Here is a 55,749-nt window from a genome sequence, read left to right as displayed (position 1 = left end):
CCAGCCTCTTGCGCCGCTTCGATTTCCTCAAGTGAGCCGATATTGGCCGCGACCTCGATGATCCTGCCGTCGGCAAGCTTCGGCGTCACCGTCTTGAAGATGGTCAGTCCGGCGCGCTCCTTTGCCGCCGCTTCGACGCGGCCGGCGAAATCGGCGCGGGTCGCCTCGTCGGGGTCGATGATCACATGGCCGGCATTGCCATCGAGCGCGACCTCTCGCGCGGTGCGCAAGGCATTGACTTGGCCGCCGAGGCCGAGCACTGCCGGAATGCCGTGCGAGCGCGCGATGATGGCGATGTGCGAGGTGGCGCCGCCATGGCCGCACACCACGCCGCCGATACGCTTCAGCGGCGCGCGTGCCAGATCCCAGGCACCGATGTCGTCGGCGATCAGGATAGCGCCTTCGGGGATGTTTTCGAGGCTGATATCGTCCTGCCCCAGCAACACGAGGCAGATCTGCCGCCCGACCGCATGAACGTCGTCCGCCCGCGCGTTGAGATAGTGATCGTCGACCGCGCTGAATTCGGCGGCAATGTTGGATGCGGCGGTGATGACGGCGGAGACCGCGTCATTGCCGCCCTTGATCAGGCCCTCGGCCTCGCCGGTCAGGCTGTCGTCGGCGGCGATATCGCGCAGCGCTGCGACGATGCCGCGGTCTCCAGCCGACAGGCTATCCTGCGCCAACGCATGATCCATGCGGGCCTGGACCGCGCCGACGGCCGTGCGGAACCTGTCGATCTCGCCTTGTATCTCCTCGGCCTGCAACATGCGGCCCTGGCCAGCGATATCGGCTGGGAAATGCGCAAAGGCCGGGCCGATGGCGAAACCTTCGCTGGCGGCCACGCCGCGCAGGCGGTTTGCCCCGTCAAGTGCCGCCGGCACGGATCCGCGCGCGGGTGCCGCTTCCGCTTCCTGCCCGGCATCGTTCGCCGGGCTCTGCGCTTCCGCTTCATCGTCGAGGCCGGCCCGCGGATTCTCAAGATAGCCGATCAGCGCCTCGAGCGCCTCGATGGCATCGGCGCCATTCGCCCGCACCGTGACTTCTTGGTTCTCCTTGACCGCCAGCAGCATCAGCTTGACCGAACTCTTGGCACTGACCGCCTTGCCGTCCTTGACCAGTTCGACGTCGGATTCGAAACCCTTGGCGAGCTTCACGAACCGCGTCGCGGGACGGGCGTGCAAACCTTCATGCACTCTGACGATGGTCGAGCGTTCCATGGCAAATACTCTGGTTTTGGGCGCCGCTCCCAACATAGGCCGCGGCGCGAATGCTGTCAGGCGGCGATGGTGATGATCGCGCCGGTCTTCAGGGCGGCCACGAGCGCTAGCGGATCGACTTGCGACGCACAGATCTCGCCCGGCCTCTCGGCCTCGGTAGCGCCGTTGAACGAGATGACGACATGGCCCATTTCCAGCACCTTGCTCCACGCGCTGGAGCCGACCGCTGTAATAACAGCGGCAACCGGGCCGAGGGTGATCGAAGCGCCCTTGGCGGGCGCTCCGTCACTTGGTCCCTGCTCCGCCTTGTGGAGCACCGAAACCTCGGCAAGCTCCGGCGGCGAGCCATCCGCAAACAGGATGACCACGCCCCCTTCGGCAAGGTCCGCCACTTCTGGGCCGATGGCAGTGACCCGTGTTCTCAGCAGAACCGTCATATGGCGAACCTCATTTTCTCAACTTTCCCTAGAGCGGTGAACCGCTCTATCTCTTTGTTTTGACGCAATTTCCACGGGAAAGCATTGTGCGCTTTTCCCGGAATTGCCTTAGAACACGATCAGGCTGACGACCCAGGCGATCAGCACCGAAACCGGCCCCATGATCTGGCGGCTGATGAGCACCGCCGGAACGCCGATTTCGATCGTCTTCGGCTTGGCCTCACCGAGCGCCAGGCCGACAGGGACGAAGTCGCAGCCCACCTGGGTATTGTAGGCAAACAGCGCCGGCAGTGCCATCGCCGGCGAGATCGTGCCGTTGGCGATCTGCGGGCCGATGATGGCAACGCCGATGACCTGCGCGATGACAGCGCCTGGCCCGAGGATGGGCGACAGGAACGGCAGGCCGCAGATCGCCGAGATGATCAGCAGGCCGACGATGTTGTTGGCCAGCGGACCCATCGGCTGCGCCAGCACATCACCGATGCCGGTATACAGGATCAGACCGATGAGCATGGTCACGAACGCCATGAACGGCAGCACGTTGCGAATGACCTGATCGATGGTGCGACGGCCGGCATTGAAGAAGATGCCGACGATACGTCCCATGACGCGGCCGATCGTGCTGATGAGGCCGATCAGCCCACCTTCGCTCGGCAGCGGCTGTGGTGCCGCGGCCGCATTGTTGCTTGAACTCATCGCTGCTGCTCCCCCTGCAGTCGTGATCGTTTCGGATCCGTCCGCCATTGTGATGTTGGCCGGCTTCACGCCCGAAACGTAGATGTCCTCGGTGATGAACTGGGCCAGCGGCCCGGATTGACCGACCGGCGTCAGATTGACGGTCGGGATGCGCTTGCGCGGATAGACGCCGCATCGTGCGGTGCCGCCGCAGTCGACGACGACCACCGCCATCTCGCTTTCGATCGGTGGCGCCCTGAAGCCGTCGACGGCCTCGCCACCGGTCATGTCGGCGATAAGCTGCGCCACCGGGTGAATGCCACCACCGGTGACGGAAACGATCTTGCTGCGCTGTTCGGTCGGCTCGATCACGAGCGGGCCACCCCAGCCGGTTTTGCCCTGGGTGATCCTTACGGCTTTGTATGTCTTGGCCATGATGTCCTCCCTGCCCTTACAGCTCGACGCCCTGGCGGCGTGCCATGATGGCGGTGATGCGTTCGGTCAGCATGCCCTTGAGCAGGATGACGACGAGGCCGACGATGGCGTACCAGATCGCCACCTTGACGTGGTAGCCGGCGACGACGACGCCCTTCTTTTCCAGCTCCAGCAGCGCGACGAGAATGCCGCCCCAGACGAAATACTCGCCGGGATTGATGTGCGGGAACAGGCCGAGCGGCGGGTGCACATAGGACACGGCCGCGTCATAGAAGGCCGGCTTGTGCTTTTCTTCCAGGAACGATCCGAACGTATAGGCCATCGGATTGGTGAGGAAGAACACCGCCAGCAGCGGCAACAGCGTGTAGCGCGTCAGCGCGATCCGGCCGGCGCCGCGCGCCAGGCCATGCACGCGCTCTTCACCGACCAGTTCGGTGACGGCGTAGAAGGCCGTCATCAGCACCACCAGCGTCGGGATGATGCCGGTGACGAAGCCGGCGAAGACCTCGCCGCCCTTCTGGAAGATGCCGATGAAGTACTTGCCGATGGCGGTCAGCCAGCCGAGCTGCTCTTCCTGCTGGACGTCCTTCAGCTTTTCCTTGAACTGATCGACGGTGATCGGTCCGCTGTCCGCTTGTGCGAGGACAACGAGATGGTCGGAGGCATGCTCGACTGCGAGCTTGCCATGCAATGCGGCATCCGAGACCATGGCACCTGCGACATGCAGATTGTGCACGGCCATGTCGGCATGCTGCGCCAACAACGAAAATACAGACATTTCTCCTCCTTATGCCACCCGCCGGTTGATCCCAGTCGGTGCGCGGCGTCCTCTATCCCTTTGATTTAGGGCCCGAAATCCTCCGGCCCTAAGCCCTTGCTATGTTCAAGCCGGACAGGCCCGGCTTCTTCCCCGGCTCCGACCGTGTTTTGTCGATCTGCTCGATCGCCCGTTTCACGGCCTCGGCCACACCGGGTTCCCCCTCCCCCATGATTGCAGGGTTGGACCGGAGTTTATCGAGGGGAACACCCTCGAATTCTTCATGTCTTTTGAACTTGGTGAAGACGGAACGGCCGCTCATCACCATCAGGCGGCGCACGATCAGATCAGGCGTCACCACGACGAGCGCGATGGTGCCCTTGGCCAACCGACCGCGAAAATTGCCGGCTCCGACGAAGCCGTCCTTGTACTGGTCGGTGACGCCCCTGAAGACATCCGAATAGTGCCGCATCTGCAGCCAGACGCCGAGCGACTGCAGCGCCCACACAATAACCAGCAGAAGCAGTCCCCACTGCCAAATCGCCATTCGGTTCTCCTCCCGAAGCCTCAGTTGAACCGCACCTTGGACCGGCGCGTGACAACAGCAAAGTGAGAACATTTGTTTCCGAGAATGTCAATATGTATGATATTGGCCTCGGCTGCGGTCGTCCACAAGGGCGCTGACCGATTTCGGCCGTGGCGCCATTGTGCTAGGCTGACCGGGAAACAGGATACGAGGAAGATGGATCTGCCCTTCAGGGACGAACTGGCCTTGATGCCCGATCTTCGCCATCGGCTGCGGCAGTTGCGCTGGTTCCGCGCCACCTTTCGCGGCAGCGCGAAGGTGGTCTCGGATACGTTCGGCGTGCGCTTCGAGATCGACGAGGCCAAGCTCACCAGGGCCTTTCTCGACTGGGTCGAGATTATGGAGGCGCAGAAGCGCTTCGCCGCGATCGACCGCGCCGACTTCATCGTCTTTGCCGCCGGCCTCGTGCTGCGCGAGCTGATCAAACAGGCGCCGGCAAAAGAAATCTCCGGCCTCACCCAGCTGGTCGAGACGGATACGAACGCCGGCACGCTGGAAATCGTCCGCTTCTGGCCGGAGGGTTTCCTCTACACCAACTACTGCGTCTCGGTGATTTCGGCGATCCACGAGCAGGAATTCGGCACGGCACCCGGCATCGACAAATGCGCCGACGATTTGCGCACATGGTGGTCCTATCGCGAGAACGTGACCGAGATGCCGGCCTATGCGGTGGCTTTCCTCGACCGCTTTCTCGGCGCCGAACCGAACTGGATCACCCCGGATCGCGCGCAGTCCCGGCAAGCCATGCAACGGGCGCTCGGGTCTTCCCGTGCGAGCGATGCGTTACGCCAGCTTTGAGCCCGCTCTTCGCACCCTCAAAAACGCACGCGCTATTGAACATTTGACTTTTTGCCGATAGCGATGTGCGAAAATTGACTCGAGAGGGAAACGCGTGGCGCGACCAAGGCCTATTATTTTCGATTGCGACGGCGTCCTTGTCGACAGCGAGCCGTTGGCCGCCCGCGCCTATGAGCGCGTCTACGAAAAGCACGGCATGCCCGGTGTCAACACCAGCATCATCGCCCAATGCATCGGCATGAAGCAGTCCGATATCATCGCCAGGATCAAGGATTTGACCGGCCACCAGTTTCCGGCGGCGGCGGACGGCGACATCTGGGCCGAGACCAAGGTGCTGTTCTCGCAGGAATTGAAGCCGACACCGGGAATCGCTGCGTTCCTCGAGACGCTTGCGGGCGACCGCTGCGTTGCCTCGTCCTCCTCCGTCGAGCGTATAAACCACAGCCTTGCCGTGACCGGGCTGGCGCGTTTCTTCGGCGATGCGATCTACAGTTCCTCGATGGTCAAGAACGGCAAGCCCGCGCCGGACATCTTCCTCTTCGCAGCGGATAAGATCGGCGCCAATCCCGTTGACTGCATCGTCATCGAGGACTCGCCCTTCGGCATTCAGGGCGCGGTCGCCGCCGGCATGACGGCGATCGGCTACACCGGCGGCGGCCATACCTATGCCGAGCACGCCGCGCGGCTGACAGCTGCCGGTGCCGATTTCGTCTGCGCCGACTGGCAAGAAGTTAGCCGGCAATTGGCCGGGCTCGGTGTGCCGGCCTAATCTGTCAGCGAACAGGCAGTCCAAGGCGGACCGATTCGTCGGCCGGGATCACTGGCCCGACACGGAAATTGAAGGACAAGACCCTCGTCGCACCGGTGTCGACCTCGCACCGGAAGCCCAGATGGTACCATGTGGTTGTCGTGCGGAAGGCGACATCCGGGGCGTCGAGGATATTACCGACCTTCAGCGGAACACTTGGGATCAACTCGGGGAAATACGAGGCGTCCAGCAGTTGCTGCTGCAACGCGCTGGCGCAAAGTTTGGCGGCACGCTGGCCGCGAGGCACGCCGCCCTTCGAGGTCGTGGCCACCGCATCGCCGGTAGCGCCCTGTGAATAGAGCTTGCGGACGCCTGGGAGGCCCGAAGCGTTCCGAGATGCAGACTTCGAGGGCTTTGAGGGGCTGGGCTTCGGCGCATTTGTGGGTTTGGGCTTCGGCGCATCGGCTGATGTGGGAAGGTCGATCTCGCTGCCGCCGCCATCGGCAGCCAAAGGCGCTGGTGCCGCGCCCCGTTGCTTGGCGGCATCGAGCGCCGCCTGCTTCTCCGCCTCCTGTTTGGCTGCTTGTGATTTATCTATCTCCTCGGTTGAAGCTGCCTGCGTCTCCTGTGTGGGCTCGGCGTCCTTCGCCGCGGTTGCCGGCTTCTCGTCGGCCTTGGTTGAATCTGGCGGGCCCTCGGAGTCTACCGGAGTGGCGGATTGGTTCTCCGCCTGCTTCGGCACGACAGGCGGCTTCGAATCATCCTTGGCCGGTGACGGCGAGTTGTCTAGAGCGCTGCCCCCATCCAGGGATTTCCTGGGGCCGGTATCCTTGTCGCCGAACTGAAAAACAGGCTTCAAAACCTCAACTGGCGAGGGCTTCTGAGGTCGCTTTTCCGGCGGACGTGGTTTTTCGACTTTCTGCTCGGGCGGTTTTTCAACCTTCGTTTCCTGCGGCTTTTCGGCCTTGGGCTCCTTTGGGGGCGGCGCCGGCGCGGGTCTCGGCTTTGGCTGATCGGGCGCAGGCACGAGTGCGACGTTTACCGCCTGTTCCTGCTGCGGCTGTTGGGGAGGCGCCGGGAATTTGTAGACCAGGAACGCAGCGATGAGCGCATGCAGGATCAGCGATGCGGGCAAAGCCCACAACAGATGCCGCCGTTCTCCTGTCTCGCTCTTCATCCTGACCGATGTGGAATGAAATAGCGGCGGCTTCAAGCATAGGCATTGGATTTGCGCAATCTAGCCTCTGACAGCTTGTCGATTTGGATCATTATACCCTGCGGTAGCCCGACCAAGGTGCTGGGCGACGCAACAAGCGGCGGCCCACGATCCGGCCCATCATGACCTGGGATCAGCCAGTTCGCCGCCACCAGGATGGACGCCAATGCGGCCGACTGCATCGTCATCGAGGACTCGCCCTTCGGCATTCAGGGCGCGGTCGCCGCAGGCATGACGGCGATCGGCTACACCGGTGGCGGCCATGCCTATGCCGAGCACGCCGCGCGGCTGACAGCTGCCGGTGCCGATTTCGTCTGCGCCGACTGGCAAGAAGTTAGCCGGCAATTGGCTAGGTTTGGTGTGCCGGCTTAGTTTAGACGATACTTTGTGAATCCACGGCTGGGCCATTCGCCAGGCGGTACCAATGAGCCCACACGGAAGTTGAAGGACAGGACCCTCGTCGCATCGGCGTCGACTTCGCATCGGAAATTTAGGTTGTACCAGGCGTTTCTGGTGCTGAAGGCGGCCTGCGGAGGATTGAGAACATTGCCTTTGTCCAGCGTAATGGTTGGCACCCATTTGACCGTATAGTCGGCAGTTTGCAGTTCCCGGCTCAGAACGTTGCCGCAAAGGGTGGCCACGCGTTGACCGCGCGGAACATTCTCCATGGAGCTTGTAGCGAACGCATTGCCGGTTGCCCCTTGCGAGTAAAGCTTTCTGACGCCCGGAAGGCCGGAATAGATCGGTGATCCTGCAACGTCGTCGTTGGTGGGATTTGACCTTCCAGCATTCCCGATCGGCGCTTTGAAAGCTCTTGCGGGCTTGAACGTCATTGTCTTGGCAGGTTTGGCTTTGGGCTTTGCCTTTCCAGTCGAGGCTGGAGGCGCCGGCTTGTCGCCGATCTCAGCCGCCAATGGCTTTGGCGTCACGACGGCTTGCTTTTCGGCGGGTTGCGGTGCGGGTTCCTGTTTGTCCGGCTGCTGTTTGTCGGTTTCCTCGGTCGCCTGCTTCTCCTCGCTTTGCGCGGGCTTTTCGTCCGGCGCAGCGGTGGCTGGCTTCTCGTCAGGCTTGCTGGGCTCCGCCTTCTGCTGTGGCGTTGCAGCCGGGGCGGGCTGGGGCGGCGTGGGTGTCGGTGCTACAGGCGGCTTCACCGCCTCATCCTTGGCCGGCGACGGCGTGCTGGGCTTAGCGCTGCTTCCGTCGAGCGATTTCTCCGGCCCGGTATCTTTCTGGCCGTACTGGAAAACGCGCTTCAGAACCTGGTCGTCTGGCGGCTTCGGCGGTTCCGGAGGCGGCTTTTGTTCAGGCGGCTTTTCAGCCTTCTTTTCAGGTGTCGGCTCAGGTGGCTTTGGAGCAGGTTTCGGCTTGGGCTTCTCGGGTGGCGGCACGATCGCGACATTGACGGGCTGTTCCTGCTGAACCGGCTGCTGCTCGGGTCTCGGCAGGCCATAGACCAGAAACGCCGCGATGAGCGCATGCAGGATCAGCGATGCGGGCAAAGCCCACAGCAGATGCCGCCGCCGTTCTCCTGTCTCGCCCTTCATCCTCACCGATGTGGAATGAAATAGCGGCGGCTTCAAGCATAGGTAGTGGATTGGCTTGATTTAACCGCTGACAGGTTGGTGATCGGATGACGACGCGCAGACCCCAGGTCAGCCAGTTTGCCGCTGGCGCGGGATCCCGTCCAGAAACCGTTCGTCCAGCCGTGTCTCGCCAAACCAGTTCAGCCGGTTGATGCTGATGAAGCCGGCATCGATCGCCTCGTTTTCGTCACCCGGCTGGCTGTCATGGGCCCGACCGCGCGGCACGGTGATGACCGTACGATCGCCATCGCTTTCCACGGTCTCGGCCTGGCGGGCGATCTTGTCGCGGCCGATGCGCGGTTGCCGGATTTCGGCCGGCAGCGAGGTCGGCAGGTTGATGCTCAGCCAATGACCCTCAGCGGCCCAGTCGGCGCGCGAGTGCCACAATGAAGCGATCAGCGCGCCAAGCCATTGGTCGTCGCCATCGGTGAAATCAGGATTTTTCACGCGTGAGAAGCCGATGGCCGGAACGCCCCAGAAGGTTGCCTCCCGCGCAATGCCGAGCGTACCGGAATAGGCAAGGTCCTCGGCAACGTTGCGGCCATCGTTGACGCCCGACAGCACAAGGCCCGGCTTCTCGGAATCGGCGAACAGCCAGGTCATGGCGCTTACCACGCAATCGGCCGGGGTGCCGGAACAGGAGTACCAGTTCGGTTTGACGCGCCGCATGGTCAATGGCCTGGCAATCGTCAATGACGAGCCGGCAGCGGTGCGCTTGCCGTCCGGCGCGACCACCCAGACGTCGTCGGTCAACGCGCCGGCCGCATTGACCAGACGGGCAAGCCCCGGCGCTTCGATGCCGTCGTCGTTGCAGATCAGAATTCTCATCGTTTTCTTGCCTCCGACACCACTATGCGCTGGCCGGTGCGCCATTGCGTGCGCAGCGACGGGATGTGGGTTTGCAGATCGCCGAGAAGGTCCGGCGTGCAGGAATGACCGAGTGCGGCGGGACGACCGGCCTTCTCCCAGATGTCGACATTGCCCGGCAGCGTCGGATGGGTCGGCATGCGCACCCAGTCCGCTCGGCCGGCCTTGTGCAACAGATCGCCCGGCGAGCCTGACGGCAGATGGCCGGTAAGCAGCACCGGAAAACCGGAATGGTCGGCACGCGGCAAGAGGCGCGATGACGGGCCGGCTTCACCCATGCCGTCATCCGCCAGCAACGGCGTGGACGGCAGGGGATCAGCATCGGTCCAGTCGGCTGCGTCTTGCAGGCGGCGAAGCAAGAGTTCTGAGACACCTGGCAACAGGGATGCCGTGGCGCCGATCTGCGCTTCCAGCGACGAACGCATACCGGCATGGATCGCGAACGGCCCAGGCAAGGCCGCGATCAGCTCCAGCGACCGACCCGAGAGCGGCGTCGGCAAAAGACACCCGCCCGAATGCCTCGCAACCCACTGCGAGATTTCGAGCGCCCGCGCCGTCCCAGGCACCGGATCGGCGCCATAGGAAGCATCGAGGACAAGCAGGTCGCAGTGCGGGATCGTGTCCATGACGAAAACACTGCTGTCCGGCACCACGTCGGCGGAATAGGCGACGCGGCTCTCGCCATCGTCCACGGCAAACCAGACACCGCCCACGACATGCCCCGAGCGTCCCGTCTGGATCGCGAGATTTCCGCTCTTCAGCGTATCGCCGGGTTCGAACAATTCGATGCGGTCTTCGGGAAAAGGGAACCGCCTGAAATCCTCGGGCTCAGCATAGCCCGCGAGCGTGGCAGGCGCCTCATTGCGGGTCTCGGCCGTCATGAAAATCCGGCCGGCATAGCCGCGCGACAGCAGCCAGCTCAGCGCGCCGACATGATCCTCATGCGCATGCGAGACGAACAGCGCGTCGATATCGGTGACCGCCCCGTCCAGCGCCGGATAGTAGTCCGCGCCCGAAGCGCCAACCTTGATGCCGACGTCGAGCAGGATGCGATCCTTGCCGCTGCTGACAGCAAGGCTGGTGCGGCCCTTTTCGCCAAAGCCGCCGAGCAGGTCGAGCATCATCACGATACTGCTCCCACCGCCGGGATCAGCCAGCCGGACCGTATGCGCAGACGCGCCTGGGCTCCGCTCTCCAGCACGACCGGGTCGGGCTGTTCGAAATGCAAGGTGAGATCGGGACTGGTCGAAGGCGTGAATTCGATGCGCGCCGAGCCACCCTGATAGATCACCCGCTTGACCAGGCCATCGAAGCCGGGACCGTCCGGCGACACGTCGAGATCGGCCGACCGGCAGCAGATCTTGGCGCCAGCGCGCGGCCGCTGGCCTGGCCGGCAGCGGACAACCAGTTCAGCGCCGAGAACCCGGACCTTGCAGTGGCCCCTTTCTTCGGCGCTCAACACATCCGCGGGCAGCAAAATGCCTTGCGAAATGAAGGATGCGACCATTTCATTTGCCGGCTCATGATAGAGTTCTCGCGGCGTCGCCAGCTGGGCAAGGCGCCCGCCATCCATCACCGCGATGCGGTCGGCCAATGCCATCGCCTCGGCCTGATCATGGGTGATGTAGACGATGGTGGTGCCGGTGCGCTTGTGGAAGGATGCGAACTCGTCCTCCATCGATGCCCTCAGATGCACGTCGAGATTGGCGAGCGGCTCGTCGAACAGCACCAGCGAGGGCGCGGCGACAAGGCAGCGCGCTAGCGCCACGCGCTGGCGCTGGCCGCCGGAAAGATTGGCCGGCCGGCGATCGCCCAGCCCTTGCAGATTGACCAGGGCCAGTGCGTCTTCAACCTTCCGGCGGGCGACGGCCTTGTCGAGCTTCGCCACCTTCAGCGAATAGCCGATGTTCTCGGCCACCGTCATATGCGGCCACAGCGCATAGTTCTGGAAGACGATGCCGACGCGCCGCTTTTCCGGCGCGACGCTGCCGCCCTTGCCCGACACGACCTCGCTGCCGATGCGGATTTCGCCTGACGTCACTTTCTCGAATCCGGCCACCAGCCTCAGCAACGTCGTCTTGCCGCAGCCGGAAGGACCGAGCACTGCCAGGAACTCGCCGTCGGCGACGTCGATCGACACATCCTTGACGGCGTCGAAGTTGGCGAAGCTTTTGGTCACATTGTCCAGGCTCAATCGCGCCATGGCAGCACTCCGGTCGGAAGGTAGGGGGCAAGCAGATTGGTGACCAGCATCAGCACGAAGGTGACCGCCACGGTGATGACGGACATCGCCGCCGCATAGTTGGAATCGCCGCCCTGCTCGAAGGAGAACATCACCACGCCGATGGTTTCCGAGCCCGACGACCACAGCAGCGCCGAAACGGTGAGTTCGCTCAGCGCCGTCATGAAGATCAGCAGGCCGCCGGCGATCGCCGCCGGTGCCACCAGGGGAAAGATGATCGTGCGCATGCGGGTGAACAGCCCGGCGCCTGCCACTTGCGCAGCCTCCTCCAGCGCCCGGTCGATCTGGTGATAGCCGCTGATGGTTGGCCGCAGCGCCAGCACCAGGAAACGGGCGAGATAGGCGTAGAGGATGATCCAGACGGTGTTGTAGAGCTGGATGCCGGTCAGCGGGATCGGCCGCAGGAACATGAGCAGCGAGGCGATGGCCAGCACCACACCGGGCAGTGCATAGGGCAGTTCCACCGACAGATTGAGCAGCCGCACCCAGCGCTGCTTGCCCCAGGCGATCAGATAGCCGATCGGCACGGCAACCAGGACCGCGAAGAAGGCCGCCGCGATCGACAGCCAGAAGCTGTTGAAGAAGGCGCGGCCGGCCGCGTCATGCTCGAACAGCACGAAGCGATAATTGTCGAGCGTCGCCGTCTTGGCGGTGAGCGCGATGCCGTAGCCCGGCACCAGCGATGTCAGAACCAGCCCGAACAGCGGCAGGAACAGCACTACGATGATCAGCAGCCACATGCCGGCCTGCACGGCGGGCCGCCAGCGGCCGAGTTCGTATGGCTCAGCCGAAAGCGATGTGGAGCTGATGCGATAGTCGCGGCGGCGGCTCATGATCTCCTGGGCAAGGATACCGGCCATGGCGATGATGCCGATCAGCACCGACAGGAACGCGGTTTCGCCGAGGACGGCGGGGCCGCCGCCGGCCAGCTTCTGATAGATCAGCGTCGGCAGCACGAGATAGTTGGCGGGAATGCCCAGAAAGGCCGGAATGCCGAAATTGCCGACGCAGGAGACGAAGGCAAGTGCGGCGGCGGCCATGATCGAGGGCGTCATCAACGGCAGCACGATGGTGACCAGCACGGTGAACCAGCCGGCACCGCCCGCTCGCGCCGCTTCGATCAGTTCGCGCGGCAGCTTGCGCAGGCCGGCGCGCACCAGCAGGAAAACCAGCGGCCCATACTGCACGCCGAGCAGCAGGATGATGCCCGATGTCGAATAGAGCGGATTCCTGGTACCGAGCGGCGGTGCCGCCCCGAACAGTTTGAGGAACGGGCTTGCCGGGCCGAACAATTGCAGCCAGGCCAGCGCCGTCACCTGCGGTGCGATCATCAGGGGCATGACGTAACAGAGCACCATGGCGCTGCGAGCGCGGATATCGGTCAGAGTGACGAGGACGGCCACCAGCGTTCCCGACAGCACCGCAAGCAGGGTGCCGCCGATGCCGACGACCAGTGTGTGCCAGGTGGCGATCCAGGTCGCCGGACTGGCGAGCCCCGCCTTTATCGCGACGGCCGACAGCGTGCCGCCGGGTGCCACGATCTCCTTGATCAGGCGCAGCATCGGCAGCAGCGAAAGCAGGACGATGACGATGGCTACCGCCGCCGTCAGGACCATTTCCTGGCCCCGGCTTTCGCTGATCCGTGTTGACATGATTGCGTTTCCTGGGGTCGATCAGCCGATGCGCTCGGGTTTCGCAGTCGGCATGCCGCTAGGGGGGCATGCCGACTGGATTGCCGGCTCAGCCGCCGAACAGTTCCGAGAACTTCGCCTTGTCGGCGTCGGTCTTGGCGACGATTGCCTTGGTGTCGAACGACATCACCTTGACCTTGACGCCTTCCGGCAGCCATTCGGGGCGGCCGACCGAGGCGCGCGCCGGCAGATAGCCCATCGAAAGCGCCAGCTTCTGGCCGTCATCGGAAAGAATGAAGTCGACGAACTTCTTGGCGCCATCGACATTCCTGGCGGTCTTCATGATGGCGACCGGTTCGGTCACTGCCGGCACACCTTCCGAGGGGAACACGAACTCGACCGGGGAACCCTTCTTCTTGGCGTTCATCGCCATGAAGTCGACGAGGATGCCATAGGGCTTTTCGCCCGATGCCACCGACTTCAGCACCGCACCATTGCCGCGCACGCTGACGGTATTGTTGGTCTTCAGCTTCTGGAAGAAATCCCAGCCATAATTGGTATCGCCGACGAAGCCCGAAAGCAGGTAGGCAGCGGCACCCGAATAGAGCGGGCTCGGCATGACCAGGCCATCTGCATAGGCCGGCTTGGCGAGATCGGCCCAATGCTGCGGCTTCTCGGTCGCCGCGGTGTTGTAGACGATGCCGGTGGTGATCAGCTTGCTGCCGAAATAGGTCTTGTCGGCATCATAGGCATCCGCCTCGATGCCTTCGAGCTTTGCCTCGGGATAGGGCAGCAGCCGGTCGTCCTTCTTCAACAGCTCCATCGAGACCGCATCGGCGATCAGAAGCACGTCGGGCTGCGGGCTGCCGGCGGCAAACTCGGCCGCCATCTTGGTCAGGATGTCGCTCGTTCCGGAGCGATAGATGGTCACGTCGATACCCGGCTGCGCCTTCTTGAAGGCATCCACGGTCTTGGCCGCGTCGGCTTCCGGCTGGGACGTGTAGAGCGTCAGTGTTTCGGCGTTTGCCACGCCGGCAAACAAAGTTGCCGCGAGCGCCAGCTGGCTGGCCAGCTGCTTGATGAAGTGCGTCTTCAATGAGACCTCCTGTCTTGTCTGTGCATGACCGGTCCGGCTCTGGCCGGCTCCCCGTCTCTTCCTCCCTGCACGGCGCATATGACTGGTGGATGACACAGCGCGTGAAACCCACAAAATATGTTCATATGTACGATGTCAATTACAAATGAACAGAAATGTGCGACAATCGACACGCCGAAGATCCGGCATCAGTTGACATCCGGCCGGTGTTTCCTTGATGAGCACCGGGCAGGCCACGGCTCATGAGGGACAGGAACCGATGACCACAGAAAAACCCAGACAGGCTCGCCTGCCGATGGTCTCGTCGGACCTTACCGTCAAGACGGCATGGCTCTACTATGTCGAAGGTTTCACCCAGGAACAGATCGCCGAAAAGCTCGATGTCTCCAGGGTGAAGGTCATGCGTACCCTGGCCTCGTGCACCGCCGAAGGCATCGTCGTCACCATGATCAACGCGCCGACCGCCGGACAGGTGGCGCTCGAGCGGGAGCTGGAAAAGCGCTGGGGTCTGAATGCCGCCGTCGTCATCCCGACGCCTTCGGCGCATGACCATCTGGAGAAGGCCATCGGCCACGCCGTCGCGGCCTATCTCGGCGAGCAGATGCAGGACGGCATGACGCTGGCGATCGGTGGCGGCGCGACCCTGCATGCCAGCCTCGGCTTCCTTGCCCGCCGGCAGTTGAAGCGTGCCTGCGTGGTGGCGCTCGTCGGCAGCCTGCCGCACTCGCAGTGGATCAATCCATCGATTGTCGCAGCCAAGGTCGCAGACGTCTTCGAAGTCGACAGCTACCAGATCACCGCGCCGGTGACGGTCGACAATTCCTCGCTGCGTGATCTCCTCTGGGCACAGCCGACCCTGCAGGATGTGCGCCAACGCGCGGCGACCGCCGACATCGCGTTGCTCACCGTCGGCGACATGTCACCGGACGCCACCATCTTCCGGCATGGCATCGTGCCGTCATCGCTGATCGCTCCGCTGAAAGCGAAGGGCGCGGTCGCCAACATGCTGTGCTATTTCGTCGATCCCGCCGGCGGACTGGTCGACCACGAGGTCAACAGCCGCGTCATGGCCATCGATCTCGATGTGGTCAGCAACGTGCCTAATGTCGTTCTTGCCGCGGGCGGCAAGCGCAAGGTCGCGGCGATCCTCGCCGCGCTGAAAGCCGTCGACACCAACGTGCTGATCACCGACAGCGATACCGCCACGGCGCTGCTTGCCAAGGGCGGCTGAGCCGATCCGACTGGCTCCCGTGTTTCCCGCTAAATGAGCCCGCGCTCGCGCAAAAAATCCTCGACGCCGACATGGGTCATGGATTCGAATTCGGCGACCGCCTCGGCCACCCGCTTGCGCTGCGCCGCCAACAGCGTGAACACCTGCTTCATCTCGCCGGAAACACCGAAACGGCTCCACCGCTCGGCGATGTGCGTGGGCAAGCCGATGTCGGCGCAGAACGCGTCCAGGCTGTCATAGCCGAGGCTGGCAACGAGCTGCCTGGTCTCGTCCGCCGACATGCGCGGCTCGAAGGCGTGGTCGTGCAGTCGCTGCGCCACCAGCTTGATGTCGGATGGCGACGCGCCCATGACCTTGCCGAACAGGGTTTTCACGTCAGACGGGTCGAATGCAGGCATATTTTGGCCTCCCTGGATCGCAATCCAGATAGAACATGGGTCAAGGGTCGGCGCCTGACAAGTCGTTTCTGTCGTAAGCCGGCGCATCATTCGGCGCCGGCTTCTGCTTGATGGATCAGACCAGCAGGCCCATCGGATTTTCAAGGAGGTTCTTGAAGGCGACCAGCAGTTCGGCACCCAGCGCGCCGTCGACGGCGCGGTGGTCGGTCGACAGCGTCACCGACATCACGGTGGCGATTTTGATCTCGCCGTTCTTGACCACCGCCCGCTCCTCGCCGGCACCGACCGCCAGGATGGTCGCATGCGGCGGGTTGATGACCGCGGCAAAATCCTTGATGCCGAACATGCCGAGGTTGGACACCGCCGTGGTGCCGCCCTGATACTCTTCCGGCTTCAGCTTGCGGCCGCGCGCACGGCTGGCCAGGTCCTTCATCTCGTTGGAGATGGTGGACAGCGTCTTTTCGTCGGCCTTGCGGATAATCGGCGTGATCAGGCCACCGGGGATCGACACGGCAACGCCGACATCGGCATGCTTGTGCTTGACCATGGCGCTTTCGGTCCATGAGGCATTGGCATCCGGCACCGCCTTCAGCGCCATGGCCATCGCCTTGATGACCATGTCGTTGACAGACAGCTTGTAGGCCGGAGCCTCGCCCTTATCGGTCTTCTTCACCGGGGCAGCCGCATTGATCTGCGTGCGCAGCGCCAGCAGCGCATCGAGCTCGCAGTCGAGCGTCAGGTAGAAATGCGGGATGGTGGTCTTGGCCTCGACCAGCCGTCGCGCAATGGTCTTGCGCAAGACGTCATGCGGGACGAGTTCGTAGGAGCCCTGTTCGAACAGACGCAGCACGTCCCCCTCCCCCTTGAGGGGAGGGTGGCCGGCCGCAGGCCGGTCGGGTGGGGTCGCTTCGACCGGTGTCGGCGCCAGGGCGGTGCTGAATTGGGCGGCGCCTCCTGAGGCGACCCCCTCCGTCCGCTTCGCGGACACCTCCCCCTCGAGGAGGGAGGAAAGTGCGGCGTCGATATCGGCTTTTACAACACGGCCGTATGGGCCTGTGCCGGATACGGTTGAGAGGTTCAGGCCAGCCTCGCGGGCTAGGCGCCTGGCCAAAGGTGTCGCGCGGGCTTTCCCCTCCCCCTCGAGGGGAGGGTGGCCGGCCGCAGGCCGGTCGGGTGGGGTCGGTTCGACTTGGCTCGACGGTACAGGGGTGCCTCCTGAGGCAACCCCCTCTGTCGACTTGGTCGACATCTCCCCCTTGAGGGGGGAATTTGGCGCATAGCTTTCACCGTCGGCATAGATCCATGCAACAGCTGCACCGACCGCAATATCGACACCTTCCTTGCCGGTGACGTCGCGCAGCACGCCGCTGGCCGGCGCGTCGATTTCCATCGCCGCCTTGTCGGTCTCGATCTCGAACAGCACATCGCCCTTCTTGACGTGCGCGCCTTCCTCGGCGAACCAACGCGAGATCTGTCCGGTCGCCATGTCCATGTCGACCTTGGGAAGAATGACTTCGGTCGGCATTTCTCAGCGAACCCCTTTCACGAGGTCGCGCGCAGCGGTGATGATGTCGGGAATTTGCGGCACCGTCGCCTTCTCCAACTCCGGATTATAGGGGATCGGCGTTTCGGCGCCGCCCAGCCGCACGATCGGCGCATCGAGATAATCGAACGCTTCGCTCTCGGCGATCATGGCGCTGACCTCGGCGCCGATGCCCAGCGTCTTGACCGCTTCGTAGACGCATAGCAGCCGCGACGTCTTCTTGACACTGTCGATGACGGTCTGCTTGTCCATCGGCCGGATGGTGCGGAGATCGACGACTTCGACGTCGATGCCTTCGCTCTCCAGCGCGGCAGCCGCGTCGAGCGCCTTCTGCACCATGATCGAGGTGGCGACGATGGTCAGGTCGCGGCCCTCGCGGCGGATATCTGCCTTGCCGATCGGCACGGTGTAATAGCCTTCGGGCACCGGTCCCTTCATCTTGTAGAGCAGCTTGTGCTCGAAGATCATGACCGGATCGGGATCGGCGACCGCCGCCAACAGCATACCCTTGGCATCATGGGGGGTCGCCGGCTGGATGACTTTCAGACCCGGCACATGGCCGAGCCAGGCTTCCAGGCTCTGGCTGTGCTGAGCCGCCGCACCGGTGCCGGAACCGGCGGGAAAGCGCATCACCACGGGAACCGAAACCTCGCCGCCCAACATGAAGCGCATCTTGGCCGCCTGGTTGACGATCTGCTCCATGGCAAGCGTGGCGAAGTCGGAAAACTGGAACTCGAAGATCGGTCGCATGCCCGTGAGGGCAGCGCCCACCGCGACGCCCGCGCCGCCCAATTCCGAAATCGGCGTGTCGATGACGCGGTCAGCGCCGTAACGTTCGACCAGGTCGCCGGTGACCTGGAAGGCGCCGCCATAGACACCGATATCCTCGCCCATCAGGAAAACGCGTTCGTCCATGTCCATGGCGATCGCCATGGCTTCCTGGATCGCCTGGGCGTAGCTCAGTTCACGCACCATCGCGTCCATCACGCCTGCTCCGTATACACGTAATTTCCGGTCTCGCTGATATCGGGCGATGGGCTCGCCTTGGCGAACTCGATGCCCTCGGCGATCTCTTGCGCCACGGCATCGCGAATGGCCTCGATGCCCTTGTCGTCGATGAAGCCGAATTCCCTGAGCTCGCTTTCGAACAGGGTGATCGGATCGCGGTTCGACATCCAGTCCTCGATCTCTTCCTTGGTGCGATAGCGGTTGCGGTCGCTCTTGGAATGGCCGCGATGGCGGTAGGTCTTGGACTCGATCAGCGTCGGCCCCTCGCCGGCGCGGGCTCGGGCGATAGCCTGATGAGACGCCTCGGCGACCTCGGAGAAGATGTTGCCGTTGACGATGACGCCCGGCATCGAATAGGCGGCGGCGCGCTCGGCGATGTTCTTGACCGCGGTCGAGCGGGCTGTCGATGTGGACATGCCGTAGCCATTGTTCTCGCAGACGAAAATGACGGGCAGCTTCCAGACCGCCGCCATGTTGAGCGCCTCGTGGAAAGCGCCTTCATTGTTGGCGCCATCGCCGAAGAACGAGACCACGACCTTGCCGGTCTTCATCATCTTGGAGGACAATGCCGCCCCGACGGCGATCGGGATGCCGCCGCCGACGATGCCATTGGCGCCGAGATTGCCCTTGCCGACATCGGCGATGTGCATCGAGCCGCCACGGCCCTTGCAATAGCCTGTGGTCTTGCCGAAGAACTCGGCGAACATGCGCTTGACCTCGGCACCCTTGGCAATGCAGTGGCCATGACCGCGATGCGTCGAGGTGATCTGGTCATCCTCGGCAAGCGGCATGCAGATGCCCATGGCGCTGGCTTCCTGGCCGATCGACAAATGCATGGTGCCGTGGATGAGACCGCGCGTGTAGCACTCCTCCGCGCCCTCTTCGAAGCGGCGGATCAGGTACATCTTGTGGAGCACCTCCCTGAGCTGCTCGGCGCTGTAGTGGCGGTAGACGAAGGGCAGATTGGCGCGACTGTCAGTGACGGCTTTGCTGGCTGTGGCCATGATCACGCTCCCACGGACCCATAGACGAGCTTGTCCTGGCGGGCGCGCAGTTCGGCGATCTTGGAGCCCGCCGCGGGCGCTGCATTCGCGTAGGTTATGAGCTCGCCCTTCTTGATCGGCGCGGTGACCGAGCCGCCCTGCAGCAGGCCGCAGGGAATGGCCTTGGCGGCGCGCGCCTCAGGCGTCGTCATGATCCAGGCACGATAGCAATATTCGCCGATCGCATCGAGCTTCTCGCCGGGCTTCATGTCCTTCTTGGCCACGGCGGCGACTTCGGCCACCGGTTTGGCCAGCGGCACCATGTCGGCCTTGCCGTAGAGCACGACGCGCGCGCAGGTCAGCGGCACTTCGAGCGAGGTCAGGTGATAGGGACGATGGAAAGTGAAATACGGGCCTTTGCCCATCTTCAAATCTTCCATACGCTCGGAGATGCGCGGATGCGACATATCGGCAACGACGAAGACGCCGGGCGCGACACCCTTGCCGATCGAATAGTCGACGACGCCGACCCTCGACAGCACGCCGCCATCCTTCTGCGGCACCAGCACCTTGGACAGTTCGCCAAGCGTGGCCGCCGGGCCATGCATGCCGGCCTTGTCTGGAACCAGGCCGGTGGCATTGGCGATTGCCGCCATCTCGACCATGGTCTTGGAGCCGTCGACGAATTCGACCAGCATCCGCACATTCATGTGCCGGCGCTTGGCTTCCTCCTCATAGTCTGGGGGAATGGCGTCGATGTTGAGCGGATTGTTCTTGCCCTTGCCGGCGGCAACGATCGGATGCCCCATGGCCGAAACGAACTCGATCAGTTCCATGCAGGAGGACGGCTCGTCGCCGGCACCCAGCGAATAGGTGACGCCGAGCCGGTCGGCCTCGCTCTTCAGATAGGCGCCGATGGTGACATCGGCCTCGACATTCATCATCACCAGATGCTTGCCATGTTCCATGGCGCGCAGCCCGATCTCGGCGCCGACGGCGGGAACCCCGGTGGCGTCGATGACGACGTCGATCAGATCGTTGTTGATGACAAGGCTGGCATCGTTGGTGACCGCCACCTTGCCGGCTTCCATCGCCGCCGTCATCGCCGACGCATTCGACACCTCGCGCGCATGCCCGGTTTCCTGGAAGGCGATATCGACGGCCTTGCTGGCGGCAGGCAGGTTCAGTTCGGAAATGGCGCCGATCTCGATGCCTGACATATGGGCGACACGAGTGACGATGTCGGTTCCCATCTCGCCCGAGCCGATCAGGCCGATGCGGATAGGCTTGCCCGACTTGGCGCGTTCCTCGAGATCGCGGGCAAGGCCCGTCAACGAAACATTGGAAGCCATACCGCTCGTTCCTCCCATAATGCAGGCTTGTTCGATTGCCTGACGGGTATTGAACATCTGTATTTCTGTCAAGACTAATGTCCAGATTCTCGTGCTTAAAACCACTTCCCCGCAACCCGAACCATGGACGAAACGAAGCCGGGAACCGCGCGACGCGCGAAGACAGGTTCGCTCGCAGGCGCGCAGCCAGCGCGGCACGCTTTTTTGCGATTACGGCCGGTCGTGAAATAAAAGTACCGAAATATTATATTGTAAAATTTATCTTTCACAGCGTGTTCTCGCGTGCTAGCGTCGCGTCATGAACTGGAAATGAACTGCGCTTCCTGGGGTGGCCTTTTCCGGTCTGTTCCAAATAGGTCTGCCAAGGGACGTTGCGGCCGATGAAGATGAAAACGCCTGGCGAGAAGACTGTTTCCGGTGAGACCGAGGTGGCCAGCGCGCTGGAAGCCAGGTTGCGTGAGGGTTGGCTGGAGTTCGCGCGGACCGAGCAGGCAATCGCGCGATACCTGCTCGCCAACATCCATGACATTCCCTTTGAAACTGGCGCCACCATTGCCGCCGGCGCCGGCGTAAGCGAGGCAAGCGTCACCCGTTTCGTGCGGCGTCTCGGCTACACCGACCTCAAGGAAATGAAGCGTGGCCTGCGCTCCGCGCCGAAAGTCACAAGCCCAGGCCTGGACAGTGCTGAGTTGCGTTTTCGCATCGGCGGCGAGAAGCAGGAGCGGTTGGCTCGCAGCCTGGAGATGGAGCAGCAGGCCTTGGCCGCGGCCTATGGCCTTGCCCAGGGCGAGATGTGGTCCGAAATCGTTCATCTGCTGAGCACCTGCGACCGCGTGAACTGCGTCAGCTTCCAGGCGGTGAAGGGACTGGGGCTCGATTTCGCGACACGTCTGCGCTGGGTGCGGAGCGGTGTCCGCTTTGCCGAAGGTTTGGGCGGCACGTTCTCGGAAATACTTACCGATAGCGGCGAAAATTCTTGCGTCCTGCTGATCGACACGGCGGAATACGCAGCGATGAGCTTTCGGCTTTGCGCCCAGATCAAGCGCCGAAAGATTCCTCTGATCATCGTTACCGACAAATACAGCCATTGGGCATCTGAATACACAAAACTGGCGCTCGAAGTATCGACGCGCGTCGACCTGTACTGGGATTCGACGGCCGCGATAAGTTCGGTTCTGAACCTCCTCACGCATTCCGTTGCCGAGAAACTCGGCAAATCGGCTGAGACGCGGATGAATGAGCTGGAGGATATCGCCGGAATCCTGCGGACCTTTCACAAACCACCACGGCGCGTAGCGCGGCATATCAAAGAGGAAGAAGACGAAAAATGACGATGCATCACCGGTTGCTGGACCTGTGGACGATGAGGGCAAGCGCATGAATCTGACGGAATACGCCGCCCATGACGGCCTTGGCCTGGCCGAACTCCTGCGCAAGCGGGAAATCACGCCGCGCGAACTGGGAAACTGCATCCTTTCGGGGATCGCCGCGGTCAATCCGCAGCTCAATGCCGTGATCGAAACCTATGCCGATGCGATCGAATCCCTTGGCGACGTCCCCGGACCAGCACCTTTCTACGGCATGCCGACGCTGACCAAGGATTTCCCCATCGAGGCCGGCCGGCCAGGAGAGTTCGGCAGCGTTTTTGCCAAGGGCTTCACTGCGGGCGGCGATGACGCCTTCTGGGTGAAACTGCGATCCGGTGGCCTTGCCAATGTCGGGCGCACCACCACGTCGGAATTCGGCATAGCGGCGGCAACCGAATCCTCGCTCTATGGTGCGACGCGCAACCCCTGGGATACCAGCCGGAGTGTTGCGGGATCGAGCGGCGGCGCGGCCGCTGCCGTTGCCGCCGGCATCGTTCCTTTCGCGCAAGGCGGCGATGGCGGTGGCTCCATTCGCATCCCTGCCTCCTTTTGCGGTGTCGTCGGCCTGAAGCCGTCCCGTGGGCGGATCAGCGGCGCGCCGGAATCGAATGCGCCAATGCTGGGTCTCTCCATCTCATTCATGCTGACACGCTCGATCCGCGACACGGCGGCTTTGCTTGATCTGGGATCTGGTCCACTTCCCGGCGACAGCTATGAGATAGTCCCTCCGACCACCAGCTATGCCCAGGCGATCATCACGCCGCCCAAGGCTTTGCGCGTTGCCCTGTGCACAACGTCCTGGTCCGGCTATCCGCTCGACGCCGAGGTGAAGGCCACAGTCCTCGAAGTGGGCAAGAGGCTGGAGCAGATGGGCCACAAGGTTGTCGAGGCCGGTCCTGTGTTCGACTACGAGCGCTATCTGGCGGCACAGAAAGTGATCTGGGCAGCCTCCACGACGCAGTCGCTCGACGAGTTGGCGGGCCTGCTGCGGCGGCCGATCGATGAAGCCAGCCTGCAGCAGACGACACTTGCCGTCTACCGCCATGGCCGAACGCTCGATGCGGCAAGCCTGATCGCGGCTCTCGCGGTGTATGACCGGACCACGCGGACCGTTGGTGAGTTCCTGGCCGTCCATGATGTGCTGGTGACGCCGACTTGCGCGATCTCGCCGGAATTGCTCGGCACGTACGACCCGGATCGTCCAGGCCGCGACATCGATACGGTGTTCGAGGATCTGGCGCCGAAGGAGACGTTCAGCGCGCTCTTCAATGGTACCGGATCGCCGGCGATATCACTGCCGCTCGGCTGGACGCAAAACGGCCTGCCGATCGGCGTGCAGTTCATCGCCGCATTCGGACGCGACGACCTGCTGCTGCGGCTAGGTGCGGTGCTTGAGGCCGACTACGCCTGGCACCAGCGCAAACCACCTACCCACATCACCAAGACTGCTTGAACCAACAAGGACTGCTTGAACCAACAAGCATGGAACCGCCCCGGGAACATCATCAACGAAAATGGGAGTTTGTCATGGACCGCAGAGTATTCCTCAAAAGTGCGGCGTTTGCCGGCTTCAGCATCGCGACATTGCCGGCCACATTGCTTCGAGCCAACGCTGACGGCAGCAAGATACTGCGTATGGCCTATGGGGCCGAGGTTCTCACCCTGGACCCGATCAAAACCACTTATGGAGCCGATATCCTTATCCAGGGCATGATGTATGCACGCCTGCTGCATGCCAATGCCGATCGCACCGAAGTCGGCCCAGGCCTTGCCGAGAGCTGGGACATCGCGGATGACGGCAAGACCTATACCTTCCACCTGCGCGAGGCCAAATTTTCCGATGGGTCGCCGATCACGGCCGAGGACGTGGCGTTCAGCTGGAACCGCATGCGCTTCCAGAAGGATTCCGCCTATGCGGCGCCGTTCCAGCCACTGACCAAGATCGAGGCAAAGGACGCCAGGACAGTGGTGATGACGCTCGATCGCAAATTCACGCCCTTCCTGACGCTGACCGAAATCTGGAATACCGGCATTGTGCCGAAGGCAGCGGTCGAGAAAATGGGAGACGACGCTTTCGCCAAGGCGCCGGTCACATCAGGGCCGTTCAAATTCGTCGAATTGAAACCGGGAGACCGCGTGGTCCTTGGCCGCAACGAGCACTATTACCGCCAAGGCGAGCCCAAGATCGACGGCGTCGAATTCCGCTATGTCCCGGACGACAACACCAGGGTCTCGATGTTGCAGGCGGGCGAACTCGACGTCTGCCTGGGAGTTCCGGCCCCGCGTATGGCCGAGTTGAAGGCCGCCGGCTTCCGCGCCGACCCTGAACCTTCGAGCACCACTTATGACATGCTGATCAACCATTCGGCAGAACCCTTCAACGACCTCAAATTCCGCCAGGCCGTCAGCTACGGCATCGACCGCACCGCCATCAATGCCGCGGTGACGCTGGGTCTCGGCACGCCGGCCAGTTCCATCATGAGCCCGACACTCGATTTCTTCGACAAATCGCTGCCAGTCATTGCCCGAGACGTCGAAAAGGCCAAGGCCCTGTTGGCTGAATCCGGCAAGACCGGAGCCAGTTTCGAACTCATTCAGAATGCCGGAAGTGCCGACGAGGAAAAGGCGGCGGTGCTGATCCAGGCGCAGTTGGCGGAAGTCGGCATCACCGTCAACATTGCCAAGATCGATTCAACCCAGGCATGGACCCGCCTCGCCGATGGCGAGTACCAGGCGGAAATGAACTGGTGGTACAACGAGACGCGAGATCCCGACAACGCATTGCGCTGGTGCGTCTGGGGCGCGGGCGACAACAAGTCCTACTACACCCGCTACAACAACGAAACGGTCGACAAACTGATCGATGAAGCCTCGGGCGAGGCGGACAATGCCAAACGGGCCGAGCTCTATGCCCAGATCCAGAAGACCGTGGTGGACGAGGTGGCGCAGGTGGCGCTCTATCACCCGACGTGGCTCAACGCCTATGCTCCGAGCGTGAGAGGGTTGGTCCTGAACGTCGGCCTGCAATTCTCGTCCATCGGCGGGACCAGCCTGGATTGATCGGCACAGGATGCGAGACGGGACGAGATCTTCGTCCCCGTCTCGCATCGATTTACACCAGGATCCCGACCATGAATCGATTCTCCTTCGTGCTCAGGCGGCCGATACAGTTGATCCCCGTGCTGCTGGGTATCAGTGTGATCACCTTCCTGCTGCTGCAAATGACACCCGGCGATCCGGTTCGCCTCATGCTTGGCCCCAAGGCCAGTCAGGAGGCGATCGAATTCGTGCGGGCGCGATACGGTCTCGATCAGCCCATCCCCGTGCAGTATTTCTATTACGTGCTGAATTGCCTGCGCGGCGATTTCGGTCAGTCGATCGCCTTCCGGGGTCCCGTCAGCGGCGTCATCGCGGCACGGATCGCGCCAACGGTTTTCTTGATCCTCTATGGCCTCGTGATCTCGCTGCTGTTGACATTCGCGCTCGCGGTCACCGCTGCCCGGCAGCGCGGACGGTGGATCGATCACCTCATCCGTCTCGTCTGCGTCGCGGGCGTCGGCGTGCCGTCCTACTTTGTCGGCCTGCTGCTGATCATGGGCTTCTGCCTGCGGCTGAAGATCTTCCCCGTATCCGGTTACGGGCCGACCTTTTTCAACAATCTGTGGCATCTCTTCCTGCCGGCCCTGACGATCGGCATCGGGGTGACGCCGATCCTCGCGCGCAATCTGCGCGCGACCTTCATTCAGCAGTTGGACAAGGATTACGCGATCGCCTGCCGCTCCAGGGGCCTGCCGGAAAGCTACATCTTTTCCCGGCATGTGTTCTGGAATTCCCTGTTGCCGACAGTCAATCTGCTGGGCGTCGTGGTCGCCTTCCTGATCGGCGGAACGGTCGTTGTCGAAAATGTCTTCAACATTCCAGGGCTCGGCAACCTGCTCATCCGCGGCGTTCTCACGCACGACCAGTTCGTCGTCCAGGCAGTGGCCCTGCTGCTTGCCGTAGGTGTCGTCATTTCGAATTTTGCCGTCGATGTCATGACCGCCATTCTCGACCCAAGGGTGGAATTATGAGCGATGTGATGCAGGGCAGCGGCTCCTTGGCCATGGCGCGTATCCGGACGATGCCGGCAACCTTGATCATTGGCGGCGCCATCACCTTGGCCTGGATCGTCGTGGCCATTTTGGCGCCAGTGCTGACCAGTTTCGACCCGATCAAGGTCGATGTGATGCAGGCGTTGAAACCACCTGGCGCCGAGCATTGGTTTGGCACCGACGCCATCGGCCGCGATGTCCTGGCGCGAACACTGTTTGCCGCACGCTACGATCTCGCCATGGCCTTCTTTGGCGTCGTTGGTCCGATCATCCTGGGGACGATCATCGGCCTTATCGCCGGCTATCTGGGTGGCCGGATCGATGCGGCGCTGATGCGCATCCTCGAGGTCACCGTATCATTTCCCTATTTCGTCCTCGTGATCGCCATCGTGGCCGTGCTGGGGCCCGGCCTCAAGAGCTACTTCATCTCGCTCACCTTGGTGAACTGGGTCAGCTATGCGCGACTTGTGCGGAGCCAGGCGCTGGTGCTGCGCGGCGTCGATTTCGTGCTGGCGGCACGTGGCATGGGTTTTGGGCATTTGCGCATCATGCTGTTCCACATCCTGCCGAATGCCATCGTCCCATCGATCGTCTTCGTCATGACCGATGCCGTGCTGGCCATCGTGCTCGGATCATCATTGGGTTTTCTCGGCCTCGGCGTACAACCGCCGACGCCCGAATGGGGCGCCATGATCGCGGACGGGCAGACGTATCTGACGACCGCATGGTGGATTGCGATCTTCCCAGGCATCGCCATCTGCCTTCTGGCGCTGGGCCTCTCGTTGACCGCTGATGGTCTCGCCCGCCTCCTGAACACGGAATCCTGAGATGAGCGACCTCGTCAGCGTCGAGAACCTCACCATCGACTTCGCCACCAATTTTGGCGACGTCCACGCCCTGCGCGGCGTCAGCTTTTCACTAAAAGCAGGAGAGGTCCTTGGGATCGTCGGTGAATCCGGATCGGGCAAGACGGTGGCCTGCAGAGCCATCCTCAAGCTGATTGCCGGCAACGCACTGGTAAAGTCGGGCCGGATCATGTTCGAGGGCAGCGATGTCCTCGCCATGAAGGATGCCGAACTGGGCCAGCTGCGTGGCGGGCAAGCGGCGATGATCTTCCAGAACCCGTCGACGCATCTTGATCCGATCATGACGGTCGGGCGTCAGGTGGGCGAAGCGATGGTGGTCCATCAGGGCATATCCTGGCGGCAGGCCAATGCGCGGGCGGTCGGACTGCTCGAAGACATGCACATCAAGGACGCGCCAAGGCGCGCGGGCGCCTATCCTCACGAGCTATCCGGTGGCATGCGTCAGCGGGTGATGATTGCGGCGGCCCTTGCCTGCGAACCGAAACTGCTGATTGCCGACGAACCCACGACGGCACTTGATGTGACGGTGCAAGCTCAGATACTCGACCTGCTCCGCGGCATCCGGCGTGAACGCAAGCTGTCGGTCATTCTGGTCTCTCACGACCTTGGCGTGATCGCGGAAATGTGCGACCGCGTCGTCGTCATGAAGGACGGCGCGGTGCTGGAAATCGGCTCGGTCGGTCAGATCCTGCGTGACCCCGCCCATGAATACACGAAGCGCCTGATCGCTTCCCAACCCTCGCTGATGAAGCCGACCACGCATGCCTGCCCCGTGGCGACGGAACCGCATCTCGTGGTGAAGAACCTGTGCGTGAACTTCTACCCAGGGCAGAGCCTTGCAGCCTGGGCGACGCGCAAGCCGCCGCAGATCGTGCGCGCCGTCGACAATGTTTCGCTGGCATTGCGGCGCGGTGGGGCACTGGGGATCGTCGGCGAGTCCGGTTCCGGCAAGAGCACCATAGCCCGGGCCATTGCAGGCCTGGTGCAGCCGGAACAAGGAGAGATCGAGGTGGACGGCCAATCGCTCGATCGCGCGCTAAGGCAGCGCCGACCGGAGCAGGTTCGCAAACTGCAGATGGTGTTCCAGGACCCGTTCATGTCCCTCAACCCGGCGTTTACGGTTGCGCGAACTCTGGCCGAACCGCTGCGGCAACAGAACATCTGCCCGGAAAGAGACATCCCGGAGCGGATCCGCGAGCTGATGGAAAAAGTGGAATTGCCACGCCAGTTGCTGGACCGACGCACCACGCAGCTTTCCGGCGGCCAGCGGCAGCGCGTCGGCATCGCCAGAGCCCTGGCGCTGGAACCTGAGATCTTGATCGCCGATGAAGTCACCTCCGCTCTGGACGTCACCATCCAGGCCCAGGTGCTCGGCCTCTTTGCGCGGCTGCGCCGCGAATTGTCGCTGACGCTGATCCTGATTTCCCACGATCTGGGCGTGGTGCGTTATCTCTGCGAGCACGTTGCGGTCATGCAGCACGGCAAGCTGGTTGAATACGGCCATACGGAAGACGTTCTGGATCGCCCGCAGCAGGCCTATACCCAAGAGTTGATCGCCGCTATCCCGAAACTCTCGCGTCGAACGAGCAGCGGAATCCAACCAGGAGACACCCCGCTACTGGCCGCCGGAAGCAAATGCTGAAGCCTTCGGGGCCGGTCTACTGTGCCGTCCAGCCGCCGTCCATCGGCAAGGTCGTGCCGGTGATCTGCCTGGCCGCATCCGAACACAGGAACAGCGTCAGCGCGGCAAGCTCGTCGACGGTGACGAATTCCTTGGTCGGCTGGGCTGCGAGCAGCACATCGTGCTTGACCTGTTCCTCGGTCATGCCGCGCGCCTTCATGGTGTCGGGAATCTGCCTTTCGACCAGCGGGGTCCAGACATAGGGTGGGCGACGCCTATTTGGCGATCTCGAGCAGGGACGATACGAGAAGCTCTCGCTCGTCTTTCGACAGAACATCCGAATCGAAGAGGTTCATGCTGCGCAATCCCTCGATGGCGAGATAGCAGATCAACAGCGATTTGAGATCCGGCGTCTCACCTTTCAGCCGCTCGAAAAGCTGCCTCTTGAAGGTCTTTATCGGCATCATGAAATCGGGATCCTCGGCGATGGCCGAGAAAATCCAGGACGCCGACGGCTGCTTTTCCTCGCAATCATTGGCTGACAGCCTGATGTAGACAGCCAGGGGATTTTCGTCCTTGGCATTTGTGCGGGCGGCTTCCAGTGCGTGCTCGAACTCACGCAGATAGCCTTCGACCAAACCTTGCATCAATTTGGCCTTGGTCGGGAAATTGTAGAGGAGCCCTCCCTTCGACACGCCGGCACGGCTGGCTACGGCATCCAGCGACAGGCTGCCTGGTCCGGATTCCCGGGCAACATCAGCCGCCGCGGCGAGAATCTTCTCGCGCGAATTCGGTCTTTGGGCTCTCATGGGGCCTCCCGTCGCAAGCTTAGGCCCAATTGACAAGACCGTCCAGACGGTACAGGAAGACCGCCATTATTTGAAATCGGGACCCGCAGTCGATATGTGTCCCGATATCCGCGCTTCGCGCCGGATTTCGACTGAGGGGACTTCCTTGTTCAAGCGCATACTCCGTATCTTTATCATTGTTCTGGTTCTGGCTCTGCTCGTCGTTGTGGTCGGCGGCATCGTCGGCTTCAACTTCCTGCGCGACAACGGCATCAAGCAGTACTTCGCATCGATGAAGCCGCCGGCGGCAACCGTTTCGACGACCATCGCCAAGCCTTCGGCCTGGACGCCAGGCGTCGAGGCGATCGGTACGGTCAGGGCTGTGCGTGGTGTCGACCTGACGGTCGAGACCACCGGGATCGTCAAGGACATCCTTTTCCATGCCAACCAGAAGGTGGCCGACAATGCGGTTCTGCTGCAGCTCGATGACGCCGTCGAGCGCGCCGATCTCGACGCACAGAAAGCGCAGGCCGCGCTCGACCAGACCTCGCTGGCCCGCGCCATTGAACTGACCAGGCGTGGCGTCGGCTCCGACTCGACGCTGGACACGGCGCGTGCGGCGGCCTCGGCTTCGGCATCTCAGGTCACCAAGCTGCAGGCCGTACTCGAACAGAAGCAGCTGACGGCGCCTTTCGGCGGCACGGTGGGCATTCCGAAAATCGATATCGGCCAGTATCTGGCGCCCGGCACCGCCGTGGTGACATTGCAGGACCTCGACACGATGCGGGTCGATTTCTCGGTTCCCGAACAGCAACTCGCCTTGCTCAAGATCGGCCAGACGATTCGATTGGGCCTTGGCGGTGAGGACAGGCCATTCGCAGGCGCCATTCGCGGCATCGACCCGAAGATCGACTCGTCCAGCCGGCTGGTGAACCTCCGGGCGGAAGTCGCCAATCCCGATGGCAAGCTGACCCCCGGCCAGTTCGTGCAGGTGCGTGTCGAGCTGCCCGAAGAGCAGAACGTGCTGACCCTGCCGCAGACGGCGCTGACGACAAGCCTCTATGGCGACTACATCTTCGTGGTGCAGCCGGCCAAGCCTGCCGAGGCGGCCCCAGCCAAGCCAGAGGAAAAACCCGCCGCGCCGTCAGCCGACAAATCGGCGGAAGCCAAGCCTGCGGACACCAAGCCGGCCGATGCCATGAAGCCGGCGGCTGATGCAGCCAAGCCTGCCGCCGATGCGGCAAAACCAACCGACAAGGCTGCCGATCCGGCCAAGCCGGCGGCGGAAGGTGACAAGCCCGCGCTCGTGCTGTCGCAGGTGTTCGTCAAGCCCGGCCGCCGCAATCAAGGCATGGTCGAGATCGTCGAGGGGCTGAAGGCCGGCGACGAGGTCGTCACCGCCGGCCAGAACCGCCTCTTCAACGGCATGTCCGTCGTTGTGGACAACACCATCGACCCGACCAAATCGGCGAACAAGCAGGCCGAACAGCAATGAGCTTTTCAGATCTCTTCATTCGCCGGCCTGTTCTTTCGACGGTCCTTGCCTGCATGATCCTGCTCCTGGGTTTCCAGGGCATCTTCAACCTGTCGATCCGGCAGTATCCGAAGGTCGATGAAACCGCGATCACCATCACGACGGCCTATCCAGGCGCCAGCGCCGATCTGATCCAGGGCTTCATTTCCGCCCCGATTGCCCGCGCCGTCGCCTCGACCGAAAACATCGACTACGTCACCTCGTCCAGCCGCCCGTCCTCCAGCACCGTGACCGTGCAGATGAAGCTCGGCTCGAACCCCGACGTCGCGCTGACCGAAGTCCTGTCCAAGGTCCAGGGCGTGCGCGGCACCTTGCCGGACGCATCGAAGGACCCTGTCATCGTCAAGGGCACCGGCCAGCAGTTCGCGATGATGTACATCTCGATGCAGAACCCGAACATGACGAAGGAGCAGCTGACCGAGTATATCGAGCGCGTCATCAGGCCGCGCATGTCGACGGTCGAAGGCGTCGCCGACGTGCAGATCTTCGGCGCCCAGGAATACTCGATGCGCGTCTGGATCGATCCGGTCAAGCTTGCCGCGCGCGGCGTGACGGCCTCCGAACTGCTAACGGCGATCAACAATTCCAACTTCCTGTCGGCGCCCGGCAACACCCAGAACGAGTATGTCGTTTCCTCGATCACCGTGCGCTCGACATTGCAGACGCCGGAGGCATTCGCCGAGCTGCCGCTGCGCTCGACTGACGGCAATGTGGTGCGGTTGCGCGACGTGGCTCGCGTCGAACTCGCCGCCGAGAACACCGACACCCGGGTCTCGTTCAACGGCAAGCCCGGCACCTTCCTCGCCATCTTCCCGACGCCGGCGGCCAATCCGCTGACCACGGCGGCTGCGCTCACCAAGCTGGTGCCGCAGATTCAGGAGACGCTGCCGAAAGGCATGACGATCGAGGTCGTCTACGACGCGACCGGGCAGATCAGCGCTTCGATCGAAGAGGTGTTCAAGACCATCGCCGAGGCGGTTGCCATCGTCATCGTCGTCATCCTTCTGTTCCTTGGCTCCTTCCGGTCGGTGATGATGCCGATCATCACCATCCCGTTGTCGCTGATCGGCGTCTGTTTCCTTTTGTTTGCGGTGGGCTATTCGATCAACCTGCTGTCGCTGCTGGCCATGGTGCTGGCGATCGGCCTGGTCGTCGACGACGCCATCGTGGTGGTGGAGAACATCCATCGCCATATGGAAGAAGACCACATGTCGCCGATGCAGGCCGCGTTCAGCGGTATGCGCGAAATATCGTCGGCCATCATTGCCATGACCATGACACTGGCCGCCGTGTTCGCGCCGCTGGCCTTCACCGGGGGCCTGACCGGCGCATTGTTCCGTGAATTCGCAGTCACGCTCGCCGGCTCAGTGGTGCTGTCGGGCGTCATCGCCATCACCATCACCCCGATGATGTCGGCACGCCTCCTGAAGTCCGGCACGCCGGGCCGTTTCCAGCGCATTGTCGACGGCGCCTTCGCGCGCGTCGAGCATGTCTATGAACGCGCCGTCACCGGGTCGCTCAATTATCGCCCATTGACGCTGATCATCGTGCTTGCGCTTGTCGGCGTCACCGGCTTCATGTTCACCAAGACCTCGAGCGAACTGGCGCCGGAAGAGGACCAGGGCTTTCTGCTCTCGATTGTGACAGGGCCGCGTTATGCGACCTCCGATTACACCGAGACATATGTCAACCAGATCCTCGGCCTGGTGAAGGATATTCCCGAAACACGGGCGCAGTTCTCGGCCGTCGCCTTCGGCGGCACGACAAACAGCGCCTTCGTCGGCTATGCCTTCAAGGATTGGGCGGAACGCAAGCGCAATTCGAAGGAACTGCAGGCCGACATCACGGCCCGTATCGCCAAAGTGGCTGGCGTCGAGGCCTTCGTCTTCGCGCCGCCGACGCTGCCCGGCTCTGGTGGCGGCCTGCCCATTTCCATGGTGGTGCGATCGACCGGCGCTTCCTCGGAAGTGTACGAGGTGGCCGAGCAGATCAAGAACAAGGCGCAAGCCTCCGGCCGCTTCATCGTCGTGCAGAATTCGATGGCCTATGACGCACCAGAGGTGACGGTGACCATCGACCGTGATCGCGCCGCGGCGTTGAACCTGCCGATCGCAGATATCGGCCGCACGCTGACCTTGCTGGTCGGCGGCGCCGAAGTGGCGCAGTTCGACCGTGACTCCAACAGCTACGACATCATCCCGCAGGTGCCGCAGGAGTTTCGCGACAACCCCGATAAGCTCGGCGAATACTTCGTGCGCAGCGTGACGGGCGAGATGGTGCCGCTCTCGGCGGTGGTCAAGATTTCGAACAATGCGGCGCCGGCGGCAATCGAGCAGTTCAACCAACTGAATTCGTCGACGATTTCGGCGCTTCCGTTGCCCGGCGTCACGACTGGCGACGGGCTGAAGGCGCTGGAGGACATCGCCCAGGAGAGCCTGCCCGACACCTTCTTCATCGACTATTCCGGTCAATCGCGACAGGAAAAGGAACAGGGCAACACCATCCTGATCGCTTTCGCGGCCGCCGTTGTCGTCATCTATCTGGTGCTGGCGGCGCAGTTTGAAAGCTTCCGCGACCCGCTGATCATCATGATGGCGGTGCCGCTGTCGATCTTCGGCGCGATCGTGCCGCTCAATCTCGGCCTCGGCACGCTCAACATCTACACGCAGGTCGGCCTGATCACACTGATCGGTCTGATCACCAAGCACGGCATCCTGCTGGTCGAGTTCGCCAACCAGCAGCGTGAAAAGCATGGCATGCGGCGGCGCGACGCGATCATCGCCTCGGCCAAGGTGCGCCTGCGGCCGATCCTGATGACGACAGCGGCGATGGCCCTCGGGGTGGTGCCGCTGATTACGTCCAGCGGCGCTGGTGCCGCGGCCCGCTATTCGATGGGCCTGGTCATCTTCACCGGCATCCTGGTCGGAACCCTGTTCACGCTCTTCGTTGTGCCGATGTTCTACACCTTCATCGCCAGCAAGGACCTGCCTCATTTGGCGGAGAAGCCGGATCCCAAGCTGATGCCGGCACTGCCGAGCTAAGGCGGTCGAGGAATTCCCGCTCGGAAATGGGCAGGACAAATAGATGGAAGCAAAAGAAAAGAGGCCGGGAATTTCCGGCCTCTTTTCTTTTTGGCTGGGCTCGATACCCCGGTTCGAGCTTTGCTCGATACCGCCGGTTTGCGCTGTACTCAATACCCTGGTTCGAGCTGTGCTCGATACCGCAGCGTTTTCCGGCGGGAGCCTTGAACACGGCGCGGCAGCATGCTGACGCGCCGGTCACAGCCTGCTACTTGACGATGACGATGCTGGTGTTGGTCGCCCCGAAGCTTTCGACGAGCTGGTAGAAATCGGCGGCGTTGTCGGGGTGCAGCCGTACGCAGCCATGTGAAGCCGGCTGGCCGAGACGCTTGATCGCATAGGTCGCGTGCACCGCATAGCCGCCGCTGAAGAAGACCGAGTGCGGCATCGGGGCGTTGTCATATTTCTTCGAATACCACATTTCATGCATGCGGGTCGGCTTGAACGAGCCGGTCGGCGTCACATGGGCCCGGTCGCCGGTGGAGACTTTCCAGGCGAAGGTCGGCCGGCCGTCGACGGAGACTTCCATGATCTGCTGCGATAGCGAAACGCGCGCCACGATCTTGTTGGCGGCGTGCGCCGCACCCGAGCCGGCGCCGAGCAGCAGTGCTGCACCAGTCAAGGCAGCAGCGGTGATGTTGATAAGCTTGGCGGAAATGGCGGTATGCATGATGAAGTCCCCTCTCTCTGCCGGTTGGTCCGGCTCCAATTCGATGGCCGCTTATCCCAACGTCATGTTTCGAGAAGATTTCGCAAAATGCTCGCTTCTGTTTCGAATCTGTTTCCACTGGTTAACAAACGTCCCTCTTATAGATGAGTTGGACACGCTCGGCAGGCCCCGCCAGCAAAGACCAGCGGCAGGAACATGAGTATCCGCCTTCAAACGAAAGTGCGAATTGGCATCATGTGAAAGAACAGTCGTCGACATCGAAACCAACCTGCAACAAAGCGCGGCTCCAAGCGGCATGATCCGGATACGGGGTGCGAGCAAAGTTGACGCAACGAAAACAGCCGGAAACGAACATGGGAACGAAATCGAACGCGCTGTCCTGGCTTCTCAGGATCAGCATCGCGGCGGCGGTCATCGGCGGCGTCGGCACGGTTGCCGGCACCCCGCTGACAAGCCTCGGCGCGATGACATCAGGCGAGATTTCGACGCTGCATGCCGCACTGTTTTTCGCCACGGTCTGGATTGTTTCCAGCCTGCGCATCGCCCGGCTAAAGGCCCTCTGGCGGGTCGGCCTTAGGCTGACGGGTTTGCGCGGCGCCTCCGGCAACTTGCTGCCGAGAGGACCGAAGGCCCGCGCCGCGACGGGGGGCTCCGTGGGCGGCGCGGGCACTTCGGGGGTATCCTGAAGAGACCCGCAACAGGTTCATTTTTGAAGAATTGGCATGGGGAACTGCGACGATGAAAACGAAATTCGCTGCTTCGGTGCTTTCCGCACTGCTTTACGCCCAGGGCCTGCTCGGCTTTGCCGGTCTTGCTACCGTGCTGCTCAGGGACCGCGCCCATGCAAGCGAACTCACCATGGGCAGTGACATGCCGGTGGGGCCATCGCTTCTGCTGGTTCGCTGAGCGTCAAGAGCATCGGGCCCAGAGATGGAAAATCCGATGCCTGACAAAAGGGATTGCGCCAGTACCCGGCGGTCAGTCGGCGAATTGCCGCGGCGGATCGAACCGGTAGCCGGCGCCACGTATTGTGGTGATGGTGTCGGTGTCGAGCTTGCGGCGCAGCCGCACGATGCGCGAATCGATCGAGCGATCGAAGGCGTCGGCGTTTTCGGCCGGTGCCGCGGCGATGATGTCGTCGCGCGTGAGCACCTTGCGCGGACTGGCCAGGAACAACCTGAGCAGCGCCACCTGGCCGGGCGAAAGCTGTTCCTCGGAGCCGGAACGATGCATGACCATGGCCGATCTCAGATCGACGGTCGCGTTCTCCAGCACGATCAGTTCCTGGGTGCCCCTGCCGCGGCGCGAAAGCAGGCCGCCTACACGAGCGGCCAGTTCACGGACATTGAGCGGACTCTCGACGACGTCGGCCGCACCAAGCTCCAGCGCCAGCACCTTGTCGACGAGATCCGCCGGCCGGCAGATCAAGATGAAATCCGGCCCGCCCTCGCCGCCTCCTGCTTGGCCGCCATAACGTCTGAGCAGATCCCGCCCCTCCGCCTGGCTGAGGCTGTCGCCGACGACGACGACGTCGATGCCCTTTCCCGACAGCAGCGATTCGGCCTCCCAGGGCTGACGTGCCTGATGCACGTCGTGGCCGCGCCGCTCGAGATGGTCGGCGAGTTCGGTCGCCACCACTTCGGCTACCGAAACGAGCGCAATAACGGATCGTGCGGCCATCTTTTCCAACCGTTCCCTGGCAACCCGGATATGAGTGCTGGACATGATGTTTATACCCAATCTACTTTCCACTGAAAGTGGGAGCGAAAGCATCGTGCGGGCAAGAATTGTCATAGTCGAGGATGAGCCCGACCTCAGGGACGCGGTCGCCGAATATCTTGGCGCATCCGGCTATGACGTGGCCACCGCTGAAAGTGCTGCCGCGGCGCGCAGCCTCGTTGAAACGCAATCGTTTCATCTCGCCATTCTCGACATCGCCATGCCCGGCGAGGACGGCCTCTCGCTCGGCCGCTGGCTGCGTTCGAAACTGCCGATCGGCATCATCTATGCCACCGCGGCCGGCACCGCGCTCGACCGTATCGTCGGGCTGGAACTCGGTGCCGACGACTACATCGTCAAGCCCTACGAATTGCGCGAAGTGCTGGCCAGGGTCCGCAGCGTGTTGCGCCGCGTTCCCCAGCCGAAGGAACTCCAGGACAAGAAAGCCGGGACGGATCGCCGTTCCGTTGCCTTCGGCCCCTTTCAGGCCGACCTTGACGGCAGGCTGGTCACCGGCGCCAATGGCGCGGTGATCGACATGGCCAAGAGTGAGTTCGACGTGCTGGAGATTTTCCTCACCCGCGCCAACCGGCTGCTGACCCGCGCCGCTATCTCCGAGGCGATCGGTTTCACCGAAGATCCGGAATCGTCGCGCGCCGTCGACATCCGCATCATGCGGCTGCGCAAAAAGATCGAGGCCGATCCCGCCAATCCGAAATTCCTGCGCACGGTACGCGGCGAGGGCTATATCTTCTCGCTGCCGACCGGCGACGGCAACTGAGCACCGGGCCAGAAGGATTCGGTTGCTCGCCAGCCGGAATTGGCACGACTCCGAATTGGCGCGACTCCGGAATGACAGCACAAGATGATCGCTGAAGCAGCAAGCACCGATATGCAAGGGTTCAGGCAGGGCGCGGCGATGGCGGCCGTGCGCGTCGTTCGCCGGCTGCGCGAGGCCGGCGACTGGCAGCGCGAGATGGACGGCATACTGGAAACGCTCTGCCGGGCCATGGATTGCCAGCGCGGCATCCTGTTTCGCTTGCGCGAACTGCCAGGCCAGGGCTTCGCCCAATCCGTCGCCGCCTATTGGATCGACCCTCTTTTCGGCGGCGAACTGGCATCGCCGACCGTCATCATGCAATCGATCGTCAATTCGGACCCCCTGCTGGAGCGGCTTGCCGAGGACGAGAGGCAAGGCAAGATCTTCGCCGGCCATACGCGCGACCTCGAAGGCTTCCTGAGGACCGATTTCGAGAAGCAGAACATCAAGTCGTTCCTCTCGGTCTCGGTCTTCGCGCATGGCCATCTCTGGGGCACGCTGGCGGTCAATGACTGCGTCAGCGAGCGTGCATGGACCGACGAGGAAGAGGCGACGCTGCACATCATCGCCCTCGCTATCGGCGACGCCATCGAGCGCTCGCCCTCCGACGCCCATGCCAGCGAGGTCATTCGCCGCACTATGCTGCAGGCCTCGCTCGATGCCATCGTCGTCATCGACGAGACCGGCTCGATCATCGAATTCAATCCGGCCGCCGAGAAGATGTTCGGCTTCCAGCGCAGCGACATTCTCGGCAAGGATCTGCTCGATACGATCGTGCCGATCTATTACCGCAAGGGCTATGCTTCGGGGGCCGAATACATGTCCGGCCGCGGCGCGCCGATGGTCGGCCAAAGGCTCGAGACGGTGACCCAGAATGCCGCCGGCGAAGTGTTCCCGATCGAGCTGACGGCGACCGAGATGCGGGTCGCCGACCGCCGCCTGATCTTCGGCTCCATCCGCGACCTGCGCGACAAATTGCGTGCGGAGGAAGAAATCGGCCGGCAGCGCGAGAAGCTGCACCAGAACGAGAAGATGGCGGCGATGGGTTCGTTGCTGGCCGGCGTATCGCACGAGCTCAACAATCCCCTGGCCGTGGTTGTGGCGCAATCGACGCTGCTGCACGAATTCGCTTCCGATCCGCAGACCAAGGTGCGCGCCGAGAAAGTCCGCGCTGCGGCCGAGCGCTGCGGCCGCATCGTCAAGAGCTTCCTGTCGATGGTCCGCCTCCATCCCGCGGCACAGGCCGAGACCGACCTCAACCAGGTGATCCGGTCGGCACTCGAAGTGACCGCCTATGGCGCGCGCTCAAGCGGCATCGTCATCGACACCGATTTCGCCGCCGGCCCGCTGCTGGCCATGGCCGACGCCGACCATGTGACGCAGGTAGCGGCCAACTTCCTCATCAACAGCCAGCACGCCTTGGCTGGCATAGCCGGCGACCGGCTGATCAAGGTGCGGACGTTCCGCAGCGACCGCGGTCACCCCTGCTTCTCGGTCGAGGACAATGGGCCCGGCGTGCCGGAAGCGATCCGCGGCCGCATCTTCGAATCCTATTTCACCACCAAGCCGGTCGGCGTCGGCACCGGCATCGGCCTGTCGATCTCGAAATCGATCATCGAGCGGCACAATGGCAATGTCTGGTTCGAGGAAGTGCTCCCGAGAGGCGCGCGTTTCGTCGTCCAGCTGCCGGCCATCGTGGCCGGCCTCGCCACCGCCGGCGACAACCAGCCGCGATCGAGCGGCCTGCGCCATGCCTTGATCATCGACGACGAGCCGGATGTCGCCGGCTCGCTTTCCGACATTCTCGAGCTGATGGGCATCAAGTCGCGGATCGTTCCTGTCTGGGAATCGGCCGCCGCCACTTTGAGCGGCCACATGCCGCCGGACATCGTCTTTTCGGACCTGCGCATGCCCGGCGTCAGCGGCATATCGATCTATCGCGAGCTGCTCGCCGAAAAGCCTGACCTGGCGCGGCGTTTCGTGCTGGTCACAGGCGACCTGATCGGTGCGAAAGCCGAAATCGAGGCCCTGCCGGCACAGCAGCGGCCGCAGATCCTGGAAAAGCCGTTCAGCACGCTGGATGTGCGCAGTGTTCTGTCCGCCATTGCCGAACAGGCGGCCTTTAAAGGATAAAAAAGAGGCCCCCGGGGGCGGGGGGCCGAAGAAGAGCGCGCTGGAGGGAGCGCTCGGGGAGTCCAGAGCATGATCCCAAAACGGGAACGGTTTCGGATCAGGCTTCGACAAAATCAGAAAATATTCGGCGTGTCGGCCAACGGTGCGGCAGTGGCGATCATGCGGATGGCGCGGCTCTTGTGTGTTCCGGACTGTTCGGCGATTGCGCGCAGGCAGTCGATACTCTCGGCACCCCAGGTCTGGCCCTTGCAGGCGAAGTCGGTCACCGGTACCGGCAGACGCGCGGTCCTGGTCGTCGTCTGCGCGCCGTCGATGAGATTGGACGGCGGATTCAACGAAGCGAAGGCCGGCCCGATTGTCGGCGTGAACGCCATGCCGACGAAGGCGCAAGCAGCCAGCACCATGAACATCGCCATGGGGTGGTCGCTGGCCCGCTGGCGCAGCGCCAGTTTCGGACGGCGGTCATTGCGCTCTGGAGCCTGAAGGCGGCTCTCGCCGCGGATCGTCTGGATTTTCGCATGCATTGCCTTCCCCTTCGCTGAGTTTCTTTTGGCGGTGAAATGAACTTATCCGCACTTTGTAACGACGATGGGGTGGCGAAGGACTGGCACTGTAACCAATTCGAAACAGCATTCGGGCGAAGTCGGGCAAAATCGGGCATAGCTTCGACGGCGCTCGGGCTTGAGGCGCAACATGACCCGATCTTGCCAAACAGTTTTTCGAAAAGACCAGGCTCAGACCGAAGCTTGAAGCTCGGCAATGATCTTGTGCGCGGCGATACGCCCGGCAATGATGGCGCCCTCGACATACCCCGGAAACGACGGCGAGAGTTCTGAACAGGCGAGATACACCGGCGGTGCGCCGGCAAGGATCGTCCGCTCGGCATCTCTTGCTGTCACGTCGACAACAAGATCGCTGTACGCGCCGCCGCTCCAGCGATCTCCTACCCAGTCACGCAAACTGAAATCGATGACATCACCGGCACTCCGGCCAAGGGCTGCCTCCAACCGGCCGGTCACCTCCGCACGCAGTTCCGGCTCGCCGAGGTCGCGCCAGCGCAGCGCGAGCGACCCGCCGACGAACACGACGAGCGCGGCATGCTCCGCATCCTTGCCGGCGTCGCAGGCAAACAGCCCCGGCGGATCGAGCCACATCACCATGCCGTTCAAATCCCGCCCGCGCCAAAACGGTTTGGCATAGCGCACCAGGATCTTGATAGCCGCGCCGCTTTTCCAGGCGCCGAGCGCCCGCCCCAGTCGGGCTGGCAAGGCGGGAGCAAAGGCGAGCTCCGTAACCGTCGCCGGCGGGACGGCAACCAGGACCGCGCGCGCCTCGATGGCACCCCCGGCCGAAACGACAAGAACACCTTGTGAACTGTGCTCGATGCGCGTGACCGGCTCGCTCAGCCGCAACCGATCGCCAAGGTCGCGGGCCAGATCGTCGGCCAGTGAATGCATGGTTTCGCGCACGAAATATTGCAGCTCCGGCACCTCGTTGGTGACGCGTCGGTCATTGTCGATCAGATACCAGAGAGGAATCTGGTCCAGCGCCATGCACCAGAGACCTTCGATCATCGAACGGAAGACGGCCCTGGCGTCGGCCGAATCGCGCTGGCGGGCAAGCCAGTCGGCAACGGTCAGTCCGGCAATCGAGACGTCGTCCGGATCGATCCCGTTCATGCGCTCGCGGATTGCCATTGCCGCGTCATAGATCCGCTCTGCTCGTTGTACGGACATCGTCGGCTGGGTGATGAAATCGCCATCGACATAGGTTTCAACCAGCGTCTTGCCGCGCGCCTCGATCAGCGCCATCAATTCCGGCATGTCCTCGCACAGGAACTGGCCGCCACTATCGATCCGTTCGCCAAGTCCGTTCAGTCGGGACTCGACGCGTCCGCCGACCCGGTCGCGTGCTTCGAGCAGAATGAAATCGATGTCGGCCTTCTTCATCTCGAGCGCCGCCGACAGGCCTGTGAAACCCGCACCGACGATGACGACATCGGTTCGCTCGAATTCGCCGCCCTCATCCGTGAAGGTCTTCAGCATTGCCGGCTATCCACCCAATCGCATCCGGCTTCCACCGACGAAGTATGTCCTTGTCGACATATGCCGGCGGGCCGCACACGCCATGCCGCAGGCTGTCTCTAACCTATCGTTTTCTCGAGCATATTGAGCCAGTTGCGATAGGCGATTTTTTCGATCAGTGCGCGGCCGAAACCGCGTGCCGCCAATGCATCGATCAGCTTCGGCAGGCCGGCGACATCCCCGATGACGGCCGGGATCATGGCGCCGTCGAAATCGGAGCCAAGACCAACGCCGTCCTCACCCAGCGCCTGCAGCAGCGAATCGATATGCCGCACCATGATGTCGAGGCTTGTGTCGGCATTCATGCGACCATCCTCGCGCAGGAAGCCGGTTGCGAAGTTCAGCCCGACCATGCCGCCGGTTTCGCGAATCGCGCCGAGCTGCCAGTCGGTCAAGTTGCGCGAATGGCCGCATATCGCGTGCACGTTGGAATGGGTCGCGACCAGCGGCGCATCGCTGAGCGCCGCGACATCGCGAAAGCCCTTCTCGTTGAGATGCGAGAGGTCGATCATGATCTTCAGCTGGTTGCAGGCCTTGACCAGCGCCTTGCCGGCATCGGTGAGGCCGGGGCCGGTGTCGGGCGAGGACGGGAAGCGGAACGGCACGCCGTGGCCGAAGGCGTTCGGCCGGCTCCAGACGATGCCGAGCGAGCGCAGGCCGGCTTCATGCAGCACGTCGAGCATGGTGAGCTCGGGATCGATCGCCTCGACCCCTTCGATGTGGAACACCGCGGCGATCGAGCCTTGCGCCATGGCACCGCGCACATCGCCGGCGCTGCGGCAGACGGTGAGCGCTCCGGCCCGTTCCAGCCTGAACAGGATCGAGGCCATCGCGATGGTCGAGGTCAGCGCCTCATTGCGCGGAACCTCGGGCGGCAGCGGCTCGGCGGCACTCGGCGCCAGGGGCACGGCGCCGCGCCTGGATTTCTCGACAGGCGGCGGAAAGATGGCGAACATGCCGCCGGCGAAGCCGCCGGCTTTGGCACGCGGCAGGTCGATATGGCCGCCCGATTTCCCCTCTATGAACAGCTTTTCGACATCCGTGTCTTTCGACTGGTAGAGTCTGAGCAACGTATCGTTGTGGCCGTCGAAGACGGGAACGAGATCGGTTTCGGTCATAGGGGGATCATTCGGTTCGTTTGTCGGCAAGGGGCTGAGATATATCATATCGACTTAGGCAGGATGCGCTACCCGCACAAATGCCAAAGTCATCCCCGTGGGGATCGCAGCCGCTTTCCGCACCGTTTCCAAGCGACGAAACCCCTATTGCTTCAGCACGTCGGCCCATTCCAGATGGCGGCGAAACTGGGCGTTGGCGAACGGGCAGAGCGGGATGATCTTCTTACCCGCCGCACGCGCATCCTCGACGGCGCGGGTGACGAGGCGAAGCCCGGCACCCTGGCCGCGAAAGACGTCCGGCACCTCGGTGTGGTCGATGATGATCTGGTGCTCACCGATCTTGGTGAAGGTCATCTCGGCCTCGGCGCCATCGGGTCCACGCAGGACATAGCGGCCCTTGGAACCGCGATCCTCAAGTTCGATCTCAGGCAGTTGGTCAGGCATCGCTATGCTCCTTGGGCAGCATCGGCAAAGAACCGCCGTGCCGCCTCGATCTCGTTTGGCCGCACCTCGTGCCCGCCATCGTGCCATTCCACTGTGACATCGGCGCCGTCGGCACGCAAATATGCCTCGAGCCGCGTGGTCAGGTTCGGCGGGCAGATCGGGTCGCGCTTGCCGGCGGTCATCAGAATATGGCGGCCGGCGAGACTGCCCTTCACCTGCGGCTCGAACGGGATCAGCGGATGCATCAACACCGACGCGCCGAACAGCGCTGGAACCGCGAACACCACCGAGGCCAGGACATTCGCGCCGTTGGAATAGCCGAGACCCAGCACGGCCGATGGCTTCGCTGCTTCGACATGGGCTTTGACGAAGCCCGCCATCCTGATCGTCGCCCGTGCCAGATCCTCCATGTCGTAGACGCCCTCGCCGGTGCGGCGAAAGAAGCGCGCGGCACCTTGTTCGGACACATCGCCGCGCGGCGAGATGATGGTTGCCTGGGGCGCGAGATCGCGCCCCAGCGACAGAAGCTGGTTCTCATCGCCTCCAGTGCCATGGAAGACGAACAGCAGCGGACCGCCCGGCGAACCGGGCAGCAGCTTGTGGATGTAAGCGTCCTTGCTCATGACCTCAGCCTTCCAGTCTCTGCAGATGCTGTTCCAGATACGGCCGCAGGTGCTGGTGCTGCGACGGCAGCTTCAGCGCCTCGCCCAGATGAGCGGTATCCTCGTCGCGATCGAAACCCGGCTCGTTGGTGGCGACTTCGAACAGCACGCCACCCGGTGTGCGGAAATAGATCGCCCAGAAGTAGTCGCGATCGATTACTGGCGTCACCCCATAGCCGGTGTCCATCAACGCCTTGCGCACCTCAAGCTGCCTGGCGCGGTTCTCGACCGCGAAGGCGACGTGATGGACAGAGCCGGCGCCGAGATCGGCGAAGGCCGTGCTCGGCAGCGATTCGATGTCGATGACATCGGCGCCATTGCCGTTCTTCACCGCCAGCCGCTTGAGATTGCCGGACTTGTCGACTTCCTCATAGCCCATGAACTTCAGCAGCTCCTCAGTGGCGCCGCCATCCTTCAGCCTGAGCGATACCGAATGGAAACCGCGGATCGCCTGGTCGACCGGAACACCGCCTTTCGCCCAGGGCGCTCTGCCGTCACCCTTGCCCTCGACCAGCGCGAAGCCGTCACCATCCGGTCCGGCAAAAGCCAGGCGCTTCTCGCCGAAGGTCTCTTCGCGCGAGAGGCCAGTGACGCCCTCATCGGCAAAACGGCTTTCCCAATAGCCAAGCGTGCCTTCCGGCACCGAGTAGACGGTGGTTCCGACTTCCCCGACCCCATGCCGGCCCTTGCCTATATCGGGGAAAGGGAAATAGGTCATCACCGAACCCGGCGTGCCGGTCTCGTCACCGTAATAGAGGTGGTAGACGTCGGGCGCGTCGAAATTGACGGTCTTCTTGACCCGGCGCTGGCCGAGTTTCCTGGTGAAGAATTCGTTGTTCTGGCGGGCATCCCTGGCCATCGACGTGACGTGATGCAGGCCCTTGATCTGGTCGAGCATTGTCTTGCTCCTTCCTTGGTGCATGTGCGGCCCTCGCCGCTGTCCACGCCAATATGAGGACCAGAGCAGTTTAGGCAAAGGCGGCAAACACAGAATGGACTGTGTCGTAAAAGTGAACGATGGAACAAGGTTCGTTCACCAATTGGCCCGCAGAGTCGGGCTTGCGCCGTGGCCGGAATTCGGTTCCATGAAAGGCGTTCGACATCCCGCGACAAAGGTATTGTGAGTGACTGGAAAAGCCAGGCGGCCCAACATTCTCCTGATCACATGCGATCAGTGGCGTGGCGATTGTCTGTCCGCAGCCGGCCATCCGGTCGTGCAGACGCCGAATGCCGACGCTTTGGCCGCGGAGGGTGTGCTGTTCAAGCGGCACTATGGCGGCGCGGCGCCCTGTTCGCCCGCTCGCGCCTGCCTCTACACCGGCCTCTACCAGATGAACAACCGCGTCTGCCGCAACGGCACGCCGCTCGACGCTCGCCACGGCAACATCGCGCTCTCGGCTCGCGCCCTGGGCTATGATCCGACGCTGTTCGGCTACACCGACGTGTCGCTCGATCCGCGCCTGCTGGCGCCGGGCGATCCGCGGCTGCAAAGCTATGAAGGCGTGCTGCCGGGCTTTACGGTGCGCCAGTTGCTGCCCGAGCACCAGAAGCAATGGCTATCCTGGCTGGAACTGCAAGGTGTCGACGCCAGCGCCGGGTCCCCCGACATCCACCGTCCGCTGGCCGACGGCGTGGCCGGGACCATCAGCAACGCGCCGCCCGTCTACTCCGGGCAACAAACGCCGGCGGCTTTCCTGACCGGCGAATTCACGCGTTGGCTTGGCGAACAGGAGGACGCCACGCCGTGGTTCGCGCATCTTTCCTTCATCAGCCCGCACCCGCCTTTCATTGTGCCGGAGCCCTACAACACGATGTACGATCCGGCTGACGGCCCGGCCTTCCGGCGCGCGGCAAGCTGGCACGAAGAGGCGGAAAACCATCCCTATCTTGCCTATGATCTCGGCCGGCAGAAACAGATAAAATTCCGCCCGGACGCCAGAGGCAAGGTGCACGACTGGAGCGAAGACGATTTTCGCCGCATCCGCGCGATCTATTACGGCATGATTTCCGAGGTCGATGCGCAACTCGGCCGCGTCTGGAAAGGGGTTAAGGCCGCAGGCGCGTGGGACGACACCATCATCGTTCTGACCTCGGACCATGCCGAGATGATGGGCGACCATTTCATGCTGGGCAAGGGCGGCTATTTCGACGGCAGCTACCACATTCCGCTGATCATTCGCGATCCGCGCCAAGGCAAGGCGACCGGCGGCAGTGTCGACAGCTTCACCGAAGCGGTCGACATTTTGCCGACGTTTCTCGACCTGGTCGGCGAAGAGCCCGCGCCGCATCTCGACGGCGCCTCGCTGAAGCCGTTCCTGGGCGGAGAAACCCCTGCGGCCTGGCGCGATGCCGCGCATTGGGAGTTTGACTTCCGCTCGATTGCCGCGGGCGAGGCCGAAAGCCATTTCGGCATCGCCGCACGCCAATGCAACCTCGCCGTTATCCGCACGGAACATTTCAAATATGTGCATTTCGGCGGCAATCTGCCGCCGCTGCTCTTTGATCTGGAAAACGATCCGGGCGAGCTGGACAATCTCGCGGCCGACCCCGGCCATCTCACCGTGCGCCTGGAATTCGCCGAACGGCTGCTCGCCTGGCGGGCCGAACATCTCGATCAGTCGTTGGCACTGGCCGAATTGACCCAGAACGGCCTCGTCGGCCATGCCGCTGGCCTGCAACCTGGCCACACATAAATAAAGCCCGCGCCGTTGCCAGCGCGGGCTTCATTGGGCTGAACAGAATTACCTTACGATCATGCGCTGCTGATCGCGCTGCTCAGCATAGCTGCCCTTGTCATAGGCGGTTTGAGCCTCGAGCTGCTCCTTGGTGAAGGTCGTGTAGAGGTACTTGTTGCCGTCCTTGTCGGTCATGAATTTGAGGTTATCCATGCCGACAGCGACCTCCTTCTCGCCGATGCCGAGGAAGCCGCCGACATCGACGATCACCGCGTCGGCCTTCTTGTCAGGCGCAAGCACGACATCGCCGATTTCGCCAACCCTGGCGTCGTTTGCGCCGTAGACGGTCGTGCCCTTCAGGTCATCGGCACGAATCTCGCCGACCGGCATCTCGGTCAACGTCGACTTGTCGATGGCGGCAGTCTGTGTCTGGTCGGGAGCCGAGGCGTCAGGGGTGGTCGCTGCCGGAGCTTCGGCGGTCTTGTCTGCCGGAGCGACAGCAGGAGCCGTCGTGTCGGACGGCACAGCAGCCGGAGCGGTGGCCGCAGGCTCGTTGGAAGCCGTCGTGGCCGGCGCCGGATCATAGGCCTTGCGGTCGAAATCGGGCTGCGCCTGCAGCTCTTCCTTGGTGGTCTGGGCCACCAGCCAGCGGTCGCCATTCTTCTCGGCCCACTGCGCCTTAGAGAAATCATAGGTGACATTCTTGGCGCCGAGGCCAAGGAAACCGCCCACGCCGATAACCAGGGACTCGGCCTTGCCTTCCTTGGTCAGCACGATGTCGTTGACGTCGCCGATATTCTGCGCGTCATCACCGGTTCCGTTATATACGTCTTCACCGATGATGTTGGTGGCAAGGTTACCGTCCGCGCGCTTTACCGGTTCCGCCGGAGCGGCGTTCATGTCGGCCGGCTTTTGTGCCGTATCCGTCGTAGCAGGTGCCGTAGGTGCCGTAGGTGCGGTCGCGTCGGTCGATGCCGCAGGTGCGGGGGCCGGACTGTAGGGCTGGCTGTCGAATTCCGCCTGAGCGGTCAACTCATCCTTGGTCGTCTGGGCTACCAGCCAGCGGTCACCATTCTTTTCGGCCCACTGCAGCTTGCCGTACTCGAAGGCGACGCTCTTGGCACCGACACCCAGAAAACCGCCAACGTCGATGACAACGGATTTCGCCTGCCCATCCTTGTCGAAGACGACGTCGCTGACATTGCCGATGTTCTCGGCATCATCGCCGGTGCCGTTATAGACGGATTCACCGATGATGTTGGTGACGATGCTGCCCTCTGCGCGGACCGTCGCGGCGCCTGACTCCTGAACGGCTGGGCTTTGTGCCGGCGCCGGGGTCGTCGCACTCTGCGCATAAGCGCCGGTGGCGATCAGTGTTGCGAGTGCGGTCGTGGCTAAAAGATTGCGGATCATGATAGTCTCTCCTCGTGCCTGATCTCATGCGCCGCGTCTTCGCGGGAAAGTGGACGCGGCATCTACAGGTTCACAACGTTGTGACCAGTCTGTTGTTCCGACAAAACCGCGCCGTCCGGAAACCGAAATCACAGAAATGATCGAGCCGCCGGGGCAGCCCTCTGTGTCAAGGGAACCTTTCCGTAGCCGCCGCGTTTCAGCCATCGGCTGGGAGTGTCCCGGTCGCTTTTTGGCTGACATGGTGGAGCGGGTATGAAATTCGCAGCGGTGCTGAACCGGGATGGCGGCACTTTGCGCACCACCGACCTCGCCGCCTTCTCCGACAGGATGCATCAGACGCTGGAGACGGCAGGGCACTCGCTCAGCATCGAAATTGTCGCAGGCAAGGACGTGGTGGAAACGCTCGACAGCGCGGCTTCGCGTCGCTCTGTCGACATCGTGCTGGCGGGTGGCGGCGACGGGACCATTTCCGCCGCGGCCGCCCGGCTGATGGGCACGAAGAAGGCGCTTGCCATATTGCCGGCCGGCACCATGAACCTGTTCGCACGGGGGTTGGGCATTCCGCAGTCACTCGATGGAGCGCTGAAATCCTTCGCCGACGGCGAAATCATCGCGGTCGACGTGGCGACAGCCAATGGCCAACCTTTCATACATCAGTTCTCGATCGGCATGCATGCGAAGATGGTGCAACTGCGCCAGAAGATGGAGTTCGGTTCGCGGTTGGGAAAGATCCGCGCCTCGGCCAAGGCGGCTTGGGCGACGATCAACAATCCACCTGCGATGAATGTGACGCTCAGCATCGGTGATGCCGAAATGGCGGCACGCATCACCGGCATCGGCATCACCAACAATTTGTTCGGCGAAGGCCATTTGCCCTACGCCGACAATCCGGCGGGCGGCGTGCTTGGTGTCTATGTCACGGTGGCGAAGCAGCGCGCCGAACTGGTCAAGTTCTTCTTCAACGTGGCGCGCGGCAAATGGCGCGACAACGAACATGTCGAAATCCACCAGACGAACAGAACGGTGCTGAAAATCCACTCGAGCAGCCGCAAATTTCGCGCGGTCATGGACGGCGAATTGGTCAGGCTTGACCGTGAAACGGTAATCGAAATCCAGCCTGGCGCGCTGAATGTACTGGTGCCGGCGAGCGCGGCCCAATCAAGAGCCGCCTGATGCTATGCGTTGCAACGAACAAACCGGCTTTAACCAGCAGGAGCCTGCTCGGTGGTGCTGGGTGTCGGGACATGCTGTTCATCGCTGGTTGGCGTCTTGATCAACACACCATAAATCTCGGCAATGCCCCACGCCGCAAACACCAGAAGCAATCCGGCGATCAGGATTCGAAATCCATGCCAGCCCCATCGCCCCTGCCGCGCCTTGTTTTCGGGAATGATCTTGGCCATGCTCGATCCTTGTCTCATTCTGCACCAACTGGCGCGCTCGGCAAATCATGGTCGGGTAACGGTTCCTCGCTAGGATGGTTCCGGAAAAGCGCGCTGGCCTTGCACCAGGGCAAGCAGGCGGCGGCGAAGACCGGGACGAGGCAAGTGGGGTGACTGGCAAGACGCAAACAGTGCCCGAGCTGCCGGCCGAAGTTGCGCGCGCAGTCAAGGATGTTGACCGGCTCGCCGTGCTGCACGGGTTGGAGATGCTGGATACGGCGGCCGACCCCGATTTCGACCGCGTCAGCAGCCTTGCCGCGGCGGTGATGCAGGTGCCGATGGCCCTGGTCACACTCGTCGACCTCGAACGGCAGTGGTTCAAATCCTGCTTCGGCCTGGACGAGGCTGAAACCGCGACCGACGTTTCCTTCTGCGCCCATGCGATTGCCGCCGGCGACGAACCGATGGTGGTGGTGGATGCAACGACGGATCCCCGTTTCAAGACCAACTCGCTGGTCACCGGAAAGCACCATGTCCGCTTCTATGCCGGCGCGCCGATGGTTGTGGCAGGTGCCCGCATCGGCACGCTGTGCGTGCTCGACCGCGAGCCGCATGGTTTTCCATCCCGCGCCGAGCTAAACCAGTTGAAGTCGCTCGCCGGCCTTGCTGCCAGCCTGTTCACCCTCAAGGACGCAACCCGCAGCGGCGCGATCGCCGAGGCCGCACTGGTTCGCGAGGAAAAACGACGTGCCATCGCACTCGATGCGGCGTCGCTCGCCAGTTGGGCATGGGATATCCGCACCGATATCATCGAATGCGACACATTGATGTCGGAGCTGTTCAGCCTGCCGCGCTCCAACCGGCTGCGCGCACGCGACATCCTCACCGCCATCGATCCGCGTGACGTCTACCAGACCGAAACCCGCTTTCGCGACGCCCTGACCGGCAGCGACGACTATTTCGGCGAATACCGGGTGAAGGGCTTTCATCCGCCGCGCTGGCTCGCCACGCGCGGCCGTGTCATCGAGCGTGACGGCGACGGCAAGCCGACCTTGATCTTCGGCGTCAACTACGACATCTCCGAGCGTAAGCTCGGCGACGAACGCCAACGGCTGCTGCTGCGTGAGCTCAACCATCGCGTCAAGAACACTTTGGCGACCGTCCAGGCGCTGGCAACGCAGACCGTGCGCCATGCCCGCCAGCCAAGCGAGTTCCTCGAGGCGTTCGGCGCCAGGCTTCAGGCCTTGGGCATCGCCCACAATCTGTTGTCGGACCGCGAGTGGCGCGGCATCGGCATCAGTGAACTCGTCCAGATCGAGGTCAAACCTTTCGAAACGGTCGAGCAGCCGCGCATGACGATCTCCGGCGACGACCTGCTGCTGTCGCCCGACCAGGCCGTCGGGCTTGGCCTGATCCTGCATGAACTGGCCAGCAACGCGCTGAAATATGGCTCGCTGTCGGTGCCGTCAGGCAGGGTCGATCTCGGCTGGAGGACGCAAGGCAGGAGGGATGCCCGGCGTCTTGTGCTGACCTGGCGCGAAAGCGGCGGCCCGCAAGTCGCTCCGCCGGATCGGCACGGCTTCGGCTCGATCCTCATTCGCCGCAGCCTGGCCAAGGTCATTTCCAGCGAAGTAACCCATGAATTCCGGCCGGAGGGCGTGTTTACCGAAATCTCGATGCCGCTGGAAGAGTTGTCAAAGTGACCTCTCCCAACAGCTCTATCTCCGTTCGCTCTCATCCGGATCGTCGGATTTCACATTCTCCCGGTAGATGGCGTAGGCCGCGAGCGCCACGGCCGGCCCCAGAATGACGCCGAGACCGCCTTTTCCCTTGAGCAGGCTCGGCAGCACGGCGAGTGCGGCGGTGATGCCGATCGCCTTCATGTCGGCATTGCGGCGCTGCGCCCGGCGCCGGGCGCGTGAGCCTGCGGAGATCCGGTAGATCAGCAGGATAAGTCCGCCAAGCACCAGGAAACCGACGCCGAACCCCAGTGCCGCGGCAAGCTGCCCATAGCGCATCGCCGTCCAGATATAGGCGGCCCCGACAAGAAAAACGAGACCGCAAAGTGCGGCGGCCAGGGCGATCACATAGACGATTGCCGCCGTGCGCGCCCGGTGTATGGCGGCCACGGTTTCCCCAGAGGCGAAGCCCGAGATCAGGGTTGCCAACATTCCCATCTGGAGCGCGATTAGCGACGCGCGATGAGCGCGAAAAGGAAGCCTACGCCGGCGGCGATCGCCAGTGACGTCACCGGCTTTTCACGCACGCTTGCCATCATCTGCGCTTCGATGTCCTTGGCATTGCTGCGCAGGCTGTCAAAGGCTGCTTCGCCCTGCGCACGCAACTGCTCGACCCCTTCCGTGGCTGCGCGGCGCGCGGTGCCATAGCCATGCTCGCCGGTCTTGGCCAGTTGTTTGGTGAGCTTGTCGATGTCGGCCTTCAACTGCCTGATGTCGGCTTCCAGGTCCGCATTTGCACGGGCGTCGTTTGCGGTCTTTCCTGCGGCAGTGGCCATGGCTTAACTCCTTGTGATTGCTTGGTTTCAAACGCGCTGCGCGTCTCAAGGTTCCGGCATCGGGGACAAAGTAGCCTAAAACGCATCGGCGCGCACCCGGTCCGCCGGCTCCGGCAAAACACGCTTCCTCAGATTAATGGCCGGCGCGCTTCACCCAGCCCTTCCCAGCCGGCGAGCCGCTTGAGCCCTTCATTGTCGGAAACCACGCAGCCGCCGTCGCGCCAGACGATCAGCTTGCGATCCATCAGCTTGCGGATCGTCTTGTTGGTGTGAACCAGCGACAGGCCAAGCGTATCGGCGATGTGCTGTTGCGTGATCGGTATCTGGACGGATTGGTTGCCATTCAGTCCGACAACCTTGGCGCGGCTGCCGATGAAGGCGATGAGATAGGCAGCGCGCTCGATCGCACTGCGGCGCCCGAGGCTGAGCAGATTCTCGTCCAGCATCCGCTCTTCACGCGATGCGATCCAGGTGATGTCATAGGCCAGCCCGGGATGATTGCGGTACAGCTCATGCAGATATTCGCGCTCGAAAACACACAGCAGCATCGGCGACAGTGCCTCCACGGAATGCTGCATCTCGCCCATCACACTGCCTTGCAAGCCAATCAGATCACCGGGCATGAGATAGTTGAGGATCTGGCGGCGGCCGTCCAGCAACAGCTTGTAGCGAAACGCCCAGCCGGAGAGCACGGTGTAGAGATGGGCGCTATGGCTTCCCTCCACCAGCACCGTGCCACCCTTTTCGACTGCGAGTTCGCCCTTCTTGAATTTGCTGATGAAGGCCAGTTCCTGTTTTTCGAAATCGCGAAAAATCGGCAACGGCCGCAATGGGCAGTTCTCGCAAGGATATTGGCGGCTGGAGAAAGCGCTATTGTTCTGAACCGACATTTCGACCCCCCTTCGAAAGCCGCTCTTGGAGAGCGCGTTTCAACGCGTTGCAAGGATTGAGGTTCCGCCTGCTGGGCCACATGTCTTTTTTAAATGACAGCAAGCGAATTAGCGATCATGACTCCGGCGTTTCAAGGAGTCTTTGCCTGTGCCCACATTGCTTGACGGATTGCGGATTCTGGTCCTGGAGGACGAATTTCTGATCGCCATGGACGTCGAGCAGCTTTGCCGCGACCATGGCGCCGATGAGGTGGTGATCGCCCGTGACCTGACCGAGGTCGATGGCCGCGAGGTCGCCACGCGATTCGATGCAGCCATTGTCGACTTGATGCTGGGCGGCGCCTCAACCATCGATTTCGCCTCCGGGCTGCGCGCGGCAGGCATACCTTTCGTGTTTGCGTCGGGCTATTCGGATGTCGATGAAATCAAGGCATCGTTTCCGGGCGTCAGGCTGGTTGGCAAACCCTATTCGGGTGAAGACCTCGTGCAAGCGGTCGCCGCGGCCTGCGGACGCGCTTGAGACACGATCGCGGTCAGCTCGCCGGCGAGCTCGTTACCTGGGCCGAAATTGCGTCCGGACCATACTCGTCCTCGCCTGATATTTTCAGGATCTCCTGCAAGCGCGTACGGGCTCGGCTGACGCGGCTCTTGATCGTTCCCACCGCGCAACCGCAGATCTCGGCGGCCTCCTCGTAGGAGAAACCAGATGCGCCGATGAGGATGATGGCTTCGCGTTGGTCCTCCGGCAATTGCTCCAGGGCGCCGCGAAAATCCTTCAGGTCGAGCTGGCCGTGCTGCGCCGGATGAACGGCAAGCCTGGCCGTCATGATACCGTCGCTGTCCTGCACTTCGCGCCCGCGCTTGCGCATCTGAGAATAGAACTCGTTGCGCAGGATGGTGAAAAGCCACGCCTTGAGATTGGTGCCGGGCTGGAAGCTCTCATGCTTGTCCCAAGCCTTGACGAGGGTTTCCTGGACGAGGTCGTCGGCTTTATCGGCATTTTGCGTCAGCGACACGGCGAACGCGCGCAGACTTGGGATTGCCCCAAGCAGATCAGTCTTGAAGCCTTGTGAGACCGCGGCCATGCCTCAGTCCTTCTTCTGTGCGGGTTCAGCCTGTTCCAGCTGGCTAAGCAACTGGGAAAAGCGATCCGGCACATCGTCGGAGACCAGCGCGTCGTAATATTGTTTGAGTTTGCGTCCGATTTCGGAGTTCGGCCCAAGAGCGTCACCAGAACCGTTCCGGCGCCTGCTTTCGGCGCCAGCCAGAATATCTTTCGTCATATCCTTCATTTTGCCCTTGTATTCCCAGCGCTCAAACCGCTCTTATCATACTCAACACAACGCAAGCGGCGCCCTCGTCTGGTTGCCCATCCCGACCCCAAACGCCCCTCCCCGGCATTTGTTCCGTCGAGGCGGAACTTTTTCAAAAAATCCGCGTTATTGTTGGGGCTTGCAGTCAGCTTGACCTGCTACGCAATCACGTCATTCTGAGGGAGACGTCTTACCATGAGCTTATCCGCCACCATCGCACCACATCTGCCCTTCCTGCGCCGCTTCTCGCGGGCTGTTTCCGGGTCGCAAGAGAGTGGAGATGCGCTGGTAGCCGCGATGCTCGAAGCCATCATCGCCGATATCGAGATATTTCCCGAAGCATCGAGCGACCGCATCGCGTTGTACAAGGTTTTCGCCAAGCTGTTCACATCGGTCGCCATCCGCGTCCCACAGGAGCAGGCGCAATCGGCGTGGGAACAGCGCACCGCCGCCAATCTGAATGCAATTGCACCACGGCCCCGTCAGGCGTTCCTGCTCGTGGCTGTCGAAGGCTTTAGTGAGGACGAAGCGGCTGAGATCCTCGACGTCGGCGACCAGGAGTTTTCAGAGCTGCTTGCCCAGGCGAGCAACGAGATATCCCGCCAGGTGGCAACCGACGTTCTGATCATCGAGGATGAACCGCTGATCGCCATGGATATCGAAGAAATGGTCGAGAGCCTCGGGCACCGGGTCGTTGGAACGGCGCGCACCCATGCCGAGGCAGTGATGATGTTCGGCAAGACACGGCCGAAGATGGTGCTGGCCGACATCCAGCTTGCCGACGGCAGTTCCGGCATCGAGGCCGTGAACGAGATCCTGTCATCGACGTCGGTGCCGGTCATCTTCATCACCGCCTTCCCCGAGCGCCTGTTGACTGGCGAGCGACCGGAACCGGCCTTCCTGGTCACCAAGCCGTTCAATCCCGACATGGTCAAGGCGCTGATCAGCCAGGCACTGTTTTTTGACCGGCAGGCGAAAGCAGCCGCATAGTCGCGAATTGAAGAGTGGAGGAATTGAGGAATTGAAGGCGATAGCCTCGCTCGCCGATTTCTCCAGATCATCAAGATCGTCAATTCATCAATTCCTCAATTCTTCAATTCTTCACTTCGGGCCGCCTGATCCACGCATCGGGCGGTGAGGGCGAATTTCCTGCGCGTCCGGCTGCCGAACGATTTGCAAGCTCGGTCTTTTTCGGCAAAGGGTGGGAACAAACCGCAACCACCCACGTTTTTATCGCATCATTCGAAGGAGATGCATCATGCTTTACTGGGCGCTCGTATTTCTCGTCGTTGCGATCATCGCCGGCGCGCTTGGTTTCGGCGGCATCGCCGGTACATCTGCCGGCATAGCGCAGATATTGTTTTTCATCTTCCTAGCTTTCCTGGTCATTTCGCTTCTTGCGGGCCTGTTCAAAAGGGCTTCGTAAAGACGGACGGCCGAACACTGGAAGCCGCACCCCTCAAACGGTTTCCAGCCACCGCCGGGCGGTGTCCTTCAAAGGACGCCGTCCGGCGGACCGTTTTTTGGCGGCGGGTTCGGGAAACCTCTTTGGAACCCATTCACCGGTGAGCCGTTCAGCCTGAATTGGGTGGACAGTTTGGCCGATGGGTTCCAGGACCGGAAACAGGAAGGACGACGTGCAAAGCGATGAAGTCATCGCCCTCCATCCTGCCGAAAGCGGCATGCAGCTCGGCCGCGCCCTTCTTCACGCGTTGCACAATGCCGGCATTTCCGTTCTCTACCAGGATCGCGAGATGAAAA

General features: G+C 62.5%; 55 protein-coding genes and 2 pseudogenes (2 of these 57 only partly in view). 23 read left to right on the top strand and 34 right to left on the bottom strand.

The genetic code is table 11. The annotated features are described in order from the left end of the window. The 5 genes from ptsP to AC0L2U_RS20075 all read right to left on the bottom strand — a co-directional run. Window positions 1–1,217: the 5' portion of a phosphoenolpyruvate--protein phosphotransferase gene (ptsP, locus tag AC0L2U_RS20095; protein WP_128364357.1), read on the bottom strand. It extends 769 nt beyond the left edge of the window; only the first 1,217 of its 1,986 coding nucleotides appear in the window; its start codon is at window positions 1,215–1,217; its stop codon lies off the left edge, out of view. Between the two features lie 56 nt (window positions 1,218–1,273). Then, window positions 1,274–1,654 (bottom strand): PTS glucitol/sorbitol transporter subunit IIA, encoded by a 381-nt coding sequence (locus tag AC0L2U_RS20090; RefSeq protein WP_128289989.1) that lies wholly within the window; start codon window positions 1,652–1,654, stop codon window positions 1,274–1,276. Between the two features lie 108 nt (window positions 1,655–1,762). Beyond that, window positions 1,763–2,764 carry a PTS glucitol/sorbitol transporter subunit IIB gene (srlE, locus tag AC0L2U_RS20085; RefSeq protein ID WP_127397282.1) on the bottom strand — a complete coding sequence of 334 codons (1,002 nt, stop codon included), beginning with the start codon at window positions 2,762–2,764 and terminating at the stop codon, window positions 1,763–1,765. Window positions 2,765–2,780: 16 nt separating this feature from the next. Beyond that, window positions 2,781–3,542 (bottom strand): PTS glucitol/sorbitol transporter subunit IIC, encoded by a 762-nt coding sequence (gene srlA, locus AC0L2U_RS20080; protein ID WP_013529328.1) that lies wholly within the window; start codon window positions 3,540–3,542, stop codon window positions 2,781–2,783. A gap of 88 nt (window positions 3,543–3,630) precedes the next feature. Continuing rightward, window positions 3,631–4,068, bottom strand: coding sequence for a transcriptional regulator GutM (locus tag AC0L2U_RS20075; protein ID WP_473602532.1), 438 nt, complete (start codon window positions 4,066–4,068; stop codon window positions 3,631–3,633). A 195-nt stretch (window positions 4,069–4,263) separates the two neighbouring features. On the opposite strand from AC0L2U_RS20075, the gene AC0L2U_RS20070 reads away from it, so the two are divergent. Together AC0L2U_RS20070 and AC0L2U_RS20065 are read left to right on the top strand one after the other, a co-directional pair. Beyond that, window positions 4,264–4,905, top strand: a complete 642-nt coding sequence (locus AC0L2U_RS20070; RefSeq protein WP_128309425.1) for a hypothetical protein — start codon at window positions 4,264–4,266, stop codon at window positions 4,903–4,905. A 94-nt stretch (window positions 4,906–4,999) separates the two neighbouring features. After that, complete coding sequence (locus tag AC0L2U_RS20065) at window positions 5,000–5,674, top strand: HAD family hydrolase (RefSeq protein ID WP_473602530.1); 675 nt, start codon at window positions 5,000–5,002, stop codon at window positions 5,672–5,674. Between the two features lie 4 nt (window positions 5,675–5,678). Here AC0L2U_RS20065 and AC0L2U_RS20060 read toward each other — a convergent pair whose 3' ends face one another. Beyond that, complete coding sequence (locus AC0L2U_RS20060) at window positions 5,679–6,830, bottom strand: DUF930 domain-containing protein (protein WP_473602529.1); 1,152 nt, start codon at window positions 6,828–6,830, stop codon at window positions 5,679–5,681. Between the two features lie 165 nt (window positions 6,831–6,995). On the opposite strand from AC0L2U_RS20060, the pseudogene AC0L2U_RS20055 reads away from it, so the two are divergent. Further along, window positions 6,996–7,241, top strand: a pseudogene (locus AC0L2U_RS20055) (HAD-IA family hydrolase); the annotation flags it as partial. On the opposite strand, the gene AC0L2U_RS20050 reads toward AC0L2U_RS20055, so the two are convergent. The 6 genes from AC0L2U_RS20050 to AC0L2U_RS20025 all read right to left on the bottom strand — a co-directional run bounded on the left by AC0L2U_RS20050 (window position 7,238) and on the right by AC0L2U_RS20025 (window position 14,288). After that, complete coding sequence (locus AC0L2U_RS20050; protein ID WP_128290133.1) at window positions 7,238–8,413, bottom strand: DUF930 domain-containing protein; 1,176 nt, start codon at window positions 8,411–8,413, stop codon at window positions 7,238–7,240. The pseudogene AC0L2U_RS20055 and the gene AC0L2U_RS20050 sit on opposite strands and share 4 nt — an antisense overlap. 108 nt (window positions 8,414–8,521) lie before the next feature. Continuing rightward, a complete protein-coding gene (locus tag AC0L2U_RS20045; RefSeq protein ID WP_473602527.1) occupies window positions 8,522–9,280 on the bottom strand; it encodes a 5'/3'-nucleotidase SurE in 759 nt (252 codons plus the stop codon). After that, entirely contained in the window at window positions 9,277–10,443 is a 1,167-nt protein-coding gene (locus AC0L2U_RS20040) for an MBL fold metallo-hydrolase (protein WP_128290138.1), read from the bottom strand. Before AC0L2U_RS20040 ends, AC0L2U_RS20045 begins: the two co-directional genes overlap by 4 nt. Next, on the bottom strand, window positions 10,443–11,522 hold the full coding sequence (locus tag AC0L2U_RS20035; protein ID WP_128290134.1) for an ABC transporter ATP-binding protein: 1,080 nt from the start codon (window positions 11,520–11,522) through the stop codon (window positions 10,443–10,445). The genes AC0L2U_RS20040 and AC0L2U_RS20035 overlap by 1 nt, the downstream gene beginning before the upstream one ends. Then, complete coding sequence (locus AC0L2U_RS20030) at window positions 11,510–13,213, bottom strand: ABC transporter permease (protein ID WP_473602526.1); 1,704 nt, start codon at window positions 13,211–13,213, stop codon at window positions 11,510–11,512. The genes AC0L2U_RS20035 and AC0L2U_RS20030 overlap by 13 nt, the downstream gene beginning before the upstream one ends. Window positions 13,214–13,301: 88 nt before the next feature. Next, the gene (locus tag AC0L2U_RS20025) at window positions 13,302–14,288 is read right to left on the bottom strand and encodes an ABC transporter substrate-binding protein (RefSeq protein WP_473602524.1); all 987 of its coding nucleotides are present in this window, start codon (window positions 14,286–14,288) and stop codon (window positions 13,302–13,304) included. A gap of 259 nt (window positions 14,289–14,547) precedes the next feature. Between AC0L2U_RS20025 and AC0L2U_RS20020 the strand changes: the two genes are divergently transcribed. Continuing rightward, entirely contained in the window at window positions 14,548–15,519 is a 972-nt protein-coding gene (locus AC0L2U_RS20020; RefSeq protein WP_473602523.1) for a sugar-binding transcriptional regulator, read from the top strand. 29 nt (window positions 15,520–15,548) lie between these two features. On the opposite strand, the gene AC0L2U_RS20015 is transcribed toward AC0L2U_RS20020, so the two are convergent. The 5 genes from AC0L2U_RS20015 to AC0L2U_RS19995 all read right to left on the bottom strand — a co-directional run bounded on the left by AC0L2U_RS20015 (window position 15,549) and on the right by AC0L2U_RS19995 (window position 20,803). Then, window positions 15,549–15,917: a hypothetical protein gene (locus AC0L2U_RS20015; protein WP_127271283.1), complete on the bottom strand. Its 369-nt coding sequence runs from the start codon at window positions 15,915–15,917 to the stop codon at window positions 15,549–15,551. Window positions 15,918–16,032: 115 nt separating this feature from the next. Further along, on the bottom strand, window positions 16,033–17,442 hold the full coding sequence (locus AC0L2U_RS20010) for a pyruvate dehydrogenase complex dihydrolipoamide acetyltransferase (protein ID WP_473602521.1): 1,410 nt from the start codon (window positions 17,440–17,442) through the stop codon (window positions 16,033–16,035). Between the two features lie 3 nt (window positions 17,443–17,445). Next, complete coding sequence (locus AC0L2U_RS20005; RefSeq protein WP_352582015.1) at window positions 17,446–18,444, bottom strand: alpha-ketoacid dehydrogenase subunit beta; 999 nt, start codon at window positions 18,442–18,444, stop codon at window positions 17,446–17,448. Then, on the bottom strand, window positions 18,444–19,472 hold the full coding sequence (locus tag AC0L2U_RS20000; RefSeq protein WP_127261511.1) for a thiamine pyrophosphate-dependent dehydrogenase E1 component subunit alpha: 1,029 nt from the start codon (window positions 19,470–19,472) through the stop codon (window positions 18,444–18,446). The genes AC0L2U_RS20005 and AC0L2U_RS20000 overlap by 1 nt, the downstream gene beginning before the upstream one ends. 2 nt (window positions 19,473–19,474) lie before the next feature. Continuing rightward, complete coding sequence (locus AC0L2U_RS19995) at window positions 19,475–20,803, bottom strand: NAD(P)H-dependent oxidoreductase (RefSeq protein WP_127267166.1); 1,329 nt, start codon at window positions 20,801–20,803, stop codon at window positions 19,475–19,477. A 380-nt stretch (window positions 20,804–21,183) separates the two neighbouring features. Between AC0L2U_RS19995 and AC0L2U_RS19990 the strand changes: the two genes are divergently transcribed. The 6 genes from AC0L2U_RS19990 (at window position 21,184) to AC0L2U_RS19965 (ending at window position 28,769) form a co-directional block, all read left to right on the top strand. Next, a complete protein-coding gene (locus tag AC0L2U_RS19990; RefSeq protein ID WP_473602520.1) occupies window positions 21,184–22,134 on the top strand; it encodes a MurR/RpiR family transcriptional regulator in 951 nt (316 codons plus the stop codon). Between the two features lie 46 nt (window positions 22,135–22,180). After that, window positions 22,181–23,623 (top strand): amidase, encoded by a 1,443-nt coding sequence (locus AC0L2U_RS19985; protein WP_473602518.1) that lies wholly within the window; start codon window positions 22,181–22,183, stop codon window positions 23,621–23,623. Window positions 23,624–23,697: 74 nt separating this feature from the next. Beyond that, on the top strand, window positions 23,698–25,230 hold the full coding sequence (locus AC0L2U_RS19980) for an ABC transporter substrate-binding protein (protein WP_473602517.1): 1,533 nt from the start codon (window positions 23,698–23,700) through the stop codon (window positions 25,228–25,230). Window positions 25,231–25,301: 71 nt separating this feature from the next. After that, the gene (locus AC0L2U_RS19975; protein ID WP_473602515.1) at window positions 25,302–26,240 is read left to right on the top strand and encodes an ABC transporter permease; all 939 of its coding nucleotides are present in this window, start codon (window positions 25,302–25,304) and stop codon (window positions 26,238–26,240) included. Further along, entirely contained in the window at window positions 26,237–27,088 is an 852-nt protein-coding gene (locus tag AC0L2U_RS19970; RefSeq protein ID WP_236383514.1) for an ABC transporter permease, read from the top strand. Before AC0L2U_RS19975 ends, AC0L2U_RS19970 begins: the two co-directional genes overlap by 4 nt. 1 nt (window position 27,089) lies before the next feature. Then, window positions 27,090–28,769: a dipeptide ABC transporter ATP-binding protein gene (locus AC0L2U_RS19965; protein ID WP_473602514.1), complete on the top strand. Its 1,680-nt coding sequence runs from the start codon at window positions 27,090–27,092 to the stop codon at window positions 28,767–28,769. 16 nt (window positions 28,770–28,785) lie between these two features. Here AC0L2U_RS19965 and AC0L2U_RS19960 read toward each other — a convergent pair. Beyond that, window positions 28,786–29,028, bottom strand: a pseudogene (locus AC0L2U_RS19960) (SDR family oxidoreductase); the annotation flags it as partial. Further along, a complete protein-coding gene (locus tag AC0L2U_RS19955) occupies window positions 29,024–29,557 on the bottom strand; it encodes a TetR/AcrR family transcriptional regulator (RefSeq protein ID WP_127809097.1) in 534 nt (177 codons plus the stop codon). The gene AC0L2U_RS19955 and the pseudogene AC0L2U_RS19960, both read right to left, overlap by 5 nt. A gap of 145 nt (window positions 29,558–29,702) precedes the next feature. On the opposite strand from AC0L2U_RS19955, the gene AC0L2U_RS19950 reads away from it, so the two are divergent. Both AC0L2U_RS19950 and AC0L2U_RS19945 read left to right on the top strand, forming a co-directional pair. Next, entirely contained in the window at window positions 29,703–31,031 is a 1,329-nt protein-coding gene (locus tag AC0L2U_RS19950; RefSeq protein WP_473602512.1) for an efflux RND transporter periplasmic adaptor subunit, read from the top strand. Beyond that, window positions 31,028–34,111 (top strand): efflux RND transporter permease subunit, encoded by a 3,084-nt coding sequence (locus AC0L2U_RS19945; protein WP_127395725.1) that lies wholly within the window; start codon window positions 31,028–31,030, stop codon window positions 34,109–34,111. The genes AC0L2U_RS19950 and AC0L2U_RS19945 overlap by 4 nt, the downstream gene beginning before the upstream one ends. A gap of 247 nt (window positions 34,112–34,358) precedes the next feature. Here the strand turns inward: AC0L2U_RS19945 and AC0L2U_RS19940 are convergent, their stop codons facing one another. After that, window positions 34,359–34,820, bottom strand: a complete 462-nt coding sequence (locus tag AC0L2U_RS19940; protein ID WP_292699635.1) for a L,D-transpeptidase — start codon at window positions 34,818–34,820, stop codon at window positions 34,359–34,361. Window positions 34,821–35,173: 353 nt separating this feature from the next. On the opposite strand from AC0L2U_RS19940, the gene AC0L2U_RS19935 reads away from it, so the two are divergent. Then, window positions 35,174–35,506: a hypothetical protein gene (locus AC0L2U_RS19935; RefSeq protein WP_023811017.1), complete on the top strand. Its 333-nt coding sequence runs from the start codon at window positions 35,174–35,176 to the stop codon at window positions 35,504–35,506. Window positions 35,507–35,558: 52 nt separating this feature from the next. Further along, window positions 35,559–35,726 carry a hypothetical protein gene (locus AC0L2U_RS19930; RefSeq protein ID WP_081738724.1) on the top strand — a complete coding sequence of 56 codons (168 nt, stop codon included), beginning with the start codon at window positions 35,559–35,561 and terminating at the stop codon, window positions 35,724–35,726. A 72-nt stretch (window positions 35,727–35,798) separates the two neighbouring features. Here the strand turns inward: AC0L2U_RS19930 and AC0L2U_RS19925 are convergent, their stop codons facing one another. After that, on the bottom strand, window positions 35,799–36,500 hold the full coding sequence (locus AC0L2U_RS19925) for a response regulator transcription factor (protein WP_127295240.1): 702 nt from the start codon (window positions 36,498–36,500) through the stop codon (window positions 35,799–35,801). Between the two features lie 46 nt (window positions 36,501–36,546). On the opposite strand from AC0L2U_RS19925, the gene AC0L2U_RS19920 reads away from it, so the two are divergent. After that, a complete protein-coding gene (locus AC0L2U_RS19920) occupies window positions 36,547–37,320 on the top strand; it encodes a response regulator (protein WP_174800345.1) in 774 nt (257 codons plus the stop codon). Window positions 37,321–37,404: 84 nt separating this feature from the next. Further along, on the top strand, window positions 37,405–39,492 hold the full coding sequence (locus AC0L2U_RS19915; RefSeq protein ID WP_164873775.1) for an ATP-binding protein: 2,088 nt from the start codon (window positions 37,405–37,407) through the stop codon (window positions 39,490–39,492). A 113-nt stretch (window positions 39,493–39,605) separates the two neighbouring features. Here AC0L2U_RS19915 and AC0L2U_RS19910 read toward each other — a convergent pair whose 3' ends face one another. From AC0L2U_RS19910 to AC0L2U_RS19885, 6 genes are all read right to left on the bottom strand, one after another. After that, the gene (locus AC0L2U_RS19910) at window positions 39,606–40,016 is read right to left on the bottom strand and encodes a hypothetical protein (RefSeq protein WP_127271289.1); all 411 of its coding nucleotides are present in this window, start codon (window positions 40,014–40,016) and stop codon (window positions 39,606–39,608) included. Window positions 40,017–40,226: 210 nt separating this feature from the next. After that, window positions 40,227–41,537, bottom strand: a complete 1,311-nt coding sequence (locus AC0L2U_RS19905; RefSeq protein ID WP_127809096.1) for a flavin monoamine oxidase family protein — start codon at window positions 41,535–41,537, stop codon at window positions 40,227–40,229. Window positions 41,538–41,635: 98 nt separating this feature from the next. Next, on the bottom strand, window positions 41,636–42,694 hold the full coding sequence (locus AC0L2U_RS19900; RefSeq protein ID WP_127268955.1) for a dipeptidase: 1,059 nt from the start codon (window positions 42,692–42,694) through the stop codon (window positions 41,636–41,638). 144 nt (window positions 42,695–42,838) lie between these two features. Continuing rightward, complete coding sequence (locus AC0L2U_RS19895; RefSeq protein ID WP_127397679.1) at window positions 42,839–43,138, bottom strand: GNAT family N-acetyltransferase; 300 nt, start codon at window positions 43,136–43,138, stop codon at window positions 42,839–42,841. Window positions 43,139–43,140: 2 nt separating this feature from the next. Beyond that, window positions 43,141–43,761: an alpha/beta hydrolase gene (locus AC0L2U_RS19890; RefSeq protein ID WP_127330369.1), complete on the bottom strand. Its 621-nt coding sequence runs from the start codon at window positions 43,759–43,761 to the stop codon at window positions 43,141–43,143. 4 nt (window positions 43,762–43,765) lie between these two features. Beyond that, complete coding sequence (locus tag AC0L2U_RS19885; protein WP_127397680.1) at window positions 43,766–44,698, bottom strand: VOC family protein; 933 nt, start codon at window positions 44,696–44,698, stop codon at window positions 43,766–43,768. A gap of 226 nt (window positions 44,699–44,924) precedes the next feature. Here AC0L2U_RS19885 and AC0L2U_RS19880 point away from each other — a divergent pair, with 226 nt between their 5' ends. After that, complete coding sequence (locus AC0L2U_RS19880; protein WP_292632481.1) at window positions 44,925–46,493, top strand: alkaline phosphatase family protein; 1,569 nt, start codon at window positions 44,925–44,927, stop codon at window positions 46,491–46,493. Window positions 46,494–46,541: 48 nt separating this feature from the next. On the opposite strand, the gene AC0L2U_RS19875 is transcribed toward AC0L2U_RS19880, so the two are convergent. Further along, window positions 46,542–47,888 carry a PRC-barrel domain-containing protein gene (locus AC0L2U_RS19875; RefSeq protein ID WP_473602510.1) on the bottom strand — a complete coding sequence of 449 codons (1,347 nt, stop codon included), beginning with the start codon at window positions 47,886–47,888 and terminating at the stop codon, window positions 46,542–46,544. Window positions 47,889–48,140: 252 nt separating this feature from the next. On the opposite strand from AC0L2U_RS19875, the gene AC0L2U_RS19870 reads away from it, so the two are divergent. Continuing rightward, the gene (locus AC0L2U_RS19870) at window positions 48,141–49,061 is read left to right on the top strand and encodes a diacylglycerol/lipid kinase family protein (protein ID WP_128288241.1); all 921 of its coding nucleotides are present in this window, start codon (window positions 48,141–48,143) and stop codon (window positions 49,059–49,061) included. Between the two features lie 29 nt (window positions 49,062–49,090). Here AC0L2U_RS19870 and AC0L2U_RS19865 read toward each other — a convergent pair whose 3' ends face one another. Beyond that, window positions 49,091–49,291 carry a hypothetical protein gene (locus AC0L2U_RS19865; protein WP_127330379.1) on the bottom strand — a complete coding sequence of 67 codons (201 nt, stop codon included), beginning with the start codon at window positions 49,289–49,291 and terminating at the stop codon, window positions 49,091–49,093. A gap of 170 nt (window positions 49,292–49,461) precedes the next feature. Between AC0L2U_RS19865 and AC0L2U_RS19860 the strand changes: the two genes are divergently transcribed. After that, the gene (locus AC0L2U_RS19860) at window positions 49,462–50,973 is read left to right on the top strand and encodes a sensor histidine kinase (RefSeq protein WP_473602539.1); all 1,512 of its coding nucleotides are present in this window, start codon (window positions 49,462–49,464) and stop codon (window positions 50,971–50,973) included. A 15-nt stretch (window positions 50,974–50,988) separates the two neighbouring features. Here AC0L2U_RS19860 and AC0L2U_RS19855 read toward each other — a convergent pair whose 3' ends face one another. From AC0L2U_RS19855 to AC0L2U_RS19845, 3 genes are all read right to left on the bottom strand, one after another. Then, entirely contained in the window at window positions 50,989–51,447 is a 459-nt protein-coding gene (locus tag AC0L2U_RS19855; RefSeq protein ID WP_473602508.1) for a hypothetical protein, read from the bottom strand. Window positions 51,448–51,458: 11 nt separating this feature from the next. Next, the gene (locus AC0L2U_RS19850; protein ID WP_023811001.1) at window positions 51,459–51,785 is read right to left on the bottom strand and encodes an ElaB/YgaM/YqjD family protein; all 327 of its coding nucleotides are present in this window, start codon (window positions 51,783–51,785) and stop codon (window positions 51,459–51,461) included. A gap of 128 nt (window positions 51,786–51,913) precedes the next feature. Continuing rightward, a complete protein-coding gene (locus AC0L2U_RS19845; protein ID WP_127269632.1) occupies window positions 51,914–52,675 on the bottom strand; it encodes a Crp/Fnr family transcriptional regulator in 762 nt (253 codons plus the stop codon). 208 nt (window positions 52,676–52,883) lie between these two features. Between AC0L2U_RS19845 and AC0L2U_RS19840 the strand changes: the two genes are divergently transcribed. Further along, window positions 52,884–53,195, top strand: a complete 312-nt coding sequence (locus AC0L2U_RS19840) for a response regulator (RefSeq protein ID WP_164748877.1) — start codon at window positions 52,884–52,886, stop codon at window positions 53,193–53,195. 13 nt (window positions 53,196–53,208) lie between these two features. On the opposite strand, the gene AC0L2U_RS19835 is transcribed toward AC0L2U_RS19840, so the two are convergent. Then, window positions 53,209–53,760, bottom strand: coding sequence for an RNA polymerase sigma factor (locus tag AC0L2U_RS19835; protein WP_013529285.1), 552 nt, complete (start codon window positions 53,758–53,760; stop codon window positions 53,209–53,211). A 3-nt stretch (window positions 53,761–53,763) separates the two neighbouring features. Then, complete coding sequence (locus AC0L2U_RS19830) at window positions 53,764–53,967, bottom strand: NepR family anti-sigma factor (RefSeq protein WP_023810998.1); 204 nt, start codon at window positions 53,965–53,967, stop codon at window positions 53,764–53,766. Window positions 53,968–54,183: 216 nt separating this feature from the next. Between AC0L2U_RS19830 and AC0L2U_RS19825 the strand changes: the two genes are divergently transcribed. The 3 genes from AC0L2U_RS19825 to AC0L2U_RS19815 form a co-directional block, all read left to right on the top strand. Further along, window positions 54,184–54,978, top strand: a complete 795-nt coding sequence (locus AC0L2U_RS19825; RefSeq protein WP_023810997.1) for a response regulator — start codon at window positions 54,184–54,186, stop codon at window positions 54,976–54,978. A gap of 268 nt (window positions 54,979–55,246) precedes the next feature. Then, entirely contained in the window at window positions 55,247–55,414 is a 168-nt protein-coding gene (locus tag AC0L2U_RS19820) for a DUF1328 domain-containing protein (RefSeq protein WP_013529282.1), read from the top strand. Between the two features lie 178 nt (window positions 55,415–55,592). After that, window positions 55,593–55,749, top strand: the 5' end (the start) of a protein-coding gene (locus AC0L2U_RS19815; protein ID WP_164748875.1) for a sensor histidine kinase. The gene runs 875 nt beyond the window's last position; the window shows 157 of its 1,032 coding nt (coding positions 1–157); the start codon lies at window positions 55,593–55,595; the stop codon falls past the right edge of the window.

Source organism: Mesorhizobium sp. WSM4808 (assembly GCF_055811675.1).
The sequence above is the reverse complement of the archived record's forward strand: the minus strand, read 5'-3'. Positions and strand labels throughout refer to the sequence as shown.

Coding starts and splice junctions, on each gene's coding strand:
- AC0L2U_RS19850 (WP_023811001.1), bottom strand. CDS start 51,785: ATGGCCACTGCCGCAGGAAAGACCGCAAACGACGCCCGTGCAAATGCG.
- AC0L2U_RS19920 (WP_174800345.1), top strand. CDS start 36,547: ATGTTTATACCCAATCTACTTTCCACTGAAAGTGGGAGCGAAAGCATC.
- AC0L2U_RS19875 (WP_473602510.1), bottom strand. CDS start 47,888: ATGATCCGCAATCTTTTAGCCACGACCGCACTCGCAACACTGATCGCC.
- AC0L2U_RS20035 (WP_128290134.1), bottom strand. CDS start 11,522: ATGGCGCGATTGAGCCTGGACAATGTGACCAAAAGCTTCGCCAACTTC.
- AC0L2U_RS19935 (WP_023811017.1), top strand. CDS start 35,174: ATGGGAACGAAATCGAACGCGCTGTCCTGGCTTCTCAGGATCAGCATC.
- AC0L2U_RS20060 (WP_473602529.1), bottom strand. CDS start 6,830: ATGAAGAGCGAGACAGGAGAACGGCGGCATCTGTTGTGGGCTTTGCCC.
- srlE (WP_127397282.1), bottom strand. CDS start 2,764: ATGGCCAAGACATACAAAGCCGTAAGGATCACCCAGGGCAAAACCGGC.
- AC0L2U_RS19955 (WP_127809097.1), bottom strand. CDS start 29,557: ATGAGAGCCCAAAGACCGAATTCGCGCGAGAAGATTCTCGCCGCGGCG.
- AC0L2U_RS19870 (WP_128288241.1), top strand. CDS start 48,141: ATGAAATTCGCAGCGGTGCTGAACCGGGATGGCGGCACTTTGCGCACC.
- AC0L2U_RS20000 (WP_127261511.1), bottom strand. CDS start 19,472: ATGGCCACAGCCAGCAAAGCCGTCACTGACAGTCGCGCCAATCTGCCC.
- AC0L2U_RS19980 (WP_473602517.1), top strand. CDS start 23,698: ATGGACCGCAGAGTATTCCTCAAAAGTGCGGCGTTTGCCGGCTTCAGC.
- AC0L2U_RS19975 (WP_473602515.1), top strand. CDS start 25,302: ATGAATCGATTCTCCTTCGTGCTCAGGCGGCCGATACAGTTGATCCCC.
- AC0L2U_RS19825 (WP_023810997.1), top strand. CDS start 54,184: ATGAGCTTATCCGCCACCATCGCACCACATCTGCCCTTCCTGCGCCGC.
- AC0L2U_RS20050 (WP_128290133.1), bottom strand. CDS start 8,413: ATGAAGGGCGAGACAGGAGAACGGCGGCGGCATCTGCTGTGGGCTTTG.
- AC0L2U_RS20005 (WP_352582015.1), bottom strand. CDS start 18,444: ATGGACGCGATGGTGCGTGAACTGAGCTACGCCCAGGCGATCCAGGAA.
- AC0L2U_RS20020 (WP_473602523.1), top strand. CDS start 14,548: ATGACCACAGAAAAACCCAGACAGGCTCGCCTGCCGATGGTCTCGTCG.
- AC0L2U_RS19840 (WP_164748877.1), top strand. CDS start 52,884: ATGGACGTCGAGCAGCTTTGCCGCGACCATGGCGCCGATGAGGTGGTG.
- AC0L2U_RS20090 (WP_128289989.1), bottom strand. CDS start 1,654: ATGACGGTTCTGCTGAGAACACGGGTCACTGCCATCGGCCCAGAAGTG.
- AC0L2U_RS19915 (WP_164873775.1), top strand. CDS start 37,405: ATGATCGCTGAAGCAGCAAGCACCGATATGCAAGGGTTCAGGCAGGGC.
- AC0L2U_RS19945 (WP_127395725.1), top strand. CDS start 31,028: ATGAGCTTTTCAGATCTCTTCATTCGCCGGCCTGTTCTTTCGACGGTC.
- AC0L2U_RS19895 (WP_127397679.1), bottom strand. CDS start 43,138: ATGCCTGACCAACTGCCTGAGATCGAACTTGAGGATCGCGGTTCCAAG.
- AC0L2U_RS19925 (WP_127295240.1), bottom strand. CDS start 36,500: ATGGCCGCACGATCCGTTATTGCGCTCGTTTCGGTAGCCGAAGTGGTG.
- AC0L2U_RS19845 (WP_127269632.1), bottom strand. CDS start 52,675: ATGTCGGTTCAGAACAATAGCGCTTTCTCCAGCCGCCAATATCCTTGC.
- srlA (WP_013529328.1), bottom strand. CDS start 3,542: ATGTCTGTATTTTCGTTGTTGGCGCAGCATGCCGACATGGCCGTGCAC.
- AC0L2U_RS20015 (WP_127271283.1), bottom strand. CDS start 15,917: ATGCCTGCATTCGACCCGTCTGACGTGAAAACCCTGTTCGGCAAGGTC.
- AC0L2U_RS20040 (WP_128290138.1), bottom strand. CDS start 10,443: ATGATGCTCGACCTGCTCGGCGGCTTTGGCGAAAAGGGCCGCACCAGC.
- AC0L2U_RS19990 (WP_473602520.1), top strand. CDS start 21,184: ATGAAGATGAAAACGCCTGGCGAGAAGACTGTTTCCGGTGAGACCGAG.
- AC0L2U_RS19995 (WP_127267166.1), bottom strand. CDS start 20,803: ATGGCTTCCAATGTTTCGTTGACGGGCCTTGCCCGCGATCTCGAGGAA.
- AC0L2U_RS19830 (WP_023810998.1), bottom strand. CDS start 53,967: ATGAAGGATATGACGAAAGATATTCTGGCTGGCGCCGAAAGCAGGCGC.
- AC0L2U_RS19970 (WP_236383514.1), top strand. CDS start 26,237: ATGAGCGATGTGATGCAGGGCAGCGGCTCCTTGGCCATGGCGCGTATC.
- AC0L2U_RS19905 (WP_127809096.1), bottom strand. CDS start 41,537: ATGCTGAAGACCTTCACGGATGAGGGCGGCGAATTCGAGCGAACCGAT.
- AC0L2U_RS19820 (WP_013529282.1), top strand. CDS start 55,247: ATGCTTTACTGGGCGCTCGTATTTCTCGTCGTTGCGATCATCGCCGGC.
- AC0L2U_RS20070 (WP_128309425.1), top strand. CDS start 4,264: ATGGATCTGCCCTTCAGGGACGAACTGGCCTTGATGCCCGATCTTCGC.
- AC0L2U_RS19865 (WP_127330379.1), bottom strand. CDS start 49,291: ATGGCCAAGATCATTCCCGAAAACAAGGCGCGGCAGGGGCGATGGGGC.
- AC0L2U_RS19835 (WP_013529285.1), bottom strand. CDS start 53,760: ATGGCCGCGGTCTCACAAGGCTTCAAGACTGATCTGCTTGGGGCAATC.
- AC0L2U_RS19965 (WP_473602514.1), top strand. CDS start 27,090: ATGAGCGACCTCGTCAGCGTCGAGAACCTCACCATCGACTTCGCCACC.
- AC0L2U_RS19985 (WP_473602518.1), top strand. CDS start 22,181: ATGAATCTGACGGAATACGCCGCCCATGACGGCCTTGGCCTGGCCGAA.
- AC0L2U_RS19940 (WP_292699635.1), bottom strand. CDS start 34,820: ATGCATACCGCCATTTCCGCCAAGCTTATCAACATCACCGCTGCTGCC.
- AC0L2U_RS19890 (WP_127330369.1), bottom strand. CDS start 43,761: ATGAGCAAGGACGCTTACATCCACAAGCTGCTGCCCGGTTCGCCGGGC.
- AC0L2U_RS20075 (WP_473602532.1), bottom strand. CDS start 4,068: ATGGCGATTTGGCAGTGGGGACTGCTTCTGCTGGTTATTGTGTGGGCG.
- AC0L2U_RS19930 (WP_081738724.1), top strand. CDS start 35,559: ATGAAAACGAAATTCGCTGCTTCGGTGCTTTCCGCACTGCTTTACGCC.
- AC0L2U_RS19900 (WP_127268955.1), bottom strand. CDS start 42,694: ATGACCGAAACCGATCTCGTTCCCGTCTTCGACGGCCACAACGATACG.
- AC0L2U_RS19885 (WP_127397680.1), bottom strand. CDS start 44,698: ATGCTCGACCAGATCAAGGGCCTGCATCACGTCACGTCGATGGCCAGG.
- AC0L2U_RS20010 (WP_473602521.1), bottom strand. CDS start 17,442: ATGCCGACCGAAGTCATTCTTCCCAAGGTCGACATGGACATGGCGACC.
- AC0L2U_RS19855 (WP_473602508.1), bottom strand. CDS start 51,447: ATGGGAATGTTGGCAACCCTGATCTCGGGCTTCGCCTCTGGGGAAACC.
- AC0L2U_RS19910 (WP_127271289.1), bottom strand. CDS start 40,016: ATGCATGCGAAAATCCAGACGATCCGCGGCGAGAGCCGCCTTCAGGCT.
- AC0L2U_RS20045 (WP_473602527.1), bottom strand. CDS start 9,280: ATGAGAATTCTGATCTGCAACGACGACGGCATCGAAGCGCCGGGGCTT.
- AC0L2U_RS20030 (WP_473602526.1), bottom strand. CDS start 13,213: ATGTCAACACGGATCAGCGAAAGCCGGGGCCAGGAAATGGTCCTGACG.